This window comes from Limnohabitans sp., from assembly GCF_034680285.1.
Classification (GTDB): Bacteria; Pseudomonadota; Gammaproteobacteria; order Burkholderiales; family Burkholderiaceae_C; genus Limnohabitans_A.
Window position 1 is genome coordinate 1 of the sequence record NZ_JAXITC010000002.1, and the last position, 55,116, is coordinate 55,116.

The following is a 55,116-nucleotide window of genomic DNA, read 5'->3' on the forward strand; positions in this document are numbered from 1 at the left end:
GGCAATCGCGGCCAGTGTGTCACCACCGCCTGCAATGCTGAAGGCGCTGGACTCGGCAATCGCCTGGGCAATCACCTTGGTGCCGTTTTCGAAGGCCGCAAACTCGAACACGCCCACCGGGCCGTTCCACACAATGGTGCCTGCCTGCTTGAGCTGCGCGGCCAGCTTGGCAGCCGTCTCGGGGCCAATGTCCAAAATCATGTCGTCGTCAGCCACCTCGGTGGCTTTCTTCACCGTGGCCACGGCATCGGCTGCAAAAGTTTTGGCCACCACCACATCGGTCGGGATCGGCACTTCAGCGCCACGGGCCTTCATGGCTTCGATCACGGCTTTGGCCTCACCCACCAAGTCAGCTTCGGCCAAGCTCTTGCCGATCTTCAGACCCGCAGCCAGCATGAAGGTGTTGGCAATACCGCCACCCACGATGAGCTGGTCCACGTTTTGCGAAAGGCTCTTCAAGATGGTCAGCTTGGTGCTGACTTTGCTGCCCGCCACGATGGCGGCCAGAGGGCGCTTCGGGTTGGCCAAGGCCTTGCCAATGGCGTCGATCTCGGCGGCCAGCAAGGGGCCAGCGCAGGCGATGGGGGCGAACTGGGCGATGCCATAGGTGGTGCCTTCGGTGCGGTGGGCGGTGCCAAAGGCGTCGTTCACGTAGATGTCGCACAGCTGGGCCATCTTACGGGCCAAGTCTTCGTTGTTCTTCTTTTCGCCTTTGTTGACGCGGCAGTTTTCGAGCAGCACCACTTGGCCGGGAGCGACGGTCACGCCGTCCACCCAGTTGGCGACCAGCGGCACTTCGCGGCCCAGCAACTCGCCCAAGCGCTTGGCCACGGGGGCCAGCGAGTCTTCGGGCTTGAACTCGCCCTCAGTGGGGCGCCCCAAATGGGACGTCACCATCACGGCAGCGCCAGCGTCCAGCGCCATCTGGATGCAAGGCACGCTGGCGCGGACGCGGGTGTCTTCGGTGATGCTGCCGTCATCGGCTTGCGGCACGTTCAAGTCGGCACGGATGAAGACACGTTGGCCCGCAGCTTTGCCGCTGGCGCACAGATCAGAAAAACGGATGACGTTCATGGTGTGAGGAAAGGTGGATGGATCAATTCACATCCATTTTAAAAGCCCGGCCTGACAAGGGCTGACGTTGTGCGGGTACGAACGCCGAACAACCCCTGAGTTGGACTTACCAGCCCCAACCCAAATGCAAAGGCAGATAAACCGCCATGCCTGCAAGGATGGTGATCAGCACGTCGCGCCGCCAAAAGTAAGCCGCTACCCCTACTGCAGCCGCATAAAGGCGGGCGTCTTGCCATGTGCTGACCAGTTCACCCTGCACAGTGATGATTTCCGGAATGACCACAGCTGACAGCGCGGCAATGGGTGCGTACTGCAAACCACGCTGGGCCCAATGAGGCAGTTGCCAGGACTGGCTGGAGATAAAAAAGAAACTGCGCGCCACCACCGTGACCACGGCCAAGCCAACGATCACGCCCAATGACCACAGATCGGTGCCGTTCATGCCGCCACCTGCGGTGCAGGCCGGATTTTCTCGACCGTCAGGCAGAGGATCACCGCTACGGCAATCGCCACCACAATGTTGAGCTTGAGCGGCAAGTGGTAGGCAGCGACAGCCGCTGCGCCAGCCACGGCCGCGGACAAAATGCGCATGCGCGAGCTGGCCAGAGAACACTGGATGCCCAGTAAGCACAAGATACCTGCAAAACCCAAACCCCATTCGGGTGGGATGAGATTGGCCAAGCCGATGCCCAGCAAACTGGCCACGATCCAGCTGCACCAGTTCAAGAAGTAGTTGCCCGCCAAATAGGCCTCTTGCCCTGTGCGCTCGCTATCGCTGACACCGGGCTGCGGATAGTGCCGTGTGAACAACACATAACTGATGTCGGCGGTGAAGTAGCCGTGGCACATGCGCTGCCAGCGCGGCAGGTGCATCAGATACGGCCGCAGGTGCAGGCTGAACACCACAAAGCGCAGGTTCACACAAAAACCGGTCGCCAAAATCACCCAAGCTGGCGCCCCGGCTACCAGCAGTGGAATGGCCGCCAGCTGAGAGCTGCCCGCGAACACCAGCATGGTCATGGCCACGGCCTCGAACACGCTCATGCCCGACTTGACCATGGCCACCCCGGTCATCAGACCCCATGCCGCCACGCCAGGCGCTTGCGGGGCCAGGTCGCGCAGGCCTTGCCAGAACTCGGCGCGGCGGTAGAGCGTGGGTCGGAAAAACATCAAGCCACCAACAGCTGCCCGGGCTGCAAGGGGCAGCCGCGCAAAAAGTCGGCCGCACCCAAGCGCTTGCCGCCGGGACGCTGCAACTGCGTCAAGCACAGCTGACCCTCACCGCAGGCCACGCGCACGCCAGACGCATCGGCGCTGAGCACGGTACCGGGTTGGGCCGCATTTGCGGCAGTGTTCTCGGCCGCCTCTGCCACGGCTTGCCAGAGCTTGAGGGTTTCCACACCCGAGGCGGTGACCAGCGGCACGGTCATGCCCGGAAACGGGTCAAAGGCGCGGATGCGCCGCGCCAGCACTTCGGCACTCAAGGCCCAGTCGAGCGCAGCTTCGGCTTTGTCGATCTTGTGCGCGTAGTTCACGCCGTCCAAGGGCTGGGACTGTCGGGGCAACTTGTCCAAACTGGCCAGGGCACGCACGATGGCTTGCCCACCCAGATTGGCCAGGCGGTCATGCAGCACGGCAGTGGTGTCGTTAGCCGATATATCGCAAGGCAAGACCAACAGCATGTCACCCGTGTCCAAGCCCGCATCCATCTGCATGATGGTGATGCCGGTTTGCGTGTCGCCCGCCTCAATGGCACGGTGAATCGGCGCCGCACCGCGCCAGCGCGGCAACAAAGAAGCGTGGATGTTCAGGCAACCCCGGGGCGGCAAGTCCAGCACCCACTGCGGCAGGATCAAGCCGTAGGCGGCTACGATCATGGCGTCCGCCTTGGCGTCCAGGAGGGTTTGACGGGCCGCTGCGGCGTCTTCGGGGTACTTGCCATCCAGTCGCAGGCTGCGTGGCTGGGCCACGGGCACAGAATTGTCCAAAGCCCATTGTTTAACGGGGGAGGGCAGCAACTTCATGCCGCGCCCGGCGGGCCGATCGGGTTGGGTCAGCACCAACACGATCTCGTGACCTGCTGCATGCAGGGCAACGAGGGCCATCTGGGCAAATTCGGGCGTGCCCGCAAAAATCAAGCGCATCCGGTTCAGCGCTCTGCTTTTTGGGCTTTGATCAGTTTGGTCTTGATTCGACCTTGCTTGAGTGGGGAGAGGTACTCCACAAACACCTTGCCCATCAGGTGGTCCAGTTCGTGTTGAATGCAAATGGCCAACATGCCTTCAGCGTCAATGTGGCGGCTTGTCCCGTCACGGTCCAAGGCGGTCACCTTGACTTTCGTGGCCCGCTCCACCCCATCGTAAATGCCGGGCACCGACAGGCAACCCTCTTCGCCCTTGACGCGTTCCTCGTTCATCCAAGTGATTTCGGGGTTGATCAGCACCAAGGGCTGGTTGCGCTCTTCGGAGGTATCGATCACCACCAAGCGCTCATGCACATCGATCTGCGTCGCCGCCAAACCAATGCCGCTGGCGTCGTACATGGTTTCCAGCATGTCGTCGATCAAAGCGTGCACGCGTGCATCCACCACCTGCACAGGTTTGGCCACCTTGTGCAGGCGAGGATCGGGGTAGCAAAGAATAGGGAGCAGGGCCATGGCGTCAAAACAATGATGAATTCAGGGCTGTATTGTCCCCAATTTCTGAAGCGCCTGCCGCCAGCAGGGCGCACAGGGCCTGGGTTGAGGTTCAGCGCCCGGCAGCACAAGCCGAAAAGAGGTTCAACTCCGGCTTGGCCAGCTGGGTGCTGACCTGCGCCAAACCCAGCACCGAGTGAAAGAGGTGGTCGTGCGACAGAGGCTTGGCACTTTGGGCTTGCAAGCAATTCATGCCCCAATGGCGTTCCCTTTGAAGGGGTTTGGACAACCACACCAGCATGGGCACATGGGTCTGCTCTTTGGGGGCCAGGCTGTACGGCATGCCATGCAAATACAGGCCCTTCTCGCCCAAGGACTCACCATGATCGGAGAGGTACATGAGCGCTGTGGGGCGTGACTGGGTTTGCAGCCACTTCACCGTTTTGGCAATGAAATGGTCGGTGTAGACGATCGAGTTGTCGTACGCATTGACGATTTGCTCAGGAGGGCAATTTTGCAAGGCATGGCTGCTGCACTCGGGTTGGAAGGGCTTCATGGCAGTGGGCGAGCGCTTGTAGTAAGCCGGGCCGTGGCTGCCCATCTGGTGCATCACCACCACCGTGCCTTGGGCCCGTTTGGCAGGGTCCAAGGCCGCCAGTTGCTTGGGCAACTCGTGCAGCATGACCTCGTCGAGGCATTCGCCACTGGTGCAGTACTCAGGCACCTTCAGCGCGGTCGTGGCCACATTCGGCACCCGGTCGCACACCCCTTTGCAGCCCGACTGGTTGTCTAGCCACAGCACCGCCAAACCGGCACGCTGCAAAACATCCAACACGCTCTCGTAACGGTCTTTGCTGCTCTCATAGGCTGTTTTGCCCAGATGTGAAAACATGCAAGGCACCGAGGCTTGGGTGCTGGTGCCACACGACTTGACGTCCGAAAAATAGACCAAGTCACCCTGCGACTGCAGTTGGCGCAGCTGGGGCGTGGTGTCTCTGGCGTAGCCACCCAGACCAAAATTGGCTGCGCGGGCCGTCTCGCCCAAAATCAAAACCACCAAGGGCGCGTTGGCCTCGTTGGTCGGCGTCTGGAGCAACTTGGCGTCTTCTCCGATGGCCTGCAAAGGCTTGGTGGCCTGCGCGGCTTGTCCCACCGTCAACAAGGTCACCGCGTACAAGCTGTTGAACGGGTTGATCATGTAGCGCAGCTGCTTGTGGTTGCGGGTGAGGGAGGCAATGTCTTGGAACGACATCCAGAACACACCCAAGGCCACCAAAAATGCCACCAAGCCCACACCCAGTTGTCGGCCGACCAAAGACCTGGCCGGCACCGATCGGATCGGCTGGCGCCAAAGCCACACCCCCGGCAAAACCACACCCACCATCACCGCCGCCAACATGGGCCAAGACAACAAATCGCGCACTTCGCGCACATCGGTCTGCACCACATTGGCCAGCATGCTGGAATCGATGACCACACCGTAGGTCAGCATGAAGTAGCTGCTGGACGTCACGGTGACCAGCATCGCCAAACCTGCAGGCTTGAGCCACCGGGGCCAGACCCACAAGCTCAGAAACCAACCCAGCAATGCCAACAAGATCACCCACAAGCTGCCCACAGTGCTCAGCGCACGCATGCCTTGGGTTTCGGGCAATTGCCAGATCGCCATCCAGAATGGCAAATTCCCGACCGTCGCCAGCCACAAAACCAGGACCGCCAACAAACGCGTGGGGTGCCACGCTGTGCGCGGAGTAAGAAGGTTCATGACGTGGGTGCCTCAAGATACAAATGGGCTCGATTCTAGACAGGGCAGATGAACAGGCGCTGAAGCACCTCTCAAATGCTGACTTCATTACGTCTGGGGATTTTTTTTGGGTCAAACACGCTTACAGTCAGCGCTGATCTATTGATGCCGGGCTGTTATTGCAGTGCCCTTGACAGCTTGACGCCCAAGCAACAGACCCATTTGTCACATTGAGTTTTCTCCCATGAGCCCTGCACACCGGTATGCCCCGCTAGGCGATTTGTCGCCAACCCGTCGTTTAGGGTTGATCACTTGGGTCACGCTGATGTGCTTGTTGGCTTGGGATTTTTCAGGTCTCGACATGAGCGTGATGCAGGCACTTGCGGACAGCCAAGGCTTCAAACTTCGTGACAACTGGTGGCTGGAAACCGTTTTGCACACTCGCGCCAAACAGTTGGCGATCCTGGTTTATTTAAGCCTGCTGGTGATGGTCAGGTGGCCGCAAAGCATGCTCCGCCAACTGACACGCTGGCAACGTTCGGAAATCGTGGTGGGCACCACGCTGAGCCTGATCGCCATCAGCACACTCAAAAGTTTCAGTCTGACCAGCTGCCCCTGGGAGTTGCAGGTCTTCGGAGGTCCGGCTGCTCATGTTTCTCACTGGCTGTGGGGGTTGGCAGATGGGGGCTCGGGCCGATGCTTCCCCGGGGGACATGTGTCATCCGCTTTCGCTTTTCTTGGATTGGCGTTGCCTTGGCTGGTATCGGATTCAAGAGCCCAGCGGAAAACGGGACTCCGCATTTTGGGGCTTGTTTTGGGAATGGGTTTGTTGCTGGGCTTGACCCAGACACTCAGAGGTGCCCATTTCCCCAGTCACACCCTGTGGACAGGCTTCATCTGCTGGACCGTGGTTTTGGCCAATCATTTCGTCTTTGGATGGGTCGTCACGCGGCGTGCAGCCCTTGCATCTTGAGGTCATGGCCTGAAGATTTTGCACGCACGCCACAGCTAGGCAAGGCATCCCATTTGGCCCACAATGCCTCCACAGACAGCCTCAAAGGCTGCACAGGGAGACATGATGGTGAACACACCCGAAGAGCTGGCGTCTTGGTTGCGCCTGGCACTGACCCCCGGCGTGGGGCCCGAAACGGCACGGCGCTTGCTGGCCGCTTGGGGGCAGCCCAGCGCCATCTTTGAACAAACCGAAACTGCCTTGCGCCAAGTCGTCTCGGCCCTGCAAGCCCAAGCGCTGTGTGAAGCGCCCCCGGGCTGGCGCGAATTGAGTGAGGACACTTGGCGCTGGCTGCAGGCGTCCACGGAGCCGGGCATTGCACGCGCCCTGATCACCTTGGGTGACCCCGACTACCCCGCCGCCTTGCTGGAAATTCCAGACCCACCGCTGATGCTCTATGCCTTGGGGCAAATCGGTGCGCTGCGCCAGCTGGACATCGGGCAAAGCGTGGCCATGGTGGGCAGCCGCAACCCCACGCCCCAAGGCCTCATCAATGCCCGCGAATTCGCACGCAGCTTGGCCACGAGCGGTCTGACCATCGTCTCGGGTTTGGCGCTGGGTGTCGACGGCGCAGCCCATGAAGGGGCCCTGCTGGGAGCGGCGGTCCTCGGATGGGGCGGGGCACTGCCCACCATCGCCGTGGTGGGCACAGGCCTGGACCGGGTCTATCCCCGCCAGCACCGCGATCTGGCGCACCAGATTGTCCAGCGGGGGATCATCCTCAGCGAATACCCCTTGGGGACACCGCCGCTGGCGCCCAATTTTCCGCGCCGCAACCGCTTGATATCGGGGCTGTCTCAAGCCACCTTGGTGGTCGAAGCGGCCTTGCAGTCGGGCTCGCTCATCACGGCCAAACAAGCCCTGGAGCAAGGCCGCGACGTCATGGCCATCCCCGGCTCGATCCATGCCACCCAGTCCAAGGGCTGTCACCTGCTCATCAAGCAAGGCGCCAAGCTGGTCGAGTCGGCACAAGATGTTCTGGAGGAGTTGCATTGGCCAGGCCATGTGGCGCAGGTGCAGCTGGCTTTCACGTCAACAATCGAAGACTTGCCCGAAGACGAACTGCTGACCGCACTTGGCCATGACCCGGTGAGTCTGGACGCCCTGCAAGCCCGCTGCGGACTGCCCACGGCCCGTCTGCAAGCCCAATTGTTGGAGCTCGAATTGCTGGGCCAAGTGGCTCGCTTGCCCGGTGGGCTGTTTCAGCGGATGGGGTCTGCTTAGTGCGCGATGGGCAACCACCTTCGGCCGCAGGTGCGGCCTCCCACAAGGCGCGTTGACAAGAAAAAAGGGCCACAAGGGGCCCTTTTTTTATCACGGTCGGTCAGACGACCGCGCCCGAATTCTCGTCGTTCGGATCGATGTCTTTCTTGAGCGGCTTGATCAGGTCTTCACGTTGCAAGCCCAGCCACATGGCAATGGCGGCGGCCACAAACACCGACGAGTAAATACCAAACAAGATGCCGATGGTCAGCGCCATGGCAAAGTAGTGCAAGGTTTCGCCACCGAACAGCAGCATGGACAACACCATGATCTGGGTCGAGCCGTGCGTGATGATGGTGCGGCTGATGGTGGAGGTGATCGCGTTGTCGATGATCTCCACGGTGTTCATCTTGCGGTAGCGGCGGAAGTTCTCGCGAATCCGATCAAAAATCACCACAGATTCGTTGACCGAGTAACCCAGCACTGCCAGCACCGCCGCCAACACCGCCAGTGAAAACTCCCACTGGAAGAAGGCGAAGAAGCCCAAGATGATGATCACGTCGTGCAAGTTGGCGATGATGGCCGAGACGGCAAACTTCCACTCAAAGCGGATCGCCAGATAAATCATGATGCCGACCACCACGAAGGCCAGGGCCTTGAGGCCGTCTTCGGCCAGCTCATCGCCGACTTGCGGGCCGACGAACTCGGTGCGGCGCAGAGTCACATCGGGGTCGTTGGCTTTGAGGGCCGACAAGACTTTTTCGCTTTGCTGGGCCGAACTCACGCCTTTTTGCGCAGGCAAACGGATCATCACGTCGCGTGCAGAGCCGAAGTTCTGCACCTGCACTTCTGAAAAGCCCAGCGTGCTCACCGTGCCGCGCACCTTTTGCAGGTCGGCGGGCTGGCTGTAGCTCACCTCCATCAAGGTGCCGCCCGTGAACTCCACCGACAGGTGCAGGCCCCGGCTGAACAAGAAGAAGACCGCCAAGGCAAACGTCACGAAGGAGATCACGTTGAAGACCAACGCGTGCTTCATGAACGGAATGTCTTTTCTGATTTTGAACAATTCCATGGTCTTTTCCCCTTAGTCGGCTTTCACCGCGGTGCCAGCCTCAGGCCGCCACACGGTGCCGATCGAAACCGATTTGAGTTTTTTCTTGCCGCCGTACCAGAGGTTGACCAAGCCACGCGAGAAGAACACCGCCGAGAACATGCTCGTCAAAATGCCGATGCAGTGCACCACCGCAAAGCCACGCACCGGGCCGGAACCAAAGGCCAGCAAGGCCACACCCGCAATCAAGGTGGTGATGTTGGAGTCAAAAATCGTGGCCCAGGCGCGGTCGTAACCGGCATGAATGGCGGCCTGCGGGCTCACGCCGTTGCGCAGCTCTTCACGCACGCGCTCGTTGATCAGCACGTTCGAGTCAATGGCCATACCTAAAGCGAGCGCCATCGCAGCCATACCGGGTAAGGTCAATGTCGCTTGCAGCATCGACAAAATGGCCACCAAGAACAACAGGTTCACACCCAAGGCGATGCCTGAGAACAAACCGAACATGGCGTAGTAAATGACCATGAAGGCCACGATCACCAGGAAACCCCAGGTCACGCTGTTGAAGCCCTTGGCAATGTTTTCAGCGCCCAGGCTCGGGCCAATGGTGCGCTCTTCGATGATTTCCATGGGCGCGGCCAGCGAACCTGCGCGCAGCAGCAGCGCGGTGTCGTTGGCTTCGGCAGTGGTCATGCGGCCCGAAATTTGCACACGACCGCCGCCGATTTCGGCGCGGATCACGGGGGCGGTGACCACTTCGCCCTTGCCCTTTTCGAACAAGATGATGGCCATGCGCTTGCCGACGTTGTCGCGCGTCACATCCTTGAAGATGCGGGCGCCCTTGGCGTCAAGCGTCAGGTTGACCACGGGTTCCTGCGTCTGGCCGTCAAAGCCCGGCTGGGCGTCGGTCAGGTTGTCGCCTGTGAGCACAACTTGCTTCTTGACAATCAAGGGGCGGCCATCGCGCTCCAAGTAACGCTCGGCGCCAAAGGGCACGATGCCGCCAGCCTGCTCAGCCGCACGCGCTTCGGTACTCTCGTCCACCATGCGCACTTCCAGCGTGGCGGTGCGGCCCAAAATGTCTTTGGCCTTGGCCGTGTCTTGCACGCCAGGCAACTGCACCACAATGCGGTCCAAGCCCTGCTGCTGAATCACCGGCTCGGCCACGCCCAGCTCGTTAATCCGGTTGTGCAGCGTGGTGATGTTTTGCTTCAAAGCCTGCTCTTGCACTTTGCGTGCGGCTTCGGGTTTGATGCTGGCCGTCAAGCGGAACTCGCTGCCATCGGCTGCTTCTTGCGCTTGCAAGTCGGCAAATTGCTCAGACAACACGCGTTTGGCGGCTTCGAGCTGTTTCGCATCGCGCAGGCGAATTTCGATGCTTTGGCCATTGCGGCTGATGCCGCCGTGACGCACGTCTTTTTCGCGCAGCAGGCTGCGCAGGTCACCCGTGATGGACTCCACCTTTTGCGTCAGCGCCGCTTGCATGTCCACTTGCAGCATGAAGTGCACACCACCGCGCAAGTCCAAACCCAAATACATGGGCGAGGCGTGCAAAGCGGTTAACCAAGCGGGTGAGCGCGACACCAAATTGAGTGCCACCACAAACTGTGGGTCTGCGCCTTCGGGCGTCAACGCCTTCTGGATGGCATCTTTGGCTTTCAGCTGTTCGTCGGTGCTTTGAAAGCGGGCCCGGATCGAGCCGCCTTCCAGCGAAATCGTTTGGGCATTCACCGCAGCCGTTTTGAGTGCATCCTCGACCTTTTGCAGTGTCGAAGTGTCCACCTTGATGGTCGCCTTGCTCGAAGACACCTGAACCGCAGGGGCTTCACCAAAAAAGTTGGGCAGGGTGTAAACCACCCCCAGCAACATGGCGATCACGAGGATCGCGTACTTCCATACCGGATAACGGTTCATATTGACTCGCGTGCAGGGTGACGTACAGGGTGAATCAGCGACAACTTACTTGATGGTGCCTTTGGGCAACACTTGCACCACAGCGCTGCGCTGCATTTGCACTTCCACACCCGTGGCCAATTCCACGCCCACATAGGCCTCACCCAACTTGCTGACTTTGCCCAAGAAACCGCCGGCAGTCACGACCTCGTCGCCCTTGGCCAAGGCGTCGATCATGGCGCGGTGCTCTTTTTGCTTTTTCATCTGAGGACGAATCATCACAAAGTACAAAACCGCAAACATCAGCAACAAAGGCAGCATGCTCATCAGGGTGGACTGCATGTCGCCACCTGCAGCAGCGGCAGGAGCAGTTTGGGCAAAAGCGGAAGAAATGAACATGAAAACTCCACAAAGGGGGATAAATCTGGACCTATCGGCGCACAAACACTGTGCCGCGCGAACGAAGCCGCCATTGTATGCGGCGCTATGATGAGTTCTAAAAGCCTTTTGCCATGCCGGGAAGTACCCTTGTAGAACCCGCCTCTTCGGAAAGAGACACCCCCTTGAATTTGCGTTTGTGGGCCATGTTGGCCTTGTTGAGCAGCTTGACTTCTCTGGCCATCGGCACTTCGTTCGCCAAAAGCCTGTTCCCTGCCTTGGGGCCTGAGGGCACCACCGCTTACCGTCTGGTTTTCGCCACCGTGATGCTGATGGCGGTGTTTCGCCCTTGGCGTCGCCGCTGGGAGTGGAGCGACGCATTGCCGTTGGGACTGTACGGCGTGACGCTGGGCATCATGAACTTGCTGTTTTACAGCGCCATCAAAACCATCCCCTTTGGCGTCGCGATCGCCATCGAGTTCACCGGGCCACTGGCGGTGGCGGTGTGGACTTCGAAAAAAGCCAGTGATTGGTTGTGGGTGGCGATGGCCGCTTTGGGTCTGGGCTTGTTGTTGCCTTTGCCTGGCGCAGACGCCGCTGCAGCACTCGACCCACGCGGCATGGCTTTCGCATTGGCGGCGGGCGTTTGCTGGGCGCTTTACATCGTGTTTGGTCACCGTGTGGCCAAGCGCTACGGCAGCATGGCCACCCCACTGGGCATGTTGGCCGCCGCCTTGGTGGTGGCCCCCATTGGCATTGCACATGCAGGCAGCACCTTGCTCGACCCACAATGGCTGGCCGCTGGTTTGGCCGTGGCGCTTTTGTCGAGTGCCGTGCCTTATGCCCTCGAGATGTTCGCGCTCAAGCACCTGCCCAAAAACACCTTCAGCATTTTGCTCAGCCTGGAGCCCGCCGTGGGTGCCTTGGCCGGGTGGTTGGTGCTGGCCGAAAACTTGACGCTTTTTCAGGGGCTGGCCATTGCCATGGTGATGGCCGCCTCCATGGGCACCGCCTGGTCGGCGGGGCGCTCTAATTCCAGCTCTGTTTAGGCGACTAGCCCCTTCGGAGCGGCTGCCCTTACTTCGGCTTGGGCTCTTCCGCTTTGGACTCAGGAGCAGCAGGCGCTGGCGGCTTGACCTCTTCTGCCTTGGCCTCTGCCTTCACTTCTGGCTTGGCATCGGTCTTTCCATCTGACTTGGCGTCTGATTTGGCATCGCCCTTGCCATCGCCCTTCCCATCTGACTTGGCGTCAGCCTTGGGGTCGCTCTTGAGTTTTTCCAGCTGTTTGAGCAGCCAGCTGCGCTTTTCCAGGCGCTCTTGTTCCCGGCGTTCCAGTTCCTGCAAGCGCCTGGCGTAGTCGGCCTCGGCCTTGGCTTTGCGCTCGCGGGCTTGGGCGGCAATGGCTTCTTTGGCCATTTGCTCTTCGCGCTCCCTGGCCTCTAACTCCGCCTTCAGTTTGGCTTGCTCTTGGGCCAGTTGCTGGTCCTTCAGGGCTTGCTCCTGTTTTTGGCGGGCCACTTTGGCCCCAGAGGTTTCCCTCACGCCCGTGCCCCACGGCAGCTTGTCCAACTGGCGGCGAATGGCCTCATCCGCGCTGATGGGCCTGGTTTTTCCGTTTTCGGTCACGCTGTAGAAGCCCTCGCAGCGCGTCTTCACACCAGATTGGACGCAAGGAAAGCTCTTGGGGTTTTGCTCGCCCCACGCTTTTTTCTGCGACAAGAAGGCATCGCACTGCCCCATGGCACGCTGGATTTTCCAATCCTCGGGGCTGGATTCTTTGTCATTCACGTCGAACCACTCGTAGCGCACCCGGTCCATTTGCAGCGCCGTGCGCACGCACTCGGCCTTGGCCTGCCCCATGGCAGCAAAACCACTGAGCCACGAAGCACGCAAGGCCACGTTGTCATCCATCACCTGAAACTGCGTGCGGCCTTGGGTCGGGCACGCATTGACGATCTCATCGTTGACGCGCTTGGACTTGCCGCGCCAAGTCACGGTGACGGACTCCACATCCTGAGGCGTGATGTCGATGCGGGCCTCAAAGTAAGGCGCTCGCACCTCTCGCTCCAAAGTGGCTTGGCCCTGAATAGAAATTTCCAGATTGCAATGCTGCTCGGCGTTTTGCACCCGCGCAGCCACCACCACCGCATTGGACTTCTCAGCCAACAAACGGTATTGCCCAGCCTGCGCCCAACCCACAAAGACCAACCCGCACGACAATAGGATGGCCAAGCCAAAGGCTTTCGGAGTGCAGCGGAAAGTGGAATGTGTTTGCATGACTGAGATGAATCGGCTTGAAGTGCAGCTTCTTGATAGCGCCCCTCTTCAGCGCCCCACAAAAACTGGCGCACGCCGCTGGGCAAACGCCGCACGTCCTTCCGCAAAGTCGGCGCTGCAGCTGGTCATGTGTTCGCGCTCGCGCAGTAGGGTTTCGTCCATGGCACCGCCCGCGATCTCATTCAATGATTTTTTGGTTTCTTGCACGGCCAAGGGCGCCAAGGCCAAGATGTCTTGCAACAAGGCTTGCTGCGCCTGCACCCAATCCTCTGGCCCCACCAATGCCTCGAACAAGCCCAGCGCATCCAGTTGCTGGGCTGTGAATGGCCGCGCAGTCAAAAACGCCCGTTTGGCCGCCGCCAAACCGAAGCGACTCACATAACGCTGCAAACCACTGGGGTAGTAATGCAAGCCCAGCGCCGTGGCGGGCATGCGCCACTCAATGCCTTGCAGACCGATGCGCAGGTCGCAGGCCAATACCACATCGGTGGCCCCGCCGTACACGCTGCCGTTCAAGGCGCAAATCGTCACCGGGCGCAGCTTGGCCAAGGTATCGGGAATTTCTTCAAAGAAAGTGGCGCCATGACCCGGTTCGTCAAATCCGCCGATGTCGTAACCCGCGCAAAACACAGGCTTGGGCTGACCCGCCGTGTTGGCGGTCAGCACCAGCACGCGCACAGTGGGGTCGTGCTCGATGGTTTCAAAGTGCGCCAGCAATGTCTTGAGGTCGCCGTTTTCCAGGCGGTTGCGCTGGGCAGGGCGGTTCAAGGTGATCGAGGCCACGCCGCTTTCGATCTGCAAAACGGGGGCTGAAGCTTGCGCAAGGACGGATGACATGTGTGGAATCCAAAACAAAAAGGGTGCCCGAAGACACCCTGATTGTAGAAAGCTGGCCCCGTTCAGGACCGGCTCATGGAGGCAAAGCTCAAGCCTTGGCTTTGGCCTTGGACATGGCGGACTTCACCGAAGCTTCGGCTTGGGCAGTTGCGGCCTTGAGGTTGGACTCGGCGGTTTCAGCAGCTTGCTTGGCCACTTTTTTCAGGGTTTCAGCGGCTGTTTGGCCAGCTTCGAAAGCAGTTTTGATCACGGCCACAGCGGCGTCAGAACCGGCTGGTGCGTTTTTCAGGCTGTTTTCGACCAAGCTTTTGACGGCTTGCTCGGATTCGGCCATTTTGCCTTCGGCAGCTTTGGTGAACACGGCGCTGGTGCTGTTGGCGATGTCAGCCAAGTGACGGCCGTAAGACACCGACTTTTCGAAGGCAGGCTGCACCAAAGCGGCTTGAACAGCCATCAGGTCTTGAGGGGACTTGGCACCCATCAGGGCTTGCATGTTGGCGAAAGACTCGCCCACAGCGGCTTTGCCAGCAGCCATGTTCAGCTCAACCAAACGCTCGAAACCGGCAAATGCGGTTTGCGACAGGTCAGCAGCAGCGGACAGGTTGGCTTTTTGGGTGGCGGCGAATTGGTCAGCATTGAAGTTCATGGTGTGTTCCTTGGAGAGTTTTTGTTGCAATGCAGCAATTTGAACAGCATGCCGGACCACAAGCAAGGGAAAACCCGCACTTTAGAGTCAGCTCTCCAATTGGGTACGGGGGCACCAACTCACTACACTTGCCGCAAAGGCCATCTCGGCCAAGAAAACTGGATTTATGGAATTTCTCAGTCTGCTGTTTTTATTGGCCACGGGCATCCACTGGCTCAACACCCGGGGCCAGCGCCAACGCACTGCCCTGTTGGCCGAGCAATTGCGTCCTTACCAGATAGAAAAACACATGGAACAACTGACCAGCGCCTACATGCGGGCGCTGGGTGAATCCGACCCCGAGCGGCAACTGCAAATATTGGAACTGCAAGAACAAGCAGAAAAGCAAATGGCCCACGAGTTCCAAAACCTGGCGCGGGAGTTTGCCAAACTGAGCGCCCCACCCACGCGAGGCTTCAAGCTGGCGATTCCCTACATCGACCAACTCTCACCCCGATTCACATTCGACATGCGCCGACTGCTGGAGGTGCATGCCCACGGCATTGAGCGCGCAGTGAACAACCTTCATGGACTGCCCCCCAAAGACCGCTCTTTCCAAATGATGGGCGAGATGTTTTTGATGCAGCACAGCTGCCATTGGTTTTGCAAATCCAAAACCATCGCCTCGGCCCGCATGCTGGCCCAGCACCAGACCCGCTACGAGCAAGCGCTCATAGCGGTCAGCCCCGAAACGCGCCAAGCTTATGCAGATGTGGTTCGGGGGCCAAACCAACACATTTAACTTTTGCGCGACTCGCGAGGGTCTTTGTGTCCCCAATGGCGACGGTGCTGTTGCCGTCCATCTTGCCCCATCAAGTTCACCCATTCAGCGTTGAAAACTGATTGCTGAGTGGGGTTCAGTTGAGTCATCAAGCCTTGTGCGGCTTGTTTCATTTGGGTCAAACGCGTTTGGTGGATCTTCAACTTTTGACTCATCGCCTCTATGCGCTCGATCGCACCCACGGCTTGGGTGTCCTTGAATTTCTTCATGGCTTCGCGCATGGACTCATGCTCTTTCTCACGGGCCAAGGCCAAGTCCTTGATGTCTTTGGCAAAAACGTTCCAAGCTGGGCGCTGTGCATCCTCCAGTTTCAGAGCGTCCTCCAGTTTGGCAAGTTGAACCACTGCACCTTGGCCACCGTTGTGCTTGTTGCTGCTGCGGTACTCATGGTGCTTGTGCATGCCGTGCTCGGAGGCGGTGGCCGTCATGCTGGCAGCACTGAGCAAAGCAGCCGACAACATCCAGATCATTCGTTTGTTCATTTCAGACTCCTTGAAGGTTATATCCCGCTGACGCGGTCTCTGACGGATGTCAGATAGGTGTATTGAACGGCGACCGCATCGGAAAAAGGTGTCTGAAGCCCAGCAATTTGCAAGCGCATGTGTCTGAACAGGATGCAGACATGTTTTGATACAAAAACCCCTGAGGGTCACCCGTATCATGCAGGCATGACTTACACCCCAGACCATGTTTTGATGGTCGATGACGACCCTGAAATTCGTCAATTGACCGCGCAATACCTTGAGCAAAACGGTGTGCATTGCAGTACTGCGGCGAATGGCCGTGAGATGCGTCATCTGCTGCAGTCCCAGCGTGTGGACTTGTTGGTGCTGGATGTGATGATGCCCAGCGAAGACGGTCTGACCATTTGCCGGGACTTGCGCGCCCAAGGTAGCCCGCATGCCGCCTTGCCCATCCTCATGCTCACAGCCCGTACCGAGGATGCTGACCGCATCTTGGGCCTCGAGATGGGGGCCGATGATTACTTGGGCAAACCATTTGTACCTCGAGAATTGTTGGCCCGCATCCGTGCCATTCTGCGCCGCTCGCGTGCCTTGCCAGGCAATTTACAAAGCGCCACGGACGCCATGTTTTGGCGATTTTCCGGTTACACGCTGGACGCTGTGACACGTCAGGTGCGCAATCCTGATGGCGTGCTTTTAGTGTTGACCTCTGGCGAATACCGCGTCTTGCACGTCTTGCTGCAACATGCCAACAAGGTGCTCTCACGCGACCAATTGCTCGAACTCACCCAAGGCCGAACGGCCGATGCATTTGACCGATCCATTGATTTGCTCATCAGCCGCCTGCGTTTGCGCTTGGGCGAACCTGCCCGCACAATTGGCCTGATCAAGACCGTTCGCAGCGAAGGTTATGTACTGGCCACCGAGGTACAAGCCGAATGAATGCTGTGCTCCAAAAAATCTGGCCACAAAGCCTGTTTGCGCGTTTGTTGTGGGTGTGGTTGATGGGCTTGGCTCTGGTGCTGGCCGCTGCGGCCTGGCTGGCGCTAGATGAACGCATGGTGCGCGGCCAAGTGGTGTGGCACACCCGGGTGACTCAAGAGTTAGCGGCGTCGGCCGACTGGCTCGATACCTTAAGCCCAGGCCAACGCGCCCAGTGGATGCAAGACAGGGACAAACGCCGTGCACGCTGGCGTCTCGAACCACCCGCAACCTGGACACCCAACGAAACACCGCTACCACCCCACGTTCGCTCCCTCGCCAAGTACTTAGAACAAGAGTTGGCGCCGCGCCAACCACGCGTTCGACATCTGATGGTGGTACGCCAACATGACCCTGAAACAGATGCCGAGGCTCACCGCGTCAAGCCGGCAAGAGAACAGGCTTGGGTGTCTCTGAAGTTGGCCGATGACGCCCTGGTGTATGCCAGATTACCCGCCTCTCCCCAACTCGAAGCCATGAGCATCCCCGGCCTGGGTGGACGCGCACCTTGGGGCTTGGTGATGCTGACAGTGATTGTGGGCTTGGCCTTTTTGTCCTGGCTTGCGGTCATTTACGCCACACGTCCACTCAAGCGCATGACCCAAGCCGCTTTGGACTTGGCCGCCCACCCAAACCGTGCACCACTGCCCGACAGTGGGCCCACAGAAGTACGCCAAGCCGCACAAGCCTTCAACCACATGCAAACTCAATTGCAGCGGCATATGGCTCAGCAAACGCAGGTCCTCGCCGCCATTGCACACGACTTGCAAACACCCTTGACGCGTTTGCGCCTCAAAACCGAGTGGGTTAACGACGATTCACTGCGCCAGCGCATGCAAGCCGACCTGAGTGAAATGCAAGACCTGGTGCACGACGGCCTGGCACTGGCTCGGAGTTGGCATGCTCAACCCCAGCGCCAGCCGGTTCATTTGAATCAACTCTTGCAGACCCAACTCAGTGAGTGGGAAGACCTGGGCTGGGAAGTACAGGTGAAGGGCACAGACAAGGACTGCTTGGTCAAGACCGATGTGGCCGCACTGCGACGCGTGCTGGGCAATGTGGTGCATAACGCCATCTCCTACGGCCAACGAGCTACAGTGCACTTGTCTTGCAAAGACCCCCAACAATCTGACCACTGGTGTATCGTAGTAACCGATGAAGGACCAGGCTTGCCGGAGTCCGATTTAAAAACGGTGTTGCAACCATTTGTACGCCAAGAAAGTTCCCGCAACCGACAAACCGGCGGCACGGGCTTGGGCTTGTCCATCGCACTGAACCTCATGACGGCGATGGGTGGGAGTCTGATATTGGCCAACCGCCCTGAAGGCGGATTGAGTGTGACGCTCAGTGCGCCGCATTAAGCATTCAGTGAACAGCAAGCCTATCAGCAAAGCTTAGTCGGACCAGACTTGAACGGGCTTAAGCGCTGACCTTGCCGATCGCGCAGCTGACCATCGACTTGGCCTGCGCCAAGCCCGACTGAAAACCGGCCACCGAACCTTGTTCGGGGTAGCCCATGCTGCGCAGTTTGTCGGCAATGGCGCTGCGCTCAGCCTCATGGGCCAAGAGCGTGATGCGTTGCTGCTCGCGGTCGATCTGCACCTCGCTCACGCCCGCGATGCTGTTCAGGCCTTTGCGGATAGAGTTTTCGCAACCGCCGCATTTGATGTTTTCGACGTCAAAAATCAGTGAAGTCATGGTGGGGTCCTTTCAAAGACAGCCGTTGTGTTGTTTCCAAATCGTTTCGTGGCCCATGGCCTTGGCGAACTCAGGCACACGGCAGCGCTCTTCTTCACTGGCCGTGGGCTGGCTCGGTGTGCCGTGCATGGCCGGGTGGTGCATGCCGCGCAACGCGGGGCCTTCTAAGACCCAGCCCGCCACCGCCACCATCAGCGCCACAAAACACACCAGCACCAAGGCTTGGCCGCAGTGGCCGCCCGCGCCAGCAGGCGGTGTGTAGCGGCAAGTACCGCCGGGGCACATCTGGGCTTGCTCGGGGCGCAGCCAGTTGTGCAGCTTGCAGCCGATGCAAATACCAAACGCGGTTTCAAAAAACATCAACAGCAAACAGGTGCCACACACCAGCATGTTGATCGGCCCAATGCTGTGCTCGATCACCAGCAAATACATCATCAACAGACCCAGTGCCAAGCCAATGCCCCAGGCAAAGCGCTTTTGCGGCGCCCCCACGTATTCGGGCTCCTGGCCGCGCACGACCCACTGGCCGATGATCATGGCCGGGGCCCAGCGCGGGTTGACGAAGAGGCGAATGCCGAACTCGATCACAAAGGCCACCACAAACACCTGCGTGGTTTGGAATTGGCCCAGCAGCAAGGCTTGCGCGAACGCGGCGAAGGCCATGACGAACAAAATCCCGGCGCTGGCGCGCACCGCACGTTCGTTGAACACGGGCACTGCGTAATCGGGCAGGGTTTGGCCAAAGGCGAAAAATGGGGTTTTCATGCGGGCAGTATGCGGCGCGGCGGTGCATTCACATATGATTTCAATCACATGAACACCACACACTCCGATCAGCGCTTGCTCGACCTCTTGCCCCCGGCCGTCTTGGCAGACTGCGAGGCGCTGCAGCTGCGCAAAGGTGAAAAACTGTTCACGACAGGCCAACAGCCACGCTATTTGTTTTGGGTCCATGCAGGCCAAGTGGTGCTGGAACGTGTGGCGGCCAACGGCAGCAGTGTGGTGCTGCAGCGCACGCACCAAGGCTTTGTGAGTGAGGCCAGCTTGCAGTCGCCGCGTTACCACTGCGACGCCGTGGTGGTGTTGGACGCGCGCATCACCCGCGTGCCGGTGCCCGCGCTCTTGCAAGCCCTCACCGACGACCCCACCTTTGCCCTGCGCTGGATCGCCATGCTCAACCAAGAGGTGCGCCGCTTGCGCTTGCAGTGCGAACGCCTGAACCTCAAGGGCGTGCAAGCGCGGGTGCTGCACTGGCTAGAGACCGAAGGCACGGGCGGCTGCTGCGCCGTGACCGCGGGCTACAAATCGCTGGCCGCCGAACTGGGTGTGAGCCACGAAGCGCTCTACCGCGCCTTGGCCGACATGGTGGACGCGGGCTTGGTGCTGCGCGAGCCTGAGCGGTTGTGTTTGAAGCCCCACAACACGCGCAAATAAGCTGCGCTCAAGCCAGTGCGTTACAAACAGCTTTACCGCAGAGTTTGGGGTGAAGGGCTTTCAGCCCTGGGCCTCGGCCTCCGGCCACAAACTCGGAAAGTAAAAGCGCAACGCGAGCTGCGGCACGCCCCAGCGCAGCTTGCCGTGGGGCGAATCGCTTTCCAACAAACCCCTTTTGAGCAAAGCCGACACCTGCGCCGTGGCCAAGCGCTCGCCCAAGCCCAGCATGGCTTTAAAATCGGCCCTGTCCAGCTCGGCCTGCGAAGCAAACAAATAATGCAGCGCCCGCAAAGCCTCTGAGCGCACACCTTGCTTGACCACGTTTTCTTCGTAGGCCAGACAGGCGGCCATGCGGTCCTTCATGGCATCCAGTGACAGCAAGCCCGACATGAAGTCGACCTGATCAATGCACACGCCCAGCACATAATCAATCCATCGGATCAGCCCCGACTCGGTCAGGTTGCCCCGGCCATCCAAATCTCCCGCCCGGGGTTCATCGGCTGCTGCCAAATTGGCGTAATACGCTTCGTGCGTGCGGGCAAAGCCCCGCAAAGGCGACCACAAACCGTTGGTCAAGCCCATATGACCCAACACCAAATGGCTGTGCAGCCGCACCACACGCCCGTTGCCGTCTGCAAAGGGGTGAATCCAGGCCAGCCGCTGGTGCGCCGCCGCCATGGCCACCAACTGCAGCTCGCCTCGGCGCAAGCCCGAATACAGAGTCGACCAACGGGCTAAAAAAGCTGGCAAAGCCGCCGCAGCGGGCGCGGCATGCCGCCCCACACTCACCTCGCGTTCACGCAAAGCACCGGGTTGCAAGGTTTGCGGGCCAGAGGGTGATTCAAGCTGGCGATCGGCTTCGGGCAAACGGGCAAACAAATCCTGGTGGATGTCGCAGACGGTCTGCACCGACCAGACTTGGGCACCGTCCCACGCAGGCCACAACGCCTCCAATTGCGACTCGGTCGCCATGTGGGCCAGCGCCATGCGTTGGCGGCGGGCCTTGTCGGCATCTTGGGCGTAATCGTTGCGCAGGGCTTGCTCAATCTCCACCGGCAAGGTGTGCTGCCCCTCGATCTTGTTGGAGTAATACGATTTCATGGCCCGTAACGATGCGCGCAGCCCCGGCAGTGCCCCGCTCGGACACCAGCCCGACAAACGGTCTGCCTTGCGGATCAGGTCATGCGCACGCTCCAGCAATGGGCCCATACGGCCCTCGGCAGGTAGCAAGGGCTCCATCTGTGCGGGATGGTCATAAAGCTCAAATTTTTGCGACTTTGACATAAGACGCAAGTCTATGTCATGTATAGATATTTATCAAATCATGCGGAAAGTTTTGCGACTTCGAATGCGACTTGAAATGCGCTTTTATTCAACCCTGCGCCCGCTGCTTCAAATACGGCCCCACCATGTGGCGGCTGGTGCGTTGCAGGCCCATCAGCAAAGCGTGGTCGGCCTGCTGGCAGCCGTAGCGGGTTTTCAGGTCATGCTGCATCTGCGCCAGCAAATGCGCGGCCATCTCGGCATCGGCCAGGGCCCGGTGGGCGCGGCCTGACGACGGCAAATGGTGCAGCGCGGCCAGCGTGCCCAGCTTGTGGTTGGGCGCTTGCGGGTACAGGCGGCGCGACAACAACAAAGTGCAGGCAAAGGCGTGCGAGCCGTCTTGCCCGCAACGCGCCAGCTCGGCTTGCCAAAACTTTTTGTCAAACGCCGCGTTGTGCGCCACCATGGGCCGCCCGGCCACAAAGCGAGCCGCCTCGCGCATCACCTGCTCGGCCGGGGGGGCGGCCTGCACCATCTCGTTGGTGATGCCCGTGAGCTGGGTGATGAAACTGTTCACCCGCACCCCTGCGTTCATCAGGCTTTGGTAGCGGTCCACCACCTGCCCGCCTTCGAGCATGACAATGGCCACCTCGGTGGCGCGGTCGCCCATATTGGGCGAGATGCCAGTGGTTTCGAAGTCGATGATGGCGATTTGGGTCATTCAGGGTCAGTGGTGTGCCTGCCCGCGCTGATGGGATTGACACTCACAAGCTTTTATTTGATATCAATTAACTTAAAATGATATCATGAAGCTCAGCTCAAGGAGACCCTGCCATGTCATCCATCACCATCCGCAATTTGCCCGAAGAAACCCACAGAGCTTTGCGACAGCGTGCCGCATTGGCGGGCCGCAGCACCGAGGCCGAAGTGCGCGCCATACTTGAGCAAGCCGCACGCCCCCAAGGACGCATCCAACTGGGATCTCTGCTGGCCGAAATTGGCCAAGAGGCTGGCGGCTTTGACTTAAATATGGAGCGCGACAAAACACCCGCAAAACCCATGGGATTTGAATGATCTTGCTCGACACCAACGTGATCTCGGAGCCACTGAAGCTGTCTGCGGATGCGGGCGTTTTGGCGTGGATCGACGCGCAATCCATCGACACCCTTTACCTGTCCGCCATCAGCCTGGCCGAATTGCGCTTTGGCATCGCGGCCCTGCCATCGGGCAAACGCAAAGAAACCCTGTTCCTGGGTCTGGAGCAACGCATCCTGCCTTTGTTCGCTGACCGAATCCTGCCTTTTGACGCCAACGCGTCTCAGGCCTATGCAGACATCCTATCGACAGCCCGCACCCAAGGCCGAGCCATCTCGACCGCTGACGGTTACATCGCCGCCACGGCCAAGCGCCATGGCTTCATGGTGGCTACGCGCGACGCCAGCCCGTTTGAAGCGGCGGGCATCACCGTGATCAACCCCTGGACAGTTCAACACTGACCGCCCCAAGCTGCGCACACATGACCGGCCCCATCCTCTTCTGCGGCGACCCCCACGGCCAATGGCAGCACATCATCGATGCCGCCTTGCAAACCCACGCCCGCGCCGTGATCTTGCTGGGCGACCTGGAGCCGTCACGGCCGCTGCACATCGAGCTGGAAGCGATTTGGGAGCGGGTCTGGTTCATCCACGGCAACCACGACACCGACCACGCGGACAACTTTGGCAACGTCTGGCACCCAGAGGTGAGCGAGCGGCAACTGCACGGTCGCGTCGTCACGCTGCCCTGCGGCACGCGCATCGCCGGGCTGGGCGGTGTGTTTCGCGGTACGGTGTGGTACCCCAAAGACCAGCAAGCGCCCAAGTTTCGCAACCGCGAAGAGCACACCAGCTTCACCCCGCGCCAAGACCGCTGGCAAGGCGGCGTGCACCTCAAGCACTGGTCCACCATCTACCCCGACGAGGTGGAACAACTGGCCTCGCTGCAAGCCGACATCCTCATCACCCACGAAGCGCCCGGCTACCACGACCACGGATTCAAAGAGCTGGACTCACTGGCCCGCCGCATGGGCGTGCGCATGACGGTGCACGGCCACCAACACGACAACATCGACAGTAGCGCGCGCTGGGCTGAGCAAGGGTTTGAAAGTTATGGGGTGGGTCTGCGGGGGGTGATGTCGTTCGACGCGCAAGCGCAAGAGCCTGTGCAAGTGCGCACGGTGGTGGCGGGGATGCTGGACTAGGCGCATTCGTGGCGGGAGAAGCAGTGAGTTTTTTTTGTCCTAGGCAAAGCTCTGGTTCATGAAGCCGCACCTATTTCTTAAGCTGATTGCCTCACCCACATGGAGGCAACATGCACCCCGCAAAAGATCCAAGCATCACGCCGTTTATCTATCAATCCAATCAAAGACCGTCCTGTCTAACTTCAAATTTTTTAGTCTTTTGCACAAACAAGAAGGCCCGGTATACCGGGCCTTTCTGATTTGCAAATTTGAAAATTTGCATCACTTCTGAGAACCCACAAAATCAAATATCGATATTCCCCGCCCGCAGCGCGTTGCTTTCGATGAAGTGACGGCGTGGCTCGACCTCGTCGCCCATGAGCATGGTGAACACGCGGTCGGCTTCGATGGCGTCGTCGATCTGCACGCGCAGCAGGCGGCGCACGGTGGGGTCCATGGTGGTTTCCCACAGTTGGGCGGGGTTCATCTCGCCCAAGCCTTTGTAGCGCTGGCGGCTGGTGGTGCGTTCGGCTTCGCTGATGAGCCAATGCATGGCCTGGCGGAAGTCGCCCACTTTTTCTTCTTTCTGGCGCTCGCCTTCGCCGCGCAGGGCTTTGGCACCTTCGCCAAGCAAGCCGCGGAAGGTCTCGGCCGCTTCGGCCAGAGCGCCGTAATCGGCACCATGCACAAAGTCTTGCGTGATGATGCTGCTCTTGATGTTACCGTGGTGGCGGCGGCTGATGCGCAGAATCGGTTTGTCGGTGCGCACGTCAAACTCGGCGGTCACTTCGGCGGGGATGCCGGTGGTGTTGAGTTCGCGCAGCTTGGCCTGCAGCGCGGGGGCGCATGCAGCGGCTTGTTCCATGCCATCCAAGTTAAGCGAAACACCGTCGGCCATGGCACGCAGGGCTTCGGCGTCCATGAAGTTGGACAGGCGTGCAATGACGTGTTCGGCCACTTGGTGTTTGCGGGCGAATGCTTCCAGCGTCTCGCCAGTCAGCACTTGCGGCGCAGCGCCGCCCGTGCTGATGCTGGCGTCTTTGAGCGCGATGCGCAGCAAGAAGCCATCGAGCGCCGGACCGTCTTTGAGGTACAGCTCTTCTTTGCCGGCCTTGACTTTGTATAGTGGTGGCTGGGCGATGTAGATGTGGCCACGCTCGACCAGGTCAGGCATCTGGCGGTAGAAGAAGGTCAGCAACAAGGTGCGGATGTGCGCGCCGTCCACATCGGCGTCGGTCATGATGATGATGCGGTGGTAGCGCAGTTTGTCGACGTTGAAGTCGTCGGTGCCGCTCTTGCCGGATTCGGCGCTGGCCTTGCCAATGCCGGTGCCCAAGGCGGTGATGAGCGTGACGATTTCGTTGCTGGTGAGCAGCTTTTCGTAGCGGGCTTTTTCCACGTTCAGGATCTTGCCGCGCAGAGGCAAGATGGCCTGGAATTTACGGTCGCGGCCTTGCTTGGCCGAGCCTCCGGCGGAGTCACCCTCGACGATGTAGATTTCGCACAGGGCTGGGTCTTTTTCTTGGCAGTCGGCCAGTTTGCCGGGCAGGCCCATGCCGTCGAGCACGCCTTTACGGCGTGTCATTTCGCGCGCTTTGCGGGCGGCTTCGCGGGCGCGGGCGGCTTCCACGATCTTGCCGCAGATGATCTTGGCGTCGTTGGGGCGCTCTTCCAAGAAGTCGGTCAGGGCCTTGGCCACGATGTCTTCCACCGGGGCACGCACTTCGCTCGACACGAGCTTGTCTTTGGTCTGGCTGGAGAACTTGGGCTCGGGCACTTTCACGCTCAACACGCAGCACAGGCCTTCACGCATGTCGTCACCGCTGACTTCGACTTTTTGCTTTTTGGCGATCTCGTTTTTCTCGATGTACTTGGCGATCACGCGGGTCATCGCGGCACGCAGGCCCGTGAGGTGGGTGCCACCGTCACGCTGCGGGATGTTGTTGGTGAAGCACAGCACGTTTTCGTTGTAGCCGTCGTTCCACTGCATGGCCACTTCCACACCGATGCTGGTGCCGGGGATGCCGCCGTAGCTGTCGGCTGGGCGCTCGCCGTTGGCGTGGAAGGCATTGGGGTGCAACACTTTTTTGTTGGCGTTGATGAAGTCCACAAAGCCTTTGACGCCACCCGCGCCAGAGAAGTCGTCTTCTTTGCCGCTGCGCTCGTCTTTGAGGCGAATGCGCACGCCGTTGTTGAGGAAGGACAGTTCACGCAAACGCTTGGCCAAAATCTCGTAATGGAAATCAGTGTTCTGCGTGAAGATTTCGGTGTCGGGCAAAAAGTGCACTTCGGTGCCGCGCTTGTCGGTGGCACCCGTCACGCGCATGGGCGAAATTTCGACGCCGTCCACCGTCTCGAGTAAACGGTTTTGCACAAATCCTTTGGCAAAGTCGATCTGGTGGACTTTGCCTTCGCGGCGCACCGTGAGGCGCAGCCACTTGGACAGCGCGTTCACGCAAGACACGCCCACGCCGTGCAAACCGCCAGAGACCTTGTAGCTGTTTTGGTTGAACTTGCCGCCTGCGTGCAGTTCGGTCAAAGCGATTTCTGACGCACTGCGCTTGGGCTCGTGCTTGTCGTCCATCTTCACGCCCGTGGGGATGCCGCGGCCGTTGTCGGTCACGCTGATGGAGTTGTCACTGTGGATGGTGACGACGATGTCGTCGCAGTGGCCCGCCAGTGCTTCGTCGATCGAGTTGTCCACGACCTCGAACACCAAGTGGTGCAGGCCCGTGCCGTCAGAGGTATCGCCGATGTACATGCCGGGGCGTTTGCGCACCGCTTCCAGACCTTCCAGGATCTGGATGGAGCCTTCGCCATAGCCTTCGGATGCGCCCGCTTGGTTGGCGTCGATCTTGGGTTGCGCGGTGGTGAAAGCTTCTTCGCTGGGGTTGATTTCGTCGGTCATGTTCAATTTTCTCTGTCGCTTGAATGGCCGAAACCCGCGAGGGGTCGCGGGTTTCGATAAAAGGAGCCCTGAAGGTGCCTTGAGGGCTTTCGCCTTAAATGCGCATGGGCATCACCACATATTTGAAGTTGTCGTTCTCGGGGATCGTGATCAGCGCCGAGCTGTTGGCGTCGGCCAGATCGATGCGGACCATGTCTTGGCCCATGTTGCTGAGCACGTCGATGATGTAGGTGACGTTGAAGCCGATTTCGATGCTGTCGCCACCGTAGTCAATGTCGAGTTCGTCCACGGCTTCTTCTTGTTCGGCGTTGGTCGAGGCCACGCGCAGGCTGCCGGGGTCGAGGTTCAGGCGCACGCCCTTGAACTTGTCGCTGGTCAGGATGGCGGTGCGCTGCAAGCAAGACAGCAGGGCTTGGCGGCCCAGCGTCAGGTTGTTGCTGTGGCCTTTGGGGATCACGCGGTTGTAGTCGGGGAACTTGCCCTCGACCAGCTTGGTCACGAACTCCATGCCGTCAAAGCTGAACTTGGCCTGGTTGTTGGCAAATTGCATTTCGATCGCACCGTCAGCGTCAGACAGCAAACGCTGCAACTCGAGCACGGTTTTGCGGGGCAAGATGACTTCTTGTTTGGTGGGCACTTCCACATCCAGCGTGGCGGCGGTGAAGGCCAAACGGTGGCCGTCTGTGGCGACCAGGCTCAGGCGGTTGCCTTCAGCCACAAACAAGATGCCGTTGAGGTAGTAACGGATGTCGTGCACGGCCATGGCAAACGAGACTTGCCCCAGCAATTGCTTGAGGGTTTTTTGCGGCACGCTGAACACGGGGCCGAAGCTGGCGGCTTCTTGCACCAGTGGGAAGTCTTCTGCGGGCAAGGTCTGCAAGGTGAACTTGGACTTGCCGCCCTTCAAGATCAGCTTGGCTTGCGACGATTCGAGGCTGACGGTTTGGTCAGCAGGCATGGTGCGCAGAATGTCGATGAGTTTGCGGGCGCCCACGGTGGTGGTGAAGTCGCCTGGGTCACCGTCCATCTCGGCAGTGGTGCGGATTTGGATTTCGAGGTCGCTGGTAGTCAGCTGCACGGCATGGCCCGTTTTGCGGATCAGCACGTTGGCCAGCACGGGCAGCGTGTGGCGGCGCTCGACAATGCCGGACACGGATTGCAGGACCGACAGCAATTTGTCTTGGGTGGCCTTCAGGACGATCATTTGTCTACCTTTGATGGTTTTTTACGCCACAGCTCGAAACTGGGTGCTTTTTCACAACAGCGCTCATTTTCGCTGTTTTTTGGGCCCAAAACGGCCCAATGAGGGGTCAAATCACTTAAATCGGGCAGCAAACTCAAGTCCACTGCGGTTCAACCTTTGAGCGTTTGTTCCAGCACATGCAGCTGCTGGTTCAATTCGGTCATTTGCTGGCGCTCGGCGTTGATTTTGCGCACGGCGTGCAGCACGGTGGTGTGGTCACGCCCGCCAAACAGCTCGCCAATTTCGGGCAGGCTCTTTTGCGTCATTTCCTTGGCCAGGTACATGGCAATCTGGCGCGGGCGGGCAATGCTGGCCGGACGCTTTTTGCTGTACATGTCGGCGACCTTGATCTTGTAGTAGTCGGCCACCGTTTTCTGGATGTTTTCGACACTGATCTGGCGGTTTTGAATCGACAGCAAATCTCGCAGGGCGTCACGGGCCAGCTGGATGGAGATTTCCTTCTGGTTGAAGCGCGAATAAGCCAGGATTTTGCGCAGCGCACCTTCGAGCTCGCGCACGTTGGAGCGCACGTTTTTGGCCACAAAAAACGCCACTTCCTCCGGCATTTCGCTGCCTTCGCTGATGGCTTTGTTGATCAAAATCGCCACGCGCATTTCGAGTTCGGGCGGCTCCATGGCCACCGTCAGGCCCGAATCGAAGCGCGAGACCAGTCGCTCGTGGATGTCGGCCAGGCCCTTGGGATAGGTATCGCTGGTCATCACGATGTGCGACTTTTTGGCCAGCAGGGCCTCAAAAGCGTTGAAGAATTCTTCTTGCGTGCGGTCCTTGTTGGCAAAGAACTGCACATCGTCGATCAGCAGCAGATCGAGCGAGTGGTAATGGTGCTTGAACTCGTCAAAAGTCTTGCGTTGGTAGGCTTTAACCACATCCGACACAAACTGTTCGGCGTGGATGTACAAAACTTTGGCTTCGGGCCGGTCGGCCAGCAGTTTGTTGCCGATGGCATGCATCAAGTGGGTCTTGCCCAAACCCACACCGCCATAGATGAACAAGGGGTTGTACAAGTGGCCCGGCGAACCCGACACATGCATGGCCGCCGCACGCGCCATGCGATTGGCGGTGCCTTCAACCAAGTTGTCAAAAGTCAGGGCGGTGTTGAGTCGGCTGCGGAAGGTATTGGTGGCCGGCTCTTCGGGCAAATCGATGGGCTCAGGTCCGTTCTCCATTGAAGACGGCGTGGACTGCCTTGTAGGCCTGATGCCGACGTCACGAGGAGTAAGCACTAACTCGATCTGAACAGGATGACCTTGCAGGCTTTCCAGTAAAGCAGTCAAACGACCTGCATACTGGGCACGAATCCAGTCGAGTTTGAACCGGTTGGCCACATACAAAGTCATGCGCAACTGGTCTTCCGACATCTGCGCAGTGAGCGGTTTGATCCAGGTATTGAACTGCTGCTCAGGCAGCTCGCGGGACAGCTCGTCCACACAAGCCTGCCACAAAGCTTGGCCGGCATCCATCGGAAATTCTGGGGTAAGTCCCTCTGACATGTTGTATTTGTTTTTTGTGGACAGTTGAGAGAAAAAATGGCAGAGAAATGAGGCTTATCAAGAGCTTATCCACATGCCGATACGGGTTCTGAAGTCCATCATAAACCACATCGGCTCTGGCTGGGATCAGGGAACACCCGAAAAGCAAATGACAGTTTATTTGCCGGGGGCCCGAAAGTTTGCGATAATCTTGGGTTTCGCCCAAAGCTGATTCATGGCATTGGGCACAAAGGAAGAGTTATGAAACGCACCTACCAACCATCCAAGACACGTCGCGCCCGTACACACGGCTTTCTGGTTCGCATGAAAACCCGTGGCGGTCGCGCCGTGATCAATGCACGTCGCGCCAAAGGCCGCAAGCGTCTGGCTGTCTAATGCCTTTTCAACCGGGTGGCTGTGGCCTGTTGCCACGGCAGCCGGTTGATCTCAGGGTTTGGCCATCGTGCAGCGTTTGAAAACACGCCCACAGTTTCAGGCCGCCCTGGCGGGTGGAACAGTCTCGCGCACAGCGCACTTTGCGTTGCATCGCTTGACATTGACCCAACCCGCAGACACCTCCTTGGCACCTGCTGAACAAGTTGGGCCTGCACCTTCACCGGAGCAGGCCCTTTTTGGCTTGTTTGACGTTTGGCTGGGTGCCATGGTGCCCAAACGCTGGGCGCGGCGGGCTGTGACGCGAAACGCCATCAAGCGTCAGATCTACAACGTGAGCGAGCGCTTTGGCGATCGCTTGCCTGTGGCCGCCCATGTGGTTCGCTTGCGCACCACGTTTGACCGCAAGCAATTCATCAGTGCAACGTCTGAAACCTTAAAGTTGGCTGTACGCCAAGAGCTTGAGCAATTGTTCGAGCGGGCCACTCGCCCCCAAACGCCAGAGGCTCGCGCATGATCATTCAACGTTTGTTGATGGGTGTGGTGCGCGTTTACCGCCTGCTGTTGAGCCCCTGGTTAGGATCGTCCTGCCGCTTTGAGCCCACTTGCTCGGCCTATGCCTTGCAAGCGCTGGAAAAACATGGTGCGGCCCAAGGCGCTTACCTCACGGTTCACCGTTTGGTGCGTTGCGGTCCTTGGTGTACCGGTGGTCATGACCCTGTTCCCTCGCAAGCGCCTCGCTTGTTTTCTGCTTTGTTTTCCCCTACTTCTTCAAAGAAGACCCCATGAACGATATTCGCCGCACCATCCTTTGGGTGATTTTTGGTTTTTCCATGGTCCTGCTGTGGGACCAATGGCAGCTTTACAACGGTAACAAGGCCACTTTCTTTCCGAAACCGGAAGTTGCTGCGCCAGCCAAAACGCCTGCTGCACCAGCTGCCGGAGCCAACGCCGTGCCCACAGCTGCACCTGCAGCGGTCGCAGCTACGCCGGGCCAAGTGCCTTCGTCTGTACCCGCGGTTACAGCGGCACCCCGCGAGAAAATCGAAGTGGCCACCGATGTCCTCAAGCTCAGCTTTGACACCGAAGGCGGCTCGCTGGTGCGCACCGAGTTCACGAAGCACGCAGACTTTGTCGACAGCACCAAGCCATTTGTGTTTCTCGACCAGAGCAGCAACCGCGTTTACGTGGCGCAAACCGGTCTGATCGGCGGCGACTTCCCAACGCACAAATCGCCCATGAAGTTCAGCGGCGAGCGCAGCTTGAAAGAAGGCCAGAACGAATTGACGCTGCGCTTCGAGTCCGACGCACAGAATGGCGTAAAGTTGATCAAGACCTACACCCTGCAACGCGGCAGCTATGCCATTGGCGTGAAGCATGAAGTGGTCAACACAGGCACCACCAACGTGTCGCCTCAGTTGTATTTGCAATTGGTGCGTGACGGCAACAAGCCTGCAGGTGAATCGTCGTTCTATTCGACCTTCACAGGCCCCGCTGTCTACACCGAAGCCAAGAAGTACCACAAGGTCGAGTTCAGCGACATCGAAAAGAACAAGGCCGAAATCGACAAGACTTCGCCCAATGGTTATGTGGCCATGGTGCAGCACTACTTTGCAACGGCCTGGCTGCTGGCAGACGGCATTCAGCGCGAAAACTTCGTGCGCAAGGTCGATACCAATTTGTACGCCGTGGGCATGATCACTCCCTTGGCCGATGTGGCGCCTGGCCAATCCAAGAGTGTGAGCACACAATTGTTCAGCGGCCCCCAAGAAGAGAAAGTGCTCGAAGCCTTGGCGCCAGGCCTTGACTTGGTGAAGGACTACGGCTGGTTGGCCATGCTGTCCAAGCCTTTGTACTGGTTACTGGACAAGTTGTTCAGCTTCATTCAAAACTGGGGCTGGTCCATCGTGGCGCTGGTGCTCTTGCTCAAGATTGCTTTCTACTGGCTCAATGCGAAGGCTTACGCCAGCATGGCCAAGATGAAGGCCATCAACCCCAAGATCATGGAAATGCGCGAGCGTCTGAAAAACGATCCGCAAAAAATGCAGCAGGAGATGATGCGCATTTACCGGGAAGAAAAGGTCAACCCCATGGGTGGCTGCTTCCCGATCATGGTTCAAATTCCCGTGTTCATTGCGCTGTACTGGGTGCTGTTGTCCAGCGTCGAGATGCGCAATGCGCCTTGGATCTTGTGGATCAACGACCTTTCAGCGCCCGATCCATTCTTCATCTTGCCTTTGGTCATGACTTTGACCACCTTGCTGCAGACCGCGCTCAACCCCGCGCCGCCAGACCCGATGCAAGCCAAACTGATGTGGATCATGCCCTTGGTTTTCTCGGTGATGTTCTTCTTCTTCCCGGCCGGCTTGGTGCTGTACTGGATCACGAACAACATCTTGTCGATCGCGCAACAGTGGATGATCAACACCCGCATGGGCGTGCCGCCACAGTTCAACTTGCCCAAGTTCAAGTAATCAAACCCAAGCCAAAGGGCCGCGCAAGCGGCCTTTTTTTGCTTTACATCGCCCAAGACCGCCATGCTCGCCAGACACCAAGAACCCATCGTCGCCATCGCCACCGCACCCGGTCGCGGTGCTGTGGGCATCGTGCGGGTGTCGGGCCGCAATTTGGCTTCACTGATTCACGCGCTGTGCGGCCGCACACTCAAGCCGCGCGAGGCCACCTACCTGCCTTTTGCAGATGCCGATGGCAGCCCCATCGACCACGGATTGGCTTTGCACTTTGTGGCGCCGCACTCTTTCACAGGCGAAGACGTGCTGGAGTTGCAGGCGCACGGCGGGCCGGTGGTGTTGCAACTGCTGGTGGCGCGCTGCCTGCAAGCGGCGGCCGAGAAGGACCCAACCACCGGCCAGCCGCGCTTGGCCGGTTTGCGCGTGGCGCAACCTGGAGAATTTTCAGAGCGGGCTTTTTTGAACGACAAGATCGACTTGGCGCAGGCCGAAGCGATTGCCGACCTGATCGACGCCAGCACCGAGGCTGCAGCCCGCAGCGCCAGCCGGTCTTTGGCGGGTGACTTCTCCAAAGAAATCCATGTGCTGCGCGATGCCCTGATTCACCTGCGCATGTTGGTCGAGGCGACGCTGGATTTTCCCGAAGAAGAAATCGACTTTCTGCAGAAGGCCGATGCGCAGGGGCAGTTGACGCGGCTGCAAACGGCGCTGCAGACGGTGCTGGGCAAAGCGCGGCAAGGCGCTTTGCTGCGCGAGGGCATCAAGGTGGTGATCGCGGGCCAGCCCAATGCAGGCAAGAGCTCACTGCTCAACGCATTGGCCGGGGCCGAGCTGGCCATCGTCACGCCGATTGCAGGGACCACGCGCGACGTGGTGCAGCAAACCATTCAAATTGAAGGCGTGCCCTTGCATGTGATCGACACCGCAGGGCTGCGCGAAGGCGAAGGCGTGGACGAAGTGGAAAAAATCGGGATTGCCCGCGCCTGGGGCCAGATTGAAAACGCCGATGCCGTGCTGTTTTTGCATGACCTGACGCGTGTGGGCTTGCACGATTACGACACGGCCGATGCCGACATTGCCGCCGCCCTGCAAAGCCGCTTGCCCGCCAGCGTGGCAGTGGTCGATGTGTGGAACAAGGCCGATGCAGCACATGCGCTGCAAGAACGCAGTGGCTTGACGCTCTCGGCCCGAACCGGTGAAGGCCTGCAAGCCCTGCGCCAGCAACTGCTGCAACAAGCCGGTTGGCAACAAGCCAGCGAAGGCCTGTTCATTGCCCGCGAGCGCCATGTGCAGGCCCTGCACCGCGTGCGCGAGCACTTGGGAGTGGCAGACGCACACCTGGCCGCCCAAGCGCAGAACCTCGACCTGCTGGCCGAGGAGCTACGACTGGGCCAAAACGCCCTGAACGAGATCACAGGCGAGTTCAGCGCCGACGATTTGCTGGGCGTGATCTTTTCGAGCTTTTGCATCGGTAAGTAAAGCCTCGCAACAGCACAGCCCGAGGGACCTGTGGGAGCGATGGCCTCGTCGCGACGAAAAGGTCGCGTCAGCGACTGATGGGATCGAACATCGGATTCAAGATAAAGCTTTCGCATAAATCACCTTCCATGACCGCCGATACCCAACCCACCCTCAGCCCCGAGCAAGACGCTTATCTGCGTGAGCGGTCGGACTGGATGGGTGCTTATTTGGTGCTGCATGCTTGGGGTGTGATTGCTTTGGCCATGGCGTTTTTCATTGCATGGCCCAACCCCTTGAGCTTCATCGTCGCCGTGGTGGTCATTGGCGGGCGGCAACTGGGTTTGGCCATTTTGATGCACGACGCAGCGCACCGCGCCTTGTTCAAAAACACCCGCCTCAACGACACGCTGGGCGCGTTTTTGTGCGGCTGGCCTGTGGGTGCGAGCCTCACGCTTTACCGACCCTATCACCTGAGCCACCACCGCCACACGCAGCAAGCTGAAGACCCCGACCTGATTTTGTCGGCACCTTTCCCGATCACGAAACAAAGCTTCTGGCGCAAGATGCGGCGCGACATTTTGGGTGTGACGGGCTATCAGCGGCGCATGGAATTTTTCCGCATGGAGATGGGCGACAGCCCCAGCCAATGGCAACGCATGAAGAACCTGTGGGCTGCAGAAAAGTTCTTCTTGCTCACCAATTTGGGCATCTTCGCTGCCACCGCCTCAGCCGGCGTCTGGTGGGCTTATTTTGCTTTGTGGTTGCTGCCTTTGCTGACCTGGTACCAAGTGATCAGCCGCATCCGCAACATCGCGGAGCATGCGGTGGTGGGGGACAACAACGACCGACTGCGCAACACACGCACCACATTGACGAACTGGGGCATGCGGATGGTGCTCGCCCCGTACTGGGTCAATTACCACTTGGAGCACCACCTCTTTGTGTTCACGCCCTGCTGGAAGTTGCCTGCAGCGCACAGGCTGCTGCTTGATCAAGGTTTCAAGCCGCGCATGGAGCTGGCGCAAGGTTACAGGCAGGTGCTGCGCAAAGCGGTGTCCAAGCCCAACAACGGCGGCGACAGCGACCAAGGCACACCAAACCGCCAGCGCAAGGGCGCAGCACTCATCTGACTCATCCAAGGATTGCACATGGCCAATCGCCTCAGCCAGCAAGTGGCCATCATCACCGGTGCCAGCCGAGGCATTGGCCGCGCCATCGCCGAAGCTTATGCCGCAGAGGGCGCCAGCCTTTGCTTGATCGCCACCGATGTGGCTCGCCTGAACGAAGTCCAGGAATCGCTGGGCTTGCCTTCGGAGCGCGTCATGCCCATGGGCCTCAACGTGACCGATCGCGATGCGTGCTTTGGCGCGGTGGCGCAAGTCGAACAACGCTTTGGTCGGGTGGATGTGTTGGTGAACAACGCGGGTGTTTACCGCGCCAAGTCCTTCCTTGACTATGCGCCGCAGGACTTCCAGGACATGCTGGACGTGAACCTGTTTGGTGTGATGCATTTCATGCAAGCGGTGCTGCCGGGCATGCAGGCACGGCGACACGGGCGCATCGTCAACATGGCATCCACTGCAGGCAAATGGGGGTCGCGCAACCAAAGCGCTTACAACGTGAGCAAACACGCCGTGGTGGGCCTGACGCGTTGCGTGGCCTTGGAGGCGAGCCCGCACAACGTGACTGTGAATGCCATTTGCCCCGGCTTCATCCAGACCGACATGGTCGAGGAACTCAAGGCGCAGGTGGCACACAGCTCGGGCATGACGGGGGAGGAACTGGTCAAAGCCGCTTTGGCGCGAGTGCCTCTGGGCCGCATCCTGAACCCCATTGAAATTGCGGGTTTGGCGGTGTACCTGGGATCGGCGGAATCCAGTGGCATGACCGGTCAAAGCATTCATGTCGACGGCGGCATGGTGATGTACTGAGACAAATGCGTCTGATTCCCCACGTCTAACAAGGGTTTTTCATACGTATTGAGGACATCTGGAGCCTACAAAAATCTGACTCCTCATAGCTAAGTGCGACAAATTCGTCGCGCACGAGACAGAACATCGGGATAACCATGTACTCGGTATTTTTTCCTCGCCACAGAATCCGCCTGTTCTTTGTTCTTTGTTGTCCAGGTAAAAAACTCAATGGCTGACGAAATCATTCTCGAAACCCGAGGGCTCATCAAAGAGTTCAAGGGTTTTGTGGCGGTCAACGGTGTTGATCTGCGTGTCAAGCGCGGTCAAATTCACGCCTTGATTGGCCCCAATGGCGCAGGCAAAACCACGGTGTTCAACTTGTTGACCAAGTTTTTGATCCCGACCAAGGGCCAAATCCTGTTCAACGGCCATGACATCACCCCCGAAAAGCCCTCGCAGGTGGCACGGCGCGGCATTGTGCGCTCTTTCCAAATTTCAGCGACGTTCCCCAACCTCACGGTCATGGAAAACGTGCGAATTGGTTTGCAACGGGCCACTGGCACATCGATGCATTTCTGGCGCTCTGAACGGAGCCTGAACGAGCTCAATGACAAAGCCATGGCTTTGCTGGACCAAGTGGACCTGGGCAGCATGGCCGACCTGACAGCGGTCGAGTTGCCTTATGGCCGCAAACGCGCTTTGGAGATCGCCACCACCTTGGCCATGGAGCCCGAGTTGATGTTGCTCGACGAGCCCACGCAGGGCATGGGCCATGAAGACGTGGACCGCGTGACACAACTGATCAAAAAAGTGGGGGCCAACCGCACCATTTTGATGGTGGAGCACAACATGAACGTGGTCTCCAAAATTGCCGACACCATCAGCGTGTTGCAACGTGGACAAGTGATTGCAGAAGGCCCTTACGCCGTGGTCTCGCAGAACCCGCAAGTGCTCGAAGCCTACATGGGTACAACGGACAACCAGCTGGAGGGTGCCCATGGCTGAGCCCAAAGAAATGCTGCGCATCAGCAACCTGCAAGCCTGGTACGGCGAGTCACACATCCTGCACGGGGTGGACCTGACGGTGAACGAAGGTGAGGTGGTGACACTGCTGGGTCGCAACGGCGCCGGTCGCACCACCACCGTCAAATCCATCTTGGGCTTGGTGGGCAAGCGCACAGGCTCCATCACCATCAACGGCCATGAAACCGTGAATTGGGCACCCCACCAGATCGCCAAACTGGGCATCGGTTATTGCCCTGAAGAGCGGGGCATCTTTTCGGCTTTGACCTGCGAAGAAAACCTGTTGCTGCCGCCCGTGATTGCCCCCAATGGCATGTCGGTGGAAGAAATCTACGACATGTTCCCCAACTTGCTGGAGCGCCGCAACAGCCCCGGCACCCGCCTCTCGGGTGGCGAACAGCAAATGCTCGCAGTGGGCCGAATCTTGCGCACAGGTGCACGGTTTTTGCTGCTTGACGAAATTTCCGAAGGCTTGGCGCCCGTCATTGTGCAGGCCCTGGCCCGCATGATCACGGCCCTCAAAGCCAAGGGCTTCACCATCATCATGGTGGAGCAAAACTTCCGGTTCGCTGCCCCCTTGGCCGATCGGTTTTATGTGATGGAACATGGTCAGATGGTCGAGAGCTTTACCTCACAAGAGCTCTCCTCCAAGATGGGTATGTTGAACGAGTATTTGGGTGTCTGATTTTTTCTAACTGGAGACAAAACGATGAAACGCAAACTTCTTTCCCTGGCCGCTTTGGCCGCCTGCGCCTTTGCTGGCGGTGCGCAAGCTCAAATCTCTGACGGTATCGTCAAGATCGGCGTGCTCAACGACATGTCGGGTCTTTACTCCGACATCACGGGCCCAGGCTCGGTGACGGCTGCCAAGATGGCCGTTGAGGACTACATCAAAGCCACCAAGAGCACGCTCAAAGTGGAAATTGTCGGTGCTGACCACCAGAACAAACCCGACGTGGGCTCCAACGTCGCGCGCCAGTGGTTTGACACCGACAAAGTCGACATGATCGCCGACGTGCCCACTTCTTCCGTGGGTTTGGCCGTGGCCAAAATCGCCAGCGACAAAGGCAAACTGCATGTGAACTCTGGCTCTGCCACAGCTGACCTGTCGGGCAAGGCTTGCAACGCCAACACCATCCACTGGGCTTATGACACCTGGATGCTGGCCAACGGCACTGGCAAAGCCATCGTCAAAAGCGGTGGTGACTCTTGGTTCTTCTTGACTGCTGACTACGCTTTCGGTCACGCCCTGGAGCGCGACACCGAAGCCGTGGTGCTGAAAAACGGCGGCAAAGTGGTGGGCAAAGTGCGCACACCATTCCCCACACAAGACTTCTCCTCTTTCTTGCTGCAAGCACAAGCCTCCAAAGCCAAAATCATTGGCTTGGCCAACGCGGGTGGCGACACCACCAACTCGATCAAGCAAGCGGCCGAGTTCGGCATCACCAAAGGCGGCCAAAACCTGGCTGGCTTGTTGGTCTTCTTGCCCGATGTGCACTCTTTGGGTCTGAACATTGCGCAAGGCCTCATGTTGACCGAGACCTTCTATTGGGACCTCAACGACAACACCCGCGCATTCAGCAAGCGTTTTGCAGCAGCTCAGGGCGGCAAGTACCCATCCATGGTGCAAGCGGGCGTTTACTCCAGCGTTATCCACTACCTGAAGGCCGTGGACGCAGCCAAAACCGATGACGGCACCAAAGTTGCAGCCAAGATGAAAGAGCTGCCCACTGACGACCCCTTGTTCGGTAAAGGCAGCGTGCGTCCAGACGGTCGCAAGATCCACCCCGCCTACCTGTTCCAGGTCAAGAAACCTGCTGAATCCAAAGGCCCATACGACTACTACAAGCTGGTGGCCACCATCCCTGCCAACGAAGCTTTCCGCCCTCTGGCTGAGAGCGAGTGCCCTCTGGTCAAGAAGTAATCACTCTACTTTGTTCAAGCAAGTCGAATCATCATGGAAATCTTTGGCATACCTTCGCAAGCCCTGTTTGGGCAATTGCTGATCGGGCTGATCAACGGCTCTTTTTACGCATTGCTTTCGCTGGGCCTGGCCGTGATTTTCGGCTTGCTGAACATCATCAACTTCACCCATGGGGCCCAGTACATGCTGGGCGCCTTCGTGGCCTATCTGGGTTTGACCAAACTCGGCATCAATTACTGGGTCGCGCTCGTTGTGACCCCACTGGTTGTAGGTGCCACCGGCATGCTGATTGAGCGCACCATGCTCAAACAGCTGTACAAGCTGGACCATCTTTATGGCCTCCTGCTCACCTTCGGTCTGGCCTTGATCATTCAGGGTCTGTTCCGCCACGAATTCGGCTCTTCGGGCATGCCTTATCCCGTGCCCGAGGTCTTCAAGGGTGCTTTCAACACCGGCTTCATGTTCCTGCCCAAGTACCGTGCTTGGGTCATTGTGGCTTCGCTCGTGGTGTGCCTGACCACCTGGTACGTGATCGAGCGGACCAAACTGGGCGCCTATCTGCGTGCCGCCACTGAAAACCCCAGCTTGGTGCAGGCTTTCGGCATCAACGTGCCGCGCATGATCACCCTGACTTATGGCTTCGGTGTCGGTCTGGCCGCTTTTGCAGGTGTCATGGCTGCGCCCATTTACCAGGTCAACCCCACCATGGGGGCCGACATCATCATCGTGGTGTTTGCAGTGGTGGTGATTGGCGGCATGGGCTCCATCATGGGCGCCATCCTGACGGGTTTTGGTCTGGGCTTGATTGAAGGCCTGACCAAGGTGTTCTACCCCGAAGCTTCCAGCACGGTGATTTTCATCATCATGACCATTGTTCTCTTGATCAAGCCTGCCGGATTGTTCGGCACCCAGAAATAAGACCATGACCACAGTCTCGACGCCCTCCTACAAGACCCAGTCATTCACCCACCAGTGGGTGGCATTCACCATCATGGTGTTGGTGCTGGTCATCGCCCCGATTTGGGTTTATCCGATCTTTCTGATGAAGGTCATGTGCTTTGCCTTGTTTGCATGCGCCTTCAATTTGTTGATCGGTTTTGGTGGCCTGCTGTCTTTTGGCCACGCCATGTTTTTGGGTACCGCCGGTTATGCGGCTGCACATGCCGCCAAAGTCTGGGGTTGGAACCCCGAATTGGCGGTGTTGTTTGCCACGGCCTGCTCAGGGTTGCTGGCCTTGGTCACGGGCATGCTGGCCATTCGCCGGCAAGGCATTTACTTCGCCATGATCACCCTGGCGTTTTCGCAGATGGTGTTCTTTTTCTACCTGCAAACGCCTTTTACCGGTGGTGAGGATGGCATTCAGTCGGTGCCGCGTGGCAAGTTGTTTGGTGTGTTCGATCTGTCCGAAAACTCGGCCATGTATGTGTTTGTGCTGGCCATCTTTCTGTCCGGCTTTGCGCTGATTTGGCGCATCATTTATTCGCCCTTTGGCCAGATTCTCAAGGCCATTCGTGAAAACCAAGACCGGGCGATTTCACTGGGCTATGACACCGACATGTTCAAACTGATCGCGTTTGTGATCTCCGGCGCCTTGGCGGGTACGGCTGGCGCCACCAAGTCGCTGGTGTTCCAGTTGGCCTCGCTGACCGATGTGCATTGGTCCATGTCGGGCGAGGTGGTTCTGATGACGCTGCTGGGTGGTTTGGGCACTTTGTTTGGGCCCGTCTTAGGGGCGGCCGTGATCGTGAGCATGCAGAACTACTTGGCCCAGTTTGGCGCATGGGTCACCATCATCCAAGGTGTGATCTTCGTGATCTGCGTGCTGGCTTTCCGCCGCGGCATCATTGGCGAAATTGCCAACTGGATCAAGAAACCGCTTTGATCTTGGACCTCACTTGGGTGCGAGGCTCCCATAAAAAAACCGCCCCTGGAGGCGGTTTTTTTATGGTCTGGCATCTTGCTTCAACGCATGAAGGTTTTGACATAATCGGCCCCCAAGCCCACGGCCTCAAAGTGGGCGCGGTACTTCTCAATCCGGGTGAACACGTCGTCGTAGCCCGTGGCATTGCCTTGGGTGTCCACGTACATCAACGCGCCATGCACGGTGAACATCGTGACCATGTCCTGGCAATCGTCGGGTACCACCAGTGTGTGGGTTTCGCCCGGGGGTTCGAACACATAACTGCCTTCTTCGGCCACCCAGTCGTGTTCCAGATACAACCATTTGCCACGCAGCACATGCGCATGCACCATGCCGGAATGCCGGTGGCGCTGCAGCAAACCCGAACGCTTTACTTTCAGCAAGTGCACATAAAAACCGCCCGTCACATTCAGGTGCAAGGGACGTGACCAGATGCCTGGTGCGACAGGCGCCCACAGGCGTTCGTCTTCGGTCTGCACATCGTGCACCACCATGTCCGGGGCCATGCCCCAAGGTTGTGGTTTGGCATAAGGCTGGCGGTCGTCAGCGTCGCTCATCGGTGTCTCTCCATTCAATATTCCCACACCTTAGCGCCAAGGTTTCCGTGTGTCTGCACTTTGGGTGACAGCCACTCTGGCGGTGCGTGGAACAATGAAGTCATGCACACACCTCACTTCTCCCCGGGCAGCGTCCAAGTTCTGGCGTTTGACATTTTTGGCACCGTCGTGGACTGGCATGGCAGCATCGTGCGTGAAATGCAGGCCCTGCACCCCAAAGTAGATGGCAATGCTTTTGCATTGGCCTGGCGGGCGGGCTACAAACCTGCCATGCAGCGGGTGATGAGTGGCGAACTCGGCTGGACCTTGATCGATGAATTGAACCGCATGATTCTGGACAGCTTGCTGCCCGAATTTGGCCTGTCGCATTTGAGTGAGGCCGAACGTCAGCACCTCAACCGCGTCTGGCACCGGCTGCATGCGTGGCCAGACAGTGTGGCGGGGCTCACGCGTTTAAAGCGGCGATTCACCATCACCAGCTTGTCGAATGGCAACATCGGATTGCTCACGAACATGGCCAAGCAGGCCGGCTTGCCTTGGGACTGTGTACTGAGCGCAGAAGTGTTTCGCGCCTACAAGCCTGATCCTGCCACCTACCTCGGCGTGGCCAGGGTGTTCGACCTGGCCCCTGAGCAGGTCATGCTCGTAGCCGCACACCACGAGGACCTGGCGGGCGCCCGTGCGTGCGGCTTGCGCACCGCCTACATCGAGCGCGCTTTGGAGTTTGGTGCAGCTCACCCCAAAGATGTCTCTCCCCAAGAGGGCAATGACCTGCATGCGCTGGATTTGAACGCTCTGGCCGATCAACTGGGTTGCTGAAACAGTCAGTGACCGTCGTAGGCCACCAAGGTAAACAGCTGCAAGCCCGCATCTCGCAAGCGTTGCGAGCCACCCAGTTCGGGCAAGTCGACAATGGCCGCACCCTCGATCACGGTGGCGCCGAGTTTTTCGAGCAGCTTCTTGCCCGCCATCATGGTGCCGCCCGTGGCGATCAGGTCGTCAATCAGCAGCACGCGCTGGCCGGGTTTGACAGCATCGGTGTGCAGCTCAACCGTGGCGCTGCCATATTCCAGCTCGTAGGTTTCTTCCACCGTGGTGAAGGGCAGTTTGCCCTTTTTGCGGATGGGCACAAAACCCAACCCCAGCTCGTAGGCCACGACCGAACCCAAAATGAAGCCCCGCGCGTCAAGACCCGCCACCACATCGGGGCGCAAAGCAGGGTGCATGTAGCGATGGACAAAGGCATCGATCAGCACTCGAAAGACCCGAGGGTCTTGCAACAGCGGCGTGATGTCTCGGAACTGCACACCCGGCGCAGGCCAGTCGGGCACGGTGCGGATGTGGCTTTTTAAATAGTCGTTGACGTTCAGTTCGTCCATTGCTTCAACCTCGCAAGAGTTTTTCTTCGGCGATTGCCAAGGTTTCAGATTTACCCGACAGCACCAGCGTGTCGCCAGAGAACAACTCGGTGTCATCGTTGACTTTTTCTGACTGGCCATTGGCGCGGCGCAGGTTCACCACACGCACCCCCATGGCATGAAAAGTCAGGTCTTTGATCTGCTTGCCCAACCAAGGCGAAGCCAATGGCAAGCCCACCGTGGTCAGGCGCTCGTGGTCAATTTCGTCCAGTGTGTCGTCATCCGCGCCGTGGAAGTAACCGCGCAACAGGTTGTAGCGGGCATCACGCTGGTCTTGCACGATGCGGATGACGCGGCGCATGGGCACGCCCACCAACGCCAGCGCATGGCTGGCCAGCATGAGCGAGCCTTCGAGCGCTTCGGGCACCACTTCAGTCGCCCCCGCCAGCTGCAGTTTTTCCAAATCTAAGTCGTCTTGTGTGCGCACGATCACCGGCACTTGCGGTGCATGGCTGTGGGTGTGATCCAGCACCTTCATGGCCGCGGGCACATCCAGGTAGGTGATCACCACTGCACTGGCACGAGCCAAGCCTGCAGCCATCAGTGACTGCAGGCGTCCGGCGTCGCCGTACACAACCGAGTCCCCTGCCGCAGCTGCTTGGCGCACCCGGTCAGGGTCCAGGTCCAGCGCCATATAGGGGATGTTTTCCTTCTCGAGCATGCGTGCCAGGTTCTGGCCACAGCGCCCATAGCCGCAAATGATGACGTGCTTGCTGGTGTTGATCGACTTGCGGGCGATGGTGGTCATCTGCAAGGACTGTTGCAACCACTCGCTGGCCACCACCTTGAGCACGATGCGGTCGCTGTGCATGATGATGAAGGGGGTGGCCATCATGGACAGCACCATGCTGGCCAACACCGGGTTGAGCAAAGCGGGGGGGATGATGTGGCTTTGCGCCCCCAGGGTGAGCAACACAAAGCCGAACTCCCCCGCTTGCGCCAAGTACAAACCCGTGCGCAGTGCCACCCCATTGCTGGCCCCCGTCATTTTGGCCAAGGCCGCCACCAACACCAACTTGAAGAGCACAGGCAAGGTGGTGAGCAACAGCACCAGTGGCCAGCGGTCCACCACAATGTGCCAGTCCAGCATCATGCCAATGGTGATGAAAAACAGACCCAACAACACATCATGGAAAGGCCGAATGTCCAACTCCACCTGGTGCTTGTATTCGGTCTCTGAAATCAGCATGCCCGCCACAAAGGCGCCCAGTGCCAAACTCAGGCCGGCCAATTCTGTGATCCAAGCCAAGCCCAGCGTAACCAACAACAAGTTCAGTACAAACAGCTCTTCGCTTTTGCGCCGCGCCACCAAAGTCAGCCACCAACGCATGACCCTTTGGCCGCCAGTCATCAACACGGTGATCAGCACCGTGGCTTTGGCTGCTGCCAGGAGCAAGGCCGAAAACATCTCTTCAGCCGGGGCACTCAAGGCCGGGATCATCACAATGAGCGGCACCACCGCCAAATCTTGGAACAACAACACACCGACCACACGCTTGCCGTGCTCGGACTCCAACTCCAGCCGGTCGGCGACCAGCTTGATCACGATCGCCGTGCTGCTCATGGCCATGGCACTCGACAGGGCCAAGGCGGTTTGCCATTCCATTTTCCAAAGCGTTGGGGCCAGCGTGGCCACAAACAGCGAAAACACGGTCACGATGAGCAAGGTCAGCAACACCTGCAGCAAACCCAGACCAAACACATGTTTGCGCATGGAGCGCAATTTGGGCAGGTTGAACTCCAGCCCGATCACGAACATCAGGAAGACCACACCGAACTCGGCCAAATGCTTCACGCCCTCAGAGTTTTGCGCAAGGGCCAGCGCGTTAGGGCCAATCACCACGCCCACGGCCAAATAACCCAACATGGGCGGCAACTTGAGCATGCGGCAGCCGACCACGCCCAGCACGGCGGCCAGCAAATACAACAAGGTCAATTCCAAAGCGCCCATGTGTTGATGTTAACAAGCGTGTGTGACCGACAGGCGCTCTACACGGCAGCTTGTAAGGACTTATCAGCAACACCCAAGGAGCGCCCGATAAAATGGCCCCATGCCAGCCCATTCCGCCCACACCCTTCAGCTCGCTCGCGAGACCTTGGACATCGAAGCGGCAGCTTTGCTGCAAGCGAAAAGCCGGCTGGACGATCGCTTTGTCGATGCCGTCAAGTTGGTGCTGGGCGTACGAGGCCGCGTGGTGGTGACCGGTATGGGCAAGAGTGGCCACATTGGCAACAAGATTGCCGCCACACTGGCCTCGACCGGGACCCCAGCCATGTTTGTCCACCCCGGAGAAGCCAGCCATGGCGATCTGGGCATGATCCAGGACATCGATGTGGTGCTGGCCATCTCCAACAGTGGTGAGAGCGACGAACTGGTGGCGATCTTGCCGGTCCTCAAGCGCTTGGGCGTACCTTTGCTGGCCATGACCGGTGGACTGACCTCCTCACTGGCTCGCCACGCAGACATCGTGCTCGACTGCTCGGTCGACAAAGAGGCCTGTCCCCTGAACTTGGCGCCGACCGCCAGCACCACGGTGCAACTGGCCATGGGTGATGCTTTGGCAGTGGCACTCCTGGATGCCCGGGGCTTCAAACCCGAGGACTTTGCCCGCTCCCACCCCGGTGGGGCTTTAGGCCGCAGATTGCTCACGCATGTGGCCGACGTGATGCGCCAAGGCGATGCTGTGCCCCAGGTTGGCCCCGACGCTGCGTTCACCGCGCTCATGCGCGAAATGAGCAACAAAGGCCTGGGGGCCACCTCTGTCACCGATGCCGATGGGCGTGTGTTGGGCGTCTTCACGGACGGCGACTTGCGCCGCCTGATTGAAAAAGGCGCGGACCTGCGCGAGCTGAAAGCGTGCGATGTGATGCACGCCAACCCCCACACGATCCAAGTGGGTGCATTGGCCGTCGAGGCCGCAGAGATGATGGAGCGGCGCCGCATCACCAGCATTTTGGTGGTGGACGATGCAGGGCGGCTGTGCGGCGCCCTCAACTCCAACGACCTCATGCGAGCCAAGGTCATCTGACATGCAAACACTGATACCCGCCTTGAACTACCCACCCGAGTTGCTCTTGCAAGCTCAAGGCATCCGCGTGGTGTTCTTCGATGTCGATGGCGTACTCACGGACGGCGGCTTGTACTTTTCCGAATCGGGCGAGACGCTCAAGCGTTTCCACTCACTCGACGGGCAAGGCCTGAAATTGCTGCAGCAAGTGGGCATCACCCCCGTGGTGATCACCGGGCGCGACACACCCGCATTGCGCTTGCGCCTGAAAGCCTTGGGCATCACCCATGCCCGGTTTGGCACCGAAGACAAGCGCCCCGCCGCCGAGGCGTTTTTACAAACGTTGGGGCTCAACTGGTCTCAAGCCGCAGCCATGGGCGATGACTGGCCCGATTTGCCCGTCATGCAGCGGGTCGCCTTTGCTTGCGCCCCAGCCAACGGTCACGCACAGGCCAAGGCCGTGGCCCACCACATCACTGCCGAACGTGGTGGCGAAGGTGCAGCTCGTGCTTTATGTGACTTGCTTTTGGTGGCTAGCGGCCACTACGCAAAACTGTTGGCACAGGTTGGCGTCAGCGCCCACACCGGACCGTCTGCATGAAACTGCGCCGTCTGTTGGATGCATTGAGCGTTTACTTGCCCTTGATCGTGCTGGCTTTGCTGGCCTCTGGGAGCTGGTGGTTGGTGCGCAGCGTGCCCACCCTGAACAGCCCCCTTGCCAACAAGCCGGTCCGACAGGATCCCGATTACCGCCTGAGCGACTTTTCTGTCAAGTCGTTCAACCAACAGGGCCAAATGACGCGGGAAATTTCCGGAGCAAGTGCCCAACATTTCCCCGCAACAGAAGCACTGCACATTGAAAAAATACGCATCTTTGCTCAGAATGAGAAAGATGACCGCATGAATGCACAAGCCCAGAAAGGCATTGCCAGTGACGATGGCAAGCAGATCACCTTGCTCGGTCGCGCGCAAGCCATCCAACACCCTCGCGATACACGCCCCCAAATCGAACTGCATGGGGAACGCTTGGTCGCCTTGCCGGATGAAGACAAGGTGCTGTCCGACGATCCCGTGCGCATCATCCGTGGTCGAGACGTCTTCACGGCCAACGGCATGAGTTTCAACAGCAACAGCGGCGAATACGCATTGCAAGGGCGCGTGAGGGGCAGCCTGATGCCCAAAACTAGCCCACCCTGAGAGGGATTCGTCCCCACCAGAAACGACAAAGCCCTGAAATCAGGGCTTTGCTTTTTGGCCAAGGCCGCTCTTTAGCGCGACTCGGTCATGCTTCAGTAGTTGTTGTCACCACCGTAGCCACCACCGCCACCATCGCGGCGTCCGCCGCCACGGGGACCTGCACCGTAGGGGCTGCGGAAACCGCCACCACCACCTTCGCCGCCACCTTCACGGCGTCCGCCGTAGCCACCGCCGCCTTCACGGCCGCCGCCATAGCCGCCACCGCCATCGCGGCCACCGCCATAACCACCACCACCTTCGCGCGGCGCACCATAACCGCCGCCGCCTTCGCGACCGCCGCCGTAGCCACCACCGCCGCCGCCATACCCGCCGCCACCGCCTTCACGACGACCGCCACCGTAGCCACCGCCACCGCCACCAAAACCACCGCCACCCGTGCGGGGAGGACGTGCTTCCATGGGACGCGCCTCGTTCACAACAGCATTGCGACCACCCAAGGGCTGGCCATTCATACCATTGATGGCAGCTTGCGCTTCAGCATCGCTGCCCATTTCCACAAAGCCGAAGCCCTTGGACCGACCGGTGTCACGTTCCATCATGACTTTGGCGCTGGTAACAGCACCGAATTCACTGAAGGCTTGTTCCAGATCGCTGTCACGAACCGAATAAGGCAGGTTGCCGACGTAAAGTTTATTGCCCATGAAAGGGACTCCTCAAAACACAGAGATAAAAGCGATGGAGCTCCGACAACGCACTCGATATACCTGAAAACATCTCATGAAAAGCGAAACTGATGGGGTCACCGCAAACATGACTTCCTCAATCACCACAAGGAAGTCACCGAATTATGAGTGACAAAACCACACAAAATGCAAGAGGGAAACCCCCTTACATCCTCTTAAAGCAGGCCTTGGCAGGGTGATGTGTTGTTTTACCAACTCACTTCGCGGTCAGGCGTGGCACTGATTTTGTGAATGCTCAAATCTGCGCCGTCGTATTCCTCTTCTTGGCTGAGTTTCAAACCCAGGGTCATTTTGAGAATGCCATAAATCACCAAACCACCCAACAAGGCCCAAACGACACCCAAGGACGTTCCAATGAGCTGGGCTGACAAATTAACGCCGCCCAAACCGCCCAAACTGGTCGTGCCAAAAATGCCTGCGGCAATGCCACCCCAAGCACCACACACACCGTGCAATGGCCAAACACCCAAGACGTCATCGATCTTCCACTTGTTTTGCGTCAGGGTGAACATGACCACGAACAAACCGCCGGCCACAGCGCCCACCACCAATGCACCAAATGGGTGCATCAAATCCGATCCGGCGCACACGGCCACCAAACCGGCCAAAGGACCGTTGTGCACAAAACCGGGGTCATTTTTGCCCATCAACAAAGCGACCAACGTGCCGCCCACCATGGCCATCAAGGAGTTGACGGCCACCAAGCCCGAAATTTTGTCCAGTGTTTGCGCACTCATCACGTTGAAGCCGAACCAGCCCACGATCAAAATCCACGAACCCAGCGCCAAGAAAGGGATGCTGGACGGTGGGTGCGCTGAAACCTGACCGTCTTTGCGGTAACGGTTGTAACGCGCCCCCAAGAGCACGACAGCAGGCAATGCAATCCAGCCGCCCATGGCGTGCACGACCACCGAGCCTGCGAAATCATGGAACTCGTCACCCGTGACCGCCTTGATCCAGGCCTGCACCCCAAAGTGCTGGTTCCAAGCGATGCCCTCGAAGAAGGGGTACACAAAGCCAACGATCACAGCGGTGGCAATGAGCTGGGGCCAAAACTTGGCACGCTCGGCAATGCCGCCCGAAATGATGGCCGGAATAGCGGCCGCAAAGGTCAGCAAGAAAAAGAACTTGACCAAGTCGTAACCGTTTTTGGCAGCGAGTTGCTCGGCGCCCACAAAAAATGTGGTGCCATAGGCCACGCTGTAACCGACCACAAAATAGACGACCGTGGAAACCGAAAAGTCGACCAAGATCTTGACCAAGGCATTGACTTGGTTCTTTTTGCGGACTGTGCCCAACTCTAAGAACGCAAAACCAGCGTGCATGGCCAAGACCATGATCCCGCCCAACAATATGAATAGCGCATCCGCGCCCTGTTTCAGTGCTTCCATGACCATCTCTTTAGGAATTTTGATTTAAATTGGTGCATAAAGGCCATTCCAGCCTTTGACGCACCAAACCAAAGCAAGAAACAGGCCCAAATTGATGCGCGACACCCTCTTGGGGCATGCGAGCCCTAGATCACTCACGTAAGATGGGTTGTCTTTGAACTCCTTGGCACACGCACCTTATGGAAGCCTTCCTCGTCTCTACTGGCATCGTGGCCTTGGCCGAAATGGGCGACAAAACCCAGCTGTTGTCGCTGGTACTGGCTGCGCGTTTTCGCAAGCCTTGGCCCATCGTGCTGGGCATTTTGGTGGCCACTTTGGCGAACCACGGTTTGGCGGGCGCGCTTGGCAGCTGGATCACGACGGTCATGGGGCCTGATGTGCTGCGCTGGGTGCTGGGCGCGTCCTTCATCGCCATGGCGGTGTGGATGTTGATCCCCGACAAGCTTGATGATGAAGAAGGTGAGAGTGCTCCGCGCATGGGCGTGTTTTTGACCACCGTGGTGGCCTTTTTTCTGGCCGAAATGGGCGATAAAACCCAAATCGCCACCGTCATGCTGGCGGCCCAATACAACGCATGGTTCATGGTGGTCGCGGGCACCACGCTGGGCATGATGCTGGCGAACGCACCCGTGGTCTGGCTCGGCGACGCCATCACCAAGCGCGTCCCACTGCGCATCGTTCACCTGGTATCGGCGGGTATTTTTGCCATATTGGGCACAGTGGCCTTGCTCGGCTGGGGCTGATTTATACTTTCATGGCGCCGATTTGCTCCAGCTTGCGGGCGCAGGAATGCTCCGCATTCCAAAATGCAGCTAAAGAGGTAGAGCCCAACCCGGTATCGCTTCTTGAGCGTCACCGGGTTTTTTCATTTTCGCCATGAGTTTGATCGCCACGCCACAGTCGATGACCTTTGAAGCCCCTTTGCCTTTGCAAAGCGGCGCATCCATCCGCGGCTATTCGCTGAGCTACGAAACCTACGGCACACTCAACGCCGACAAATCCAACGCCGTACTGATCTGCCACGCGCTCAACGCCTCGCACCATGTGGCGGGCGTGTACGCCGACCAGCCCAAAAACCTGGGCTGGTGGGACAACATGATTGGCCCGGGCAAGTCGCTCGACACCGACCGCTTTTTTGTGATCGGCGTGAACAACCTGGGTTCGTGCTTTGGCTCCACCGGCCCCATGCACACCAACCCCGACACCGGCCGCGTCTATGGCGCAGACTTTCCGGTCGTCACGGTGGAAGACTGGGTCAACGCCCAAGCCCGCTTGCTCGACGCTTTGGGCATCGAACAACTGGCCGCCGTGATGGGCGGCAGTCTGGGCGGCATGCAGGCGCTGTCTTGGACTCTGCAATACCCCGAGCGCGTGAAGCACGCGGTGGTGGTGGCCAGCGCGCCCAACCTGAACGCCGAAAACATCGCCTTCAACGAAGTGGCCCGCCGCGCCATCGTGACGGACCCGGACTTCAACGACGGGCACTTTTACGCACAAGGCGTGGTGCCCAAGCGCGGCCTGCGCATCGCCCGCATGATCGGCCACATCACGTACCTGAGCGACGACGTGATGAACGAAAAGTTTGGTCGCGAATTGCGCGAAGCCGTCACGCACAACGCCAGCGGCTACAAATATTCCACACAAGAAGTGGAGTTCCAGATCGAAAGCTATTTGCGGTATCAGGGCGACAAGTTCAGCGAGTACTTTGACGCCAACACCTATTTGCTGATCACCCGGGCACTCGATTACTTTGACCCGGCCCGCGCGTTTGGCGGGGACCTGTCCAAGGCCTTGTCCCGCGCCAGCTGCAAATTTTTGCTGGTCAGCTTCAGCACCGACTGGCGCTTCTCACCCGCCCGCAGCCGCGAAATGGTCAAGGCCCTGCTCGACAACCGCCGCGACGTGAGCTACGCCGAAATCGACGCACCGCACGGACACGACGCCTTTTTGCTGGACGATGCCCGCTACATGAACGTGGTGCGCTCTTACTTTGACAACATGGCGAAGACTTTGAACGAAGGAGGTGCCGCATGAGCGACCCCCTGATCATGCAAGCCATTGCCCGCCTAGTGCCGCAAGGCGCACGCGTGCTGGACCTGGGCTGCGGCGATGGCGCGTTGCTGGCCTACTTGCAACAACACAAGGGCTGCACCGGTTACGGCGTAGAACTGGACGACACCAATGTGCACGCCTGTGTGCAGCGCGGTGTGAACGTGATCCAGCTGAACCTGGACGAAGGCTTGAGCCTGTTTGCCGACCAATCGTTTGACGTGGTGCTGCAAATCGACACCCTGCAACACCTGCGCAACGCCGAGACCATGCTGCGCGAGACCGTGCGCGTAGGCCGCGAGGGAATCGTCGCTTTCCCCAACTTTGCGCATTGGTTCAACCGCCTGAGCGTGCTGCAAGGCCGCATGCCGGTGACCAAGCGCCTGCCCTACCAGTGGTACGACACGCCCAACATCCGAGTGGGCACCTATGCCGACTTTGGCGATCTGGCCCACAAAAACAATTTGCAGGTGGTGGACGCTTTTGGCCTGCAAAACGGTCAGGAAGTGCGCACCTTGCCCAACCTGATGGCCGGCACGGCCGTTTACAAACTGCAACGCCGCTGACATGTCTGCGGCGCCCGGCACCCAGGGCACTGGCCCCCACAGCCCTTGGCTGATCGCCAACGTGCTGGCGCAAATTTCCTTTGGCCTCTTGGCCATGACCCTGTGCCTGCCTTCCATGCAGGAGTGGGGCGCCATTTTCAGCACCCACCAAGCCGATGTGCAGCTGACCTTCAGCGGCTATGTGGTGGCCTACGGCGCCTTGCAACTGGTGTACGGCCCGCTGTCCGACCGGCACGGGCGCAAACCCATCTTGATGCTCGGTCTGGTGGTGGCAGGGCTGGCTTCTGTCATAGCTGCTTTGGCCGGCGACATTGCGACGCTGACCCTTGCCCGCGTCTTGCAAGGCGCTGGCAGTGCGGCCAGCATGGTGGTCGGTCGCTCCATGGTGCAAGACCTGTTCAGTGGGCCGCAACGCACCCGCGTCATGGCCTACATCGGCATGGCGCTGGGCATGTGCCCACCGCTGGCCACACTCATCGGCGGGCAGATCCATGTGCGCCTGGGCTGGCAAACCAACTTCGTGTTGTTGGCGGTATTGGCGGCGCTGCTTTTAGTGGCGGCTTGGCTGGGCTTGCCGCGTGTGGCCAAACCCGCGCCTGCTGCGGGCCATTGGCTGCCGGCCATGCTCAGCGCTTATGCCCGGCTGATGCGAGAGCCGCGCTTTTTGTTGTACGTCGCCATCCTCGCCGCGACCACGGCCACGTTCTATGCCTTCCTGGCCGGGGCACCCACTGTGCTCAAGGGCTACGGCATTGGCCCGGACGGCATTGGCTGGTTCATCATGGCAGTGCCCGTGTCTTACATCCTGGGCAATTTCATGACCTCACGGCTCATCGCGCAAGCGGGTGAATCGCGGGTGATGGCCTGGGGTCAGGCCCTGACGCTGGGCGGTTTGGTGGTGATGCTGGCGCTGGGCTTGGGGGGTGTGCAGACGGCGCTGGCTGTGGCTTTGCCGCTGCTCTTGCTGGGTTTTGGCCACGGTTTGTTGAACCCACCTGCCTTGGCAGGCACTGTGGGGGTGGTGCCCGCACTGGCCGGATCGGCCGCTGCGGTGGCGGGCCTGATGCAGCAACTCACTGGCGCCACAGGCGGCTATCTGGTGGGCTTGGTGCCGCACGAGGGCGCCGTGAATCTGGGCTGGATGATGCTGGCCTTTGCCTTGACGGGGGCTGTGGCGCAGTTTTTTCTGCGCAGGCGTTGAGCGTACTGCGCCAAGAATCTATGCTTCACGCCCTCAAGCGCTTGCGCGAGCGTTCTCCAATGCCTCGCGCAGCACCTTCAAATCCCCAATGTGGTTGGCCAGCAGCAAGATCAAGCGGGCGTTGAGCGCTTCGCTTTGTTCGTCGCTCAAGCCATTGTGAGCGTCGATCAGGTGTTCATAAAACTCGTCGCCGGGTGAGAAGTCGCGGAAAAAGCGGCGACCGCCTTCGTGGAAGTTGGGATCGGTTTTCAGGGCGGTGTTCATGTCGTTCCTCTGTGAGGTTCAGGCTTGGCCTATGTTGGCGCCCAAGGCGCGGAACAATGCGGCTTGTATCTTGGCGCTGTCCATCTGACGCCAGCGGGCCGCGACATGCTGGTCTGGGCGCAGCAGGTAGGTCGTGCCGGGTTTGGCGTCGTAGCGTTTGGCCACCAGGCCTTGGGTGTCGACGATGGTGGTCACGCCAGGGATGTTCAGGGGACTGGATGTGACTATGAGGGGCGTGACTTGCACGGGCTCATTCGCGCGCAGGGATGCGCTCCCACATTCAGAGGAAAGATTCGCGAGTTGTGCCAACACTTCGTTCGATGGCACTGCATCAACGAATAACAAGAGCTGAAAACCTTTGCCCACCTGGTCAAGCAGCCAGGCGTCTCGCCCGTTCACCTGCACGGGCGCATCGTCCATCGGTGCGCCGGGCACCATCTGGCCTTCGAAAGGCTCGGCATCGGGCGTATTGAGCACAGATTCGGTCAAGAAGGACGGCATGGACAGGCGGCCCGAGTTCACCAACTTGCGTGCAAATGGGTAATGCTTGGCCAGCGCCAGCACCTGGTTGCGGAAGGTCTTGCTGGTGCGGCTCTTGGGTGTGATGAAGTCGGTCGAGCGGGTCGAGTTCATGATGTTTTCGTCGGCCGCAAACTGGCGGTCGTGCGCGTAGGTGTCGAGCAACTTCTCGCTGGCCTGGCCCTTGATGACCAGGCCCAGCTTCCACATCAGATCGTCCGCATCCTGAAAACCCGAGTTGGCTCCGCGTGCGCCAAATGGTGAGACCTGGTGCGCCGCGTCGCCCACAAACAGCACGCGGCCGTGGCGAAAATCGGTCATGCGGCGGCACTGGAAGGTGTAAATGCTGACCCACTCCAGCTCGAAGGGCCGCTCGTCGCCCAGCATAGCCTGCAGGCGCGGAATGACCTTTTCGGGCTTCTTTTCTTCTTCGGGGTCGGCGTCCCAGCCCAGCTGAAAGTCAATTCGCCAGACGTTGTTGCTTTGCTTGTGCAGCAATACGCTTTGGTTGGGGTGGAAAGGCGGGTCAAACCAGAACCAGCGCTCGGCAGGGTAGTCGGCCTTCATGATCACGTCGGCGATCAAAAAGCGGTCCTGGAACACGCGGCCTTCGATGTCCAGCCCCAAGTGGCGGCGAACAGGGCTGCGTGCGCCATCGGCCACCACCAGCCAGTCGGCTTCGATCTCAAAAGTGCCTTCGGGCGTTTCCACCGTCAGGGTCGCGTGGTCGCTCTCGCGGGTCACGGCAGTCACTTTGTGCTGCCATCGGATGTCGGCACCCAATTCGAGGGCGCGGGCGATCAGCATTTCTTCGACGTGGTACTGCTGAAGGTTGATCATGCCGGGGCGCTTGTGGCCCGCATCAGGCACCAGGTTGAACTGGTACACCTCGTCTTCTTCGAGGAAGGTGCGGCCAATGTTCCAGCTCACGCCCATGTTGCAGGCTTGTTCGGCAATGCCCAAACGGTCCAGGATTTCGAGCGAGCGCTTGGCGTAACAGACCGCCCGCGAGCCGACTGACACGGTCTTGTCGTCGTCCAGCACCAACACGTCCAAACCCTGCAAGCGGGCGTCGATGGCAGCGGCCAAGCCCACTGGCCCAGCGCCAATGACGATCAAAGGCTTGCGCTGCGGCGGTGTGGACATCAAGTCGGCAGGCGACTTGTAGGGATAGATCGGGTTGATGTAGGCACCCATGCGTGGTCTCCGGCCTCGAAAAAGCACCTCTCGGCGCGACAGGTTGTAATTTACTATAGATAAATCAGTTTACCTATCCGTAATTATCAGATTACTGGGCTTTGGCCCAAAACACCTGCCGTGAACCCAGTTGACAGCAGCGGTCAAGAAGCCGCGCTATTCTCTGGACTTGTCTTTTGTATGACAACCTCATGACCCAGAACTTCACACCCGTGACCAGCGGCGCTCGCCTGTCCGACCAAGTGGCTGAACAGCTGGCCACCGAAATCAAACAGGGCCGGCTCCTGCCCGGCGACAAACTGCCCACCGAAGCGCGCTTGGTTGAGCAATTCGAAGTCAGCCGTACCGTGGTGCGTGAAGCCGTCTCCAGGCTCAAGTCATTGGGCTTGGTCGACTCACGCCAGGGCAGTGGTGTGTTTGTCAGTCAGAAATTACCCTTCGCGCCGCTGAACTTTGAAGCCCGCCACGCGGCCTCGCAAGAAGCGGTGATTCAGATGGTAGAAGTGCGAAGAGCTTTAGAAGCCGAGGTGGCCGCCTTGGCTGCCGAGCGACGCAGCGGGAGCGATATCGATGCCATCGAAAAAGCGGTCCTTGCTTTGGATGCGGCTGTGCAAGCTGGCGGAGATGGGGT

58 protein-coding genes (1 of these 58 only partly in view) are annotated in these 55,116 nt (G+C 59.1%); 31 read left to right on the forward strand and 27 right to left on the reverse strand.

Annotation, left to right across the window (positions count from 1 at the left end; translation table 11 throughout):
• The 6 genes from SWE17_RS01760 to SWE17_RS01785 form a co-directional block, all read right to left on the reverse strand.
• A partial coding sequence (locus SWE17_RS01760) for a phosphoglycerate kinase (RefSeq protein ID WP_322991420.1) occupies positions 1-1,074 on the reverse strand: 1,074 nt, incomplete at its 3' end.
• Positions 1,075-1,180: 106 nt separating this feature from the next.
• Positions 1,181-1,516: an AzlD domain-containing protein gene (locus SWE17_RS01765; RefSeq protein WP_322991421.1), complete on the reverse strand. Its 336-nt coding sequence runs from the start codon at positions 1,514-1,516 to the stop codon at positions 1,181-1,183.
• Complete coding sequence (locus SWE17_RS01770; protein ID WP_322991422.1) at positions 1,513-2,244, reverse strand: AzlC family ABC transporter permease; 732 nt, start codon at positions 2,242-2,244, stop codon at positions 1,513-1,515. Before SWE17_RS01770 ends, SWE17_RS01765 begins: the two co-directional genes overlap by 4 nt.
• The gene (gene fmt / locus SWE17_RS01775; protein WP_322991423.1) at positions 2,244-3,218 is read right to left on the reverse strand and encodes a methionyl-tRNA formyltransferase; all 975 of its coding nucleotides are present in this window, start codon (positions 3,216-3,218) and stop codon (positions 2,244-2,246) included. Before fmt ends, SWE17_RS01770 begins: the two co-directional genes overlap by 1 nt.
• A 5-nt stretch (positions 3,219-3,223) precedes the next feature.
• Positions 3,224-3,730, reverse strand: a complete 507-nt coding sequence (def, locus tag SWE17_RS01780; protein ID WP_322991424.1) for a peptide deformylase — start codon at positions 3,728-3,730, stop codon at positions 3,224-3,226.
• A gap of 91 nt (positions 3,731-3,821) precedes the next feature.
• Positions 3,822-5,474, reverse strand: coding sequence for a phosphoethanolamine--lipid A transferase (locus SWE17_RS01785; RefSeq protein ID WP_322991425.1), 1,653 nt, complete (start codon positions 5,472-5,474; stop codon positions 3,822-3,824).
• A 223-nt stretch (positions 5,475-5,697) separates the two neighbouring features.
• Here SWE17_RS01785 and SWE17_RS01790 point away from each other — a divergent pair, with 223 nt between their 5' ends.
• Positions 5,698-6,426 (forward strand): phosphatase PAP2 family protein, encoded by a 729-nt coding sequence (locus tag SWE17_RS01790; protein ID WP_322991426.1) that lies wholly within the window; start codon positions 5,698-5,700, stop codon positions 6,424-6,426.
• Positions 6,427-6,531: 105 nt separating this feature from the next.
• A complete protein-coding gene (dprA, locus tag SWE17_RS01795; protein ID WP_322991427.1) occupies positions 6,532-7,689 on the forward strand; it encodes a DNA-processing protein DprA in 1,158 nt (385 codons plus the stop codon).
• Positions 7,690-7,789: 100 nt separating this feature from the next.
• Here dprA and secF read toward each other — a convergent pair whose 3' ends face one another.
• From secF to yajC, 3 genes are read right to left on the reverse strand one after another with little or no spacing between them, the layout of a single operon-like run.
• Positions 7,790-8,740, reverse strand: a complete 951-nt coding sequence (secF, locus tag SWE17_RS01800) for a protein translocase subunit SecF (RefSeq protein WP_322991428.1) — start codon at positions 8,738-8,740, stop codon at positions 7,790-7,792.
• Positions 8,741-8,752: 12 nt separating this feature from the next.
• Positions 8,753-10,633 (reverse strand): protein translocase subunit SecD, encoded by a 1,881-nt coding sequence (gene secD, locus SWE17_RS01805; RefSeq protein ID WP_322991429.1) that lies wholly within the window; start codon positions 10,631-10,633, stop codon positions 8,753-8,755.
• A 45-nt stretch (positions 10,634-10,678) separates the two neighbouring features.
• Complete coding sequence (yajC, locus tag SWE17_RS01810; RefSeq protein WP_100118060.1) at positions 10,679-11,011, reverse strand: preprotein translocase subunit YajC; 333 nt, start codon at positions 11,009-11,011, stop codon at positions 10,679-10,681.
• 185 nt (positions 11,012-11,196) lie between these two features.
• Between yajC and SWE17_RS01815 the strand changes: the two genes are divergently transcribed.
• The gene (locus SWE17_RS01815; RefSeq protein ID WP_322991691.1) at positions 11,197-12,039 is read left to right on the forward strand and encodes a DMT family transporter; all 843 of its coding nucleotides are present in this window, start codon (positions 11,197-11,199) and stop codon (positions 12,037-12,039) included.
• A gap of 28 nt (positions 12,040-12,067) precedes the next feature.
• Here SWE17_RS01815 and SWE17_RS01820 read toward each other — a convergent pair whose 3' ends face one another.
• The 3 genes from SWE17_RS01820 to phaP form a co-directional block, all read right to left on the reverse strand.
• Positions 12,068-13,267 carry a hypothetical protein gene (locus tag SWE17_RS01820; protein WP_322991430.1) on the reverse strand — a complete coding sequence of 400 codons (1,200 nt, stop codon included), beginning with the start codon at positions 13,265-13,267 and terminating at the stop codon, positions 12,068-12,070.
• Between the two features lie 48 nt (positions 13,268-13,315).
• Positions 13,316-14,104, reverse strand: a complete 789-nt coding sequence (locus SWE17_RS01825; RefSeq protein ID WP_322991431.1) for an enoyl-CoA hydratase/isomerase family protein — start codon at positions 14,102-14,104, stop codon at positions 13,316-13,318.
• 88 nt (positions 14,105-14,192) lie between these two features.
• Positions 14,193-14,750 carry a TIGR01841 family phasin gene (phaP, locus tag SWE17_RS01830; protein ID WP_100118334.1) on the reverse strand — a complete coding sequence of 186 codons (558 nt, stop codon included), beginning with the start codon at positions 14,748-14,750 and terminating at the stop codon, positions 14,193-14,195.
• A gap of 166 nt (positions 14,751-14,916) precedes the next feature.
• On the opposite strand from phaP, the gene SWE17_RS01835 reads away from it, so the two are divergent.
• Complete coding sequence (locus SWE17_RS01835; protein WP_322991432.1) at positions 14,917-15,531, forward strand: hypothetical protein; 615 nt, start codon at positions 14,917-14,919, stop codon at positions 15,529-15,531.
• Here SWE17_RS01835 and SWE17_RS01840 read toward each other — a convergent pair.
• The gene (locus tag SWE17_RS01840) at positions 15,528-16,052 is read right to left on the reverse strand and encodes a Spy/CpxP family protein refolding chaperone (protein WP_322991433.1); all 525 of its coding nucleotides are present in this window, start codon (positions 16,050-16,052) and stop codon (positions 15,528-15,530) included. The two genes, SWE17_RS01835 and SWE17_RS01840, sit on opposite strands and share 4 nt — an antisense overlap.
• A 186-nt stretch (positions 16,053-16,238) precedes the next feature.
• Here SWE17_RS01840 and SWE17_RS01845 point away from each other — a divergent pair, with 186 nt between their 5' ends.
• Together SWE17_RS01845 and SWE17_RS01850 are read left to right on the forward strand one after the other, a co-directional pair.
• Positions 16,239-16,976, forward strand: coding sequence for a response regulator (locus tag SWE17_RS01845; protein WP_322991434.1), 738 nt, complete (start codon positions 16,239-16,241; stop codon positions 16,974-16,976).
• Positions 16,973-18,376, forward strand: a complete 1,404-nt coding sequence (locus SWE17_RS01850; RefSeq protein ID WP_322991435.1) for an ATP-binding protein — start codon at positions 16,973-16,975, stop codon at positions 18,374-18,376. The genes SWE17_RS01845 and SWE17_RS01850 overlap by 4 nt, the downstream gene beginning before the upstream one ends.
• A gap of 58 nt (positions 18,377-18,434) precedes the next feature.
• Here SWE17_RS01850 and SWE17_RS01855 read toward each other — a convergent pair whose 3' ends face one another.
• Entirely contained in the window at positions 18,435-18,713 is a 279-nt protein-coding gene (locus SWE17_RS01855) for a heavy metal-associated domain-containing protein (protein WP_322991436.1), read from the reverse strand.
• 12 nt (positions 18,714-18,725) lie between these two features.
• Complete coding sequence (locus tag SWE17_RS01860) at positions 18,726-19,478, reverse strand: DUF4395 domain-containing protein (protein ID WP_322991437.1); 753 nt, start codon at positions 19,476-19,478, stop codon at positions 18,726-18,728.
• A gap of 48 nt (positions 19,479-19,526) precedes the next feature.
• Between SWE17_RS01860 and SWE17_RS01865 the strand changes: the two genes are divergently transcribed.
• Positions 19,527-20,147: a Crp/Fnr family transcriptional regulator gene (locus tag SWE17_RS01865; RefSeq protein WP_322991438.1), complete on the forward strand. Its 621-nt coding sequence runs from the start codon at positions 19,527-19,529 to the stop codon at positions 20,145-20,147.
• A 60-nt stretch (positions 20,148-20,207) separates the two neighbouring features.
• Here SWE17_RS01865 and SWE17_RS01870 read toward each other — a convergent pair whose 3' ends face one another.
• Entirely contained in the window at positions 20,208-21,431 is a 1,224-nt protein-coding gene (locus tag SWE17_RS01870; protein WP_322991692.1) for a Fic family protein, read from the reverse strand.
• Positions 21,432-21,519: 88 nt separating this feature from the next.
• Positions 21,520-22,131, reverse strand: coding sequence for a 3'-5' exonuclease (locus SWE17_RS01875; RefSeq protein WP_322991439.1), 612 nt, complete (start codon positions 22,129-22,131; stop codon positions 21,520-21,522).
• 113 nt (positions 22,132-22,244) lie between these two features.
• Between SWE17_RS01875 and SWE17_RS01880 the strand changes: the two genes are divergently transcribed.
• From SWE17_RS01880 to SWE17_RS01890, 3 genes are read left to right on the forward strand one after another with little or no spacing between them, the layout of a single operon-like run.
• The gene (locus tag SWE17_RS01880) at positions 22,245-22,484 is read left to right on the forward strand and encodes a FitA-like ribbon-helix-helix domain-containing protein (RefSeq protein ID WP_322991440.1); all 240 of its coding nucleotides are present in this window, start codon (positions 22,245-22,247) and stop codon (positions 22,482-22,484) included.
• A complete protein-coding gene (locus SWE17_RS01885) occupies positions 22,481-22,906 on the forward strand; it encodes a type II toxin-antitoxin system VapC family toxin (RefSeq protein ID WP_322991441.1) in 426 nt (141 codons plus the stop codon). Before SWE17_RS01880 ends, SWE17_RS01885 begins: the two co-directional genes overlap by 4 nt.
• Positions 22,907-22,926: 20 nt before the next feature.
• Complete coding sequence (locus SWE17_RS01890; RefSeq protein ID WP_322991442.1) at positions 22,927-23,649, forward strand: metallophosphoesterase; 723 nt, start codon at positions 22,927-22,929, stop codon at positions 23,647-23,649.
• A gap of 283 nt (positions 23,650-23,932) precedes the next feature.
• Here SWE17_RS01890 and gyrB read toward each other — a convergent pair whose 3' ends face one another.
• The 3 genes from gyrB to dnaA all read right to left on the reverse strand — a co-directional run bounded on the left by gyrB (position 23,933) and on the right by dnaA (position 29,290).
• Positions 23,933-26,536, reverse strand: a complete 2,604-nt coding sequence (gyrB, locus tag SWE17_RS01895; RefSeq protein WP_322991443.1) for a DNA topoisomerase (ATP-hydrolyzing) subunit B — start codon at positions 26,534-26,536, stop codon at positions 23,933-23,935.
• Positions 26,537-26,630: 94 nt separating this feature from the next.
• Complete coding sequence (dnaN, locus tag SWE17_RS01900; RefSeq protein WP_100118079.1) at positions 26,631-27,740, reverse strand: DNA polymerase III subunit beta; 1,110 nt, start codon at positions 27,738-27,740, stop codon at positions 26,631-26,633.
• Between the two features lie 149 nt (positions 27,741-27,889).
• Positions 27,890-29,290, reverse strand: coding sequence for a chromosomal replication initiator protein DnaA (dnaA, locus tag SWE17_RS01905; RefSeq protein ID WP_322991444.1), 1,401 nt, complete (start codon positions 29,288-29,290; stop codon positions 27,890-27,892).
• A 240-nt stretch (positions 29,291-29,530) separates the two neighbouring features.
• On the opposite strand from dnaA, the gene rpmH reads away from it, so the two are divergent.
• The 12 genes from rpmH (at position 29,531) to SWE17_RS01965 (ending at position 40,336) form a co-directional block, all read left to right on the forward strand.
• Positions 29,531-29,665, forward strand: a complete 135-nt coding sequence (rpmH, locus tag SWE17_RS01910) for a 50S ribosomal protein L34 (protein WP_005798102.1) — start codon at positions 29,531-29,533, stop codon at positions 29,663-29,665.
• Positions 29,666-29,732: 67 nt separating this feature from the next.
• On the forward strand, positions 29,733-30,179 hold the full coding sequence (locus SWE17_RS01915) for a ribonuclease P protein component (protein WP_322991445.1): 447 nt from the start codon (positions 29,733-29,735) through the stop codon (positions 30,177-30,179).
• On the forward strand, positions 30,179-30,451 hold the full coding sequence (gene yidD, locus SWE17_RS01920) for a membrane protein insertion efficiency factor YidD (protein WP_322991693.1): 273 nt from the start codon (positions 30,179-30,181) through the stop codon (positions 30,449-30,451). The genes SWE17_RS01915 and yidD overlap by 1 nt, the downstream gene beginning before the upstream one ends.
• On the forward strand, positions 30,448-32,136 hold the full coding sequence (gene yidC / locus SWE17_RS01925; protein WP_322991446.1) for a membrane protein insertase YidC: 1,689 nt from the start codon (positions 30,448-30,450) through the stop codon (positions 32,134-32,136). Before yidD ends, yidC begins: the two co-directional genes overlap by 4 nt.
• 63 nt (positions 32,137-32,199) lie before the next feature.
• Positions 32,200-33,612 (forward strand): tRNA uridine-5-carboxymethylaminomethyl(34) synthesis GTPase MnmE, encoded by a 1,413-nt coding sequence (gene mnmE / locus SWE17_RS01930; protein WP_322991447.1) that lies wholly within the window; start codon positions 32,200-32,202, stop codon positions 33,610-33,612.
• A 128-nt stretch (positions 33,613-33,740) separates the two neighbouring features.
• Positions 33,741-34,724, forward strand: a complete 984-nt coding sequence (locus tag SWE17_RS01935; protein WP_322991448.1) for a fatty acid desaturase family protein — start codon at positions 33,741-33,743, stop codon at positions 34,722-34,724.
• Positions 34,725-34,742: 18 nt separating this feature from the next.
• Positions 34,743-35,525, forward strand: a complete 783-nt coding sequence (locus SWE17_RS01940) for an SDR family NAD(P)-dependent oxidoreductase (protein WP_322991449.1) — start codon at positions 34,743-34,745, stop codon at positions 35,523-35,525.
• Positions 35,526-35,735: 210 nt separating this feature from the next.
• Positions 35,736-36,512 (forward strand): ABC transporter ATP-binding protein, encoded by a 777-nt coding sequence (locus SWE17_RS01945; RefSeq protein ID WP_322991450.1) that lies wholly within the window; start codon positions 35,736-35,738, stop codon positions 36,510-36,512.
• On the forward strand, positions 36,505-37,215 hold the full coding sequence (locus SWE17_RS01950; protein ID WP_322991451.1) for an ABC transporter ATP-binding protein: 711 nt from the start codon (positions 36,505-36,507) through the stop codon (positions 37,213-37,215). The genes SWE17_RS01945 and SWE17_RS01950 overlap by 8 nt, the downstream gene beginning before the upstream one ends.
• A 24-nt stretch (positions 37,216-37,239) precedes the next feature.
• On the forward strand, positions 37,240-38,454 hold the full coding sequence (locus SWE17_RS01955) for an ABC transporter substrate-binding protein (RefSeq protein ID WP_322991452.1): 1,215 nt from the start codon (positions 37,240-37,242) through the stop codon (positions 38,452-38,454).
• Positions 38,455-38,484: 30 nt separating this feature from the next.
• Positions 38,485-39,372 (forward strand): branched-chain amino acid ABC transporter permease, encoded by an 888-nt coding sequence (locus SWE17_RS01960; RefSeq protein ID WP_322991694.1) that lies wholly within the window; start codon positions 38,485-38,487, stop codon positions 39,370-39,372.
• A 4-nt stretch (positions 39,373-39,376) separates the two neighbouring features.
• Positions 39,377-40,336: a branched-chain amino acid ABC transporter permease gene (locus tag SWE17_RS01965; protein ID WP_100118090.1), complete on the forward strand. Its 960-nt coding sequence runs from the start codon at positions 39,377-39,379 to the stop codon at positions 40,334-40,336.
• An 80-nt stretch (positions 40,337-40,416) separates the two neighbouring features.
• Here SWE17_RS01965 and SWE17_RS01970 read toward each other — a convergent pair whose 3' ends face one another.
• Complete coding sequence (locus tag SWE17_RS01970; RefSeq protein WP_100118091.1) at positions 40,417-40,932, reverse strand: 2,4'-dihydroxyacetophenone dioxygenase family protein; 516 nt, start codon at positions 40,930-40,932, stop codon at positions 40,417-40,419.
• A 102-nt stretch (positions 40,933-41,034) separates the two neighbouring features.
• Between SWE17_RS01970 and SWE17_RS01975 the strand changes: the two genes are divergently transcribed.
• The gene (locus SWE17_RS01975) at positions 41,035-41,751 is read left to right on the forward strand and encodes a haloacid dehalogenase type II (RefSeq protein WP_322991453.1); all 717 of its coding nucleotides are present in this window, start codon (positions 41,035-41,037) and stop codon (positions 41,749-41,751) included.
• 5 nt (positions 41,752-41,756) lie between these two features.
• Here the strand turns inward: SWE17_RS01975 and SWE17_RS01980 are convergent, their stop codons facing one another.
• Together SWE17_RS01980 and SWE17_RS01985 are read right to left on the reverse strand one after the other, a co-directional pair.
• On the reverse strand, positions 41,757-42,311 hold the full coding sequence (locus SWE17_RS01980; protein ID WP_322991454.1) for an adenine phosphoribosyltransferase: 555 nt from the start codon (positions 42,309-42,311) through the stop codon (positions 41,757-41,759).
• Between the two features lie 4 nt (positions 42,312-42,315).
• A complete protein-coding gene (locus SWE17_RS01985) occupies positions 42,316-44,301 on the reverse strand; it encodes a cation:proton antiporter (RefSeq protein WP_322991455.1) in 1,986 nt (661 codons plus the stop codon).
• 100 nt (positions 44,302-44,401) lie between these two features.
• On the opposite strand from SWE17_RS01985, the gene SWE17_RS01990 reads away from it, so the two are divergent.
• From SWE17_RS01990 to lptC, 3 genes are read left to right on the forward strand one after another with little or no spacing between them, the layout of a single operon-like run.
• Positions 44,402-45,379 (forward strand): KpsF/GutQ family sugar-phosphate isomerase, encoded by a 978-nt coding sequence (locus SWE17_RS01990; protein WP_322991456.1) that lies wholly within the window; start codon positions 44,402-44,404, stop codon positions 45,377-45,379.
• A gap of 1 nt (position 45,380) precedes the next feature.
• Complete coding sequence (locus tag SWE17_RS01995) at positions 45,381-45,959, forward strand: KdsC family phosphatase (RefSeq protein WP_322991457.1); 579 nt, start codon at positions 45,381-45,383, stop codon at positions 45,957-45,959.
• Positions 45,956-46,555: an LPS export ABC transporter periplasmic protein LptC gene (gene lptC, locus SWE17_RS02000; protein ID WP_322991458.1), complete on the forward strand. Its 600-nt coding sequence runs from the start codon at positions 45,956-45,958 to the stop codon at positions 46,553-46,555. The genes SWE17_RS01995 and lptC overlap by 4 nt, the downstream gene beginning before the upstream one ends.
• Before the next feature lie 92 nt (positions 46,556-46,647).
• On the opposite strand, the gene SWE17_RS02005 is transcribed toward lptC, so the two are convergent.
• Both SWE17_RS02005 and SWE17_RS02010 read right to left on the reverse strand, forming a co-directional pair.
• Positions 46,648-47,256 carry an RNA-binding protein gene (locus tag SWE17_RS02005; protein WP_322991459.1) on the reverse strand — a complete coding sequence of 203 codons (609 nt, stop codon included), beginning with the start codon at positions 47,254-47,256 and terminating at the stop codon, positions 46,648-46,650.
• Between the two features lie 230 nt (positions 47,257-47,486).
• A complete protein-coding gene (locus SWE17_RS02010; RefSeq protein ID WP_322991460.1) occupies positions 47,487-48,689 on the reverse strand; it encodes an ammonium transporter in 1,203 nt (400 codons plus the stop codon).
• A gap of 179 nt (positions 48,690-48,868) precedes the next feature.
• On the opposite strand from SWE17_RS02010, the gene SWE17_RS02015 reads away from it, so the two are divergent.
• From SWE17_RS02015 to SWE17_RS02030, 4 genes are all read left to right on the forward strand, one after another.
• A complete protein-coding gene (locus SWE17_RS02015; protein ID WP_322991461.1) occupies positions 48,869-49,432 on the forward strand; it encodes a TMEM165/GDT1 family protein in 564 nt (187 codons plus the stop codon).
• A 133-nt stretch (positions 49,433-49,565) separates the two neighbouring features.
• On the forward strand, positions 49,566-50,723 hold the full coding sequence (gene metX / locus SWE17_RS02020; RefSeq protein WP_322991462.1) for a homoserine O-succinyltransferase MetX: 1,158 nt from the start codon (positions 49,566-49,568) through the stop codon (positions 50,721-50,723).
• Positions 50,720-51,304 (forward strand): methionine biosynthesis protein MetW, encoded by a 585-nt coding sequence (gene metW, locus SWE17_RS02025; protein ID WP_322991463.1) that lies wholly within the window; start codon positions 50,720-50,722, stop codon positions 51,302-51,304. Before metX ends, metW begins: the two co-directional genes overlap by 4 nt.
• 1 nt (position 51,305) lies before the next feature.
• Positions 51,306-52,505 carry a Bcr/CflA family efflux MFS transporter gene (locus SWE17_RS02030; protein WP_322991464.1) on the forward strand — a complete coding sequence of 400 codons (1,200 nt, stop codon included), beginning with the start codon at positions 51,306-51,308 and terminating at the stop codon, positions 52,503-52,505.
• A gap of 33 nt (positions 52,506-52,538) precedes the next feature.
• Here the strand turns inward: SWE17_RS02030 and SWE17_RS02035 are convergent, their stop codons facing one another.
• Together SWE17_RS02035 and SWE17_RS02040 are read right to left on the reverse strand one after the other, a co-directional pair.
• Positions 52,539-52,769: a DUF2783 domain-containing protein gene (locus SWE17_RS02035; protein ID WP_322991465.1), complete on the reverse strand. Its 231-nt coding sequence runs from the start codon at positions 52,767-52,769 to the stop codon at positions 52,539-52,541.
• Positions 52,770-52,787: 18 nt separating this feature from the next.
• Positions 52,788-54,485, reverse strand: coding sequence for an FAD-dependent oxidoreductase (locus tag SWE17_RS02040; protein ID WP_322991466.1), 1,698 nt, complete (start codon positions 54,483-54,485; stop codon positions 52,788-52,790).
• Positions 54,486-54,676: 191 nt separating this feature from the next.
• Between SWE17_RS02040 and SWE17_RS02045 the strand changes: the two genes are divergently transcribed.
• Positions 54,677-55,116 carry the 5' portion of a FadR/GntR family transcriptional regulator gene (locus tag SWE17_RS02045; protein WP_322991467.1) on the forward strand. It continues 334 nt past the right edge of the window, so only the first 440 of its 774 coding nucleotides appear in the window; it begins with the start codon at positions 54,677-54,679; its stop codon lies beyond the right edge, outside the window.

Coding starts and splice junctions, on each gene's coding strand:
- SWE17_RS01765 (WP_322991421.1), bottom strand. CDS start 1,516: ATGAACGGCACCGATCTGTGGTCATTGGGCGTGATCGTTGGCTTGGCC.
- SWE17_RS01770 (WP_322991422.1), bottom strand. CDS start 2,244: ATGTTTTTCCGACCCACGCTCTACCGCCGCGCCGAGTTCTGGCAAGGC.
- fmt (WP_322991423.1), bottom strand. CDS start 3,218: ATGCGCTTGATTTTTGCGGGCACGCCCGAATTTGCCCAGATGGCCCTC.
- def (WP_322991424.1), bottom strand. CDS start 3,730: ATGGCCCTGCTCCCTATTCTTTGCTACCCCGATCCTCGCCTGCACAAG.
- SWE17_RS01785 (WP_322991425.1), bottom strand. CDS start 5,474: ATGAACCTTCTTACTCCGCGCACAGCGTGGCACCCCACGCGTTTGTTG.
- SWE17_RS01790 (WP_322991426.1), top strand. CDS start 5,698: ATGAGCCCTGCACACCGGTATGCCCCGCTAGGCGATTTGTCGCCAACC.
- dprA (WP_322991427.1), top strand. CDS start 6,532: ATGGTGAACACACCCGAAGAGCTGGCGTCTTGGTTGCGCCTGGCACTG.
- secF (WP_322991428.1), bottom strand. CDS start 8,740: ATGGAATTGTTCAAAATCAGAAAAGACATTCCGTTCATGAAGCACGCG.
- secD (WP_322991429.1), bottom strand. CDS start 10,633: ATGAACCGTTATCCGGTATGGAAGTACGCGATCCTCGTGATCGCCATG.
- yajC (WP_100118060.1), bottom strand. CDS start 11,011: ATGTTCATTTCTTCCGCTTTTGCCCAAACTGCTCCTGCCGCTGCTGCA.
- SWE17_RS01815 (WP_322991691.1), top strand. CDS start 11,197: ATGTTGGCCTTGTTGAGCAGCTTGACTTCTCTGGCCATCGGCACTTCG.
- SWE17_RS01820 (WP_322991430.1), bottom strand. CDS start 13,267: ATGCAAACACATTCCACTTTCCGCTGCACTCCGAAAGCCTTTGGCTTG.
- SWE17_RS01825 (WP_322991431.1), bottom strand. CDS start 14,104: ATGTCATCCGTCCTTGCGCAAGCTTCAGCCCCCGTTTTGCAGATCGAA.
- phaP (WP_100118334.1), bottom strand. CDS start 14,750: ATGAACTTCAATGCTGACCAATTCGCCGCCACCCAAAAAGCCAACCTG.
- SWE17_RS01835 (WP_322991432.1), top strand. CDS start 14,917: ATGGAATTTCTCAGTCTGCTGTTTTTATTGGCCACGGGCATCCACTGG.
- SWE17_RS01840 (WP_322991433.1), bottom strand. CDS start 16,052: ATGAACAAACGAATGATCTGGATGTTGTCGGCTGCTTTGCTCAGTGCT.
- SWE17_RS01845 (WP_322991434.1), top strand. CDS start 16,239: ATGACTTACACCCCAGACCATGTTTTGATGGTCGATGACGACCCTGAA.
- SWE17_RS01850 (WP_322991435.1), top strand. CDS start 16,973: ATGAATGCTGTGCTCCAAAAAATCTGGCCACAAAGCCTGTTTGCGCGT.
- SWE17_RS01855 (WP_322991436.1), bottom strand. CDS start 18,713: ATGACTTCACTGATTTTTGACGTCGAAAACATCAAATGCGGCGGTTGC.
- SWE17_RS01860 (WP_322991437.1), bottom strand. CDS start 19,478: ATGAAAACCCCATTTTTCGCCTTTGGCCAAACCCTGCCCGATTACGCA.
- SWE17_RS01865 (WP_322991438.1), top strand. CDS start 19,527: ATGAACACCACACACTCCGATCAGCGCTTGCTCGACCTCTTGCCCCCG.
- SWE17_RS01870 (WP_322991692.1), bottom strand. CDS start 21,431: ATGTCAAAGTCGCAAAAATTTGAGCTTTATGACCATCCCGCACAGATG.
- SWE17_RS01875 (WP_322991439.1), bottom strand. CDS start 22,131: ATGACCCAAATCGCCATCATCGACTTCGAAACCACTGGCATCTCGCCC.
- SWE17_RS01880 (WP_322991440.1), top strand. CDS start 22,245: ATGTCATCCATCACCATCCGCAATTTGCCCGAAGAAACCCACAGAGCT.
- SWE17_RS01885 (WP_322991441.1), top strand. CDS start 22,481: ATGATCTTGCTCGACACCAACGTGATCTCGGAGCCACTGAAGCTGTCT.
- SWE17_RS01890 (WP_322991442.1), top strand. CDS start 22,927: ATGACCGGCCCCATCCTCTTCTGCGGCGACCCCCACGGCCAATGGCAG.
- gyrB (WP_322991443.1), bottom strand. CDS start 26,536: ATGACCGACGAAATCAACCCCAGCGAAGAAGCTTTCACCACCGCGCAA.
- dnaN (WP_100118079.1), bottom strand. CDS start 27,740: ATGATCGTCCTGAAGGCCACCCAAGACAAATTGCTGTCGGTCCTGCAA.
- dnaA (WP_322991444.1), bottom strand. CDS start 29,290: ATGTCAGAGGGACTTACCCCAGAATTTCCGATGGATGCCGGCCAAGCT.
- rpmH (WP_005798102.1), top strand. CDS start 29,531: ATGAAACGCACCTACCAACCATCCAAGACACGTCGCGCCCGTACACAC.
- yidC (WP_322991446.1), top strand. CDS start 30,448: ATGAACGATATTCGCCGCACCATCCTTTGGGTGATTTTTGGTTTTTCC.
- mnmE (WP_322991447.1), top strand. CDS start 32,200: ATGCTCGCCAGACACCAAGAACCCATCGTCGCCATCGCCACCGCACCC.
- SWE17_RS01935 (WP_322991448.1), top strand. CDS start 33,741: ATGACCGCCGATACCCAACCCACCCTCAGCCCCGAGCAAGACGCTTAT.
- SWE17_RS01940 (WP_322991449.1), top strand. CDS start 34,743: ATGGCCAATCGCCTCAGCCAGCAAGTGGCCATCATCACCGGTGCCAGC.
- SWE17_RS01945 (WP_322991450.1), top strand. CDS start 35,736: ATGGCTGACGAAATCATTCTCGAAACCCGAGGGCTCATCAAAGAGTTC.
- SWE17_RS01950 (WP_322991451.1), top strand. CDS start 36,505: ATGGCTGAGCCCAAAGAAATGCTGCGCATCAGCAACCTGCAAGCCTGG.
- SWE17_RS01955 (WP_322991452.1), top strand. CDS start 37,240: ATGAAACGCAAACTTCTTTCCCTGGCCGCTTTGGCCGCCTGCGCCTTT.
- SWE17_RS01965 (WP_100118090.1), top strand. CDS start 39,377: ATGACCACAGTCTCGACGCCCTCCTACAAGACCCAGTCATTCACCCAC.
- SWE17_RS01970 (WP_100118091.1), bottom strand. CDS start 40,932: ATGAGCGACGCTGACGACCGCCAGCCTTATGCCAAACCACAACCTTGG.
- SWE17_RS01975 (WP_322991453.1), top strand. CDS start 41,035: ATGCACACACCTCACTTCTCCCCGGGCAGCGTCCAAGTTCTGGCGTTT.
- SWE17_RS01980 (WP_322991454.1), bottom strand. CDS start 42,311: ATGGACGAACTGAACGTCAACGACTATTTAAAAAGCCACATCCGCACC.
- SWE17_RS01985 (WP_322991455.1), bottom strand. CDS start 44,301: ATGGGCGCTTTGGAATTGACCTTGTTGTATTTGCTGGCCGCCGTGCTG.
- SWE17_RS01990 (WP_322991456.1), top strand. CDS start 44,402: ATGCCAGCCCATTCCGCCCACACCCTTCAGCTCGCTCGCGAGACCTTG.
- SWE17_RS01995 (WP_322991457.1), top strand. CDS start 45,381: ATGCAAACACTGATACCCGCCTTGAACTACCCACCCGAGTTGCTCTTG.
- lptC (WP_322991458.1), top strand. CDS start 45,956: ATGAAACTGCGCCGTCTGTTGGATGCATTGAGCGTTTACTTGCCCTTG.
- SWE17_RS02005 (WP_322991459.1), bottom strand. CDS start 47,256: ATGGGCAATAAACTTTACGTCGGCAACCTGCCTTATTCGGTTCGTGAC.
- SWE17_RS02010 (WP_322991460.1), bottom strand. CDS start 48,689: ATGGAAGCACTGAAACAGGGCGCGGATGCGCTATTCATATTGTTGGGC.
- SWE17_RS02015 (WP_322991461.1), top strand. CDS start 48,869: ATGGAAGCCTTCCTCGTCTCTACTGGCATCGTGGCCTTGGCCGAAATG.
- metX (WP_322991462.1), top strand. CDS start 49,566: ATGAGTTTGATCGCCACGCCACAGTCGATGACCTTTGAAGCCCCTTTG.
- metW (WP_322991463.1), top strand. CDS start 50,720: ATGAGCGACCCCCTGATCATGCAAGCCATTGCCCGCCTAGTGCCGCAA.
- SWE17_RS02030 (WP_322991464.1), top strand. CDS start 51,306: ATGTCTGCGGCGCCCGGCACCCAGGGCACTGGCCCCCACAGCCCTTGG.
- SWE17_RS02035 (WP_322991465.1), bottom strand. CDS start 52,769: ATGAACACCGCCCTGAAAACCGATCCCAACTTCCACGAAGGCGGTCGC.
- SWE17_RS02040 (WP_322991466.1), bottom strand. CDS start 54,485: ATGGGTGCCTACATCAACCCGATCTATCCCTACAAGTCGCCTGCCGAC.